This window comes from Ureibacillus terrenus (genome assembly GCF_006569205.1).
Lineage (GTDB): Bacteria > Bacillota > Bacilli > Bacillales_A > Planococcaceae > Ureibacillus > Ureibacillus terrenus.
On sequence record NZ_VIGD01000012.1, the window covers coordinates 1 to 57,671 of the forward strand.

59 protein-coding genes and 1 pseudogene are annotated in these 57,671 nt (G+C 40.3%); 37 read left to right on the top strand and 23 right to left on the bottom strand.

Translation table 11 applies throughout. The features are described 5' to 3' along the window. The first annotated feature begins 732 nt into the window (after positions 1 to 732). A complete protein-coding gene (locus FKZ59_RS09785) occupies positions 733 to 1,710 on the top strand; it encodes an NAD(P)H-dependent flavin oxidoreductase (RefSeq protein ID WP_141602582.1) in 978 nt (325 codons plus the stop codon). 322 nt (positions 1,711 to 2,032) lie between these two features. Here FKZ59_RS09785 and FKZ59_RS09790 read toward each other — a convergent pair whose 3' ends face one another. Further along, positions 2,033 to 2,524 (bottom strand): hypothetical protein, encoded by a 492-nt coding sequence (locus tag FKZ59_RS09790; protein WP_141602583.1) that lies wholly within the window; start codon positions 2,522 to 2,524, stop codon positions 2,033 to 2,035. A gap of 177 nt (positions 2,525 to 2,701) precedes the next feature. Between FKZ59_RS09790 and FKZ59_RS09795 the strand changes: the two genes are divergently transcribed. Both FKZ59_RS09795 and FKZ59_RS09800 read left to right on the top strand, forming a co-directional pair. Beyond that, positions 2,702 to 2,947 (top strand): PepSY domain-containing protein, encoded by a 246-nt coding sequence (locus tag FKZ59_RS09795; protein WP_408057485.1) that lies wholly within the window; start codon positions 2,702 to 2,704, stop codon positions 2,945 to 2,947. 231 nt (positions 2,948 to 3,178) lie between these two features. Further along, complete coding sequence (locus FKZ59_RS09800; RefSeq protein ID WP_141602584.1) at positions 3,179 to 4,048, top strand: AraC family transcriptional regulator; 870 nt, start codon at positions 3,179 to 3,181, stop codon at positions 4,046 to 4,048. Positions 4,049 to 4,091: 43 nt separating this feature from the next. Here FKZ59_RS09800 and FKZ59_RS09805 read toward each other — a convergent pair whose 3' ends face one another. Beyond that, positions 4,092 to 4,715, bottom strand: a complete 624-nt coding sequence (locus FKZ59_RS09805) for a LysE family translocator (RefSeq protein WP_141602585.1) — start codon at positions 4,713 to 4,715, stop codon at positions 4,092 to 4,094. 107 nt (positions 4,716 to 4,822) lie between these two features. On the opposite strand from FKZ59_RS09805, the gene FKZ59_RS09810 reads away from it, so the two are divergent. Next, a complete protein-coding gene (locus FKZ59_RS09810; protein ID WP_141602586.1) occupies positions 4,823 to 5,344 on the top strand; it encodes a general stress protein in 522 nt (173 codons plus the stop codon). 23 nt (positions 5,345 to 5,367) lie between these two features. Here the strand turns inward: FKZ59_RS09810 and mscL are convergent, their stop codons facing one another. After that, positions 5,368 to 5,763 (bottom strand): large conductance mechanosensitive channel protein MscL, encoded by a 396-nt coding sequence (mscL, locus tag FKZ59_RS09815; RefSeq protein WP_141602587.1) that lies wholly within the window; start codon positions 5,761 to 5,763, stop codon positions 5,368 to 5,370. 271 nt (positions 5,764 to 6,034) lie between these two features. Between mscL and FKZ59_RS09820 the strand changes: the two genes are divergently transcribed. From FKZ59_RS09820 to FKZ59_RS09835, 4 genes are all read left to right on the top strand, one after another. Next, positions 6,035 to 6,661 carry a hypothetical protein gene (locus tag FKZ59_RS09820; RefSeq protein WP_141602588.1) on the top strand — a complete coding sequence of 209 codons (627 nt, stop codon included), beginning with the start codon at positions 6,035 to 6,037 and terminating at the stop codon, positions 6,659 to 6,661. Between the two features lie 160 nt (positions 6,662 to 6,821). Further along, entirely contained in the window at positions 6,822 to 7,646 is an 825-nt protein-coding gene (locus tag FKZ59_RS09825; RefSeq protein ID WP_141602589.1) for a thermonuclease family protein, read from the top strand. 140 nt (positions 7,647 to 7,786) lie between these two features. Further along, positions 7,787 to 8,347: a DUF4256 domain-containing protein gene (locus FKZ59_RS09830; RefSeq protein WP_141602590.1), complete on the top strand. Its 561-nt coding sequence runs from the start codon at positions 7,787 to 7,789 to the stop codon at positions 8,345 to 8,347. A 108-nt stretch (positions 8,348 to 8,455) separates the two neighbouring features. Further along, complete coding sequence (locus FKZ59_RS09835; RefSeq protein WP_181733259.1) at positions 8,456 to 9,289, top strand: SPL family radical SAM protein; 834 nt, start codon at positions 8,456 to 8,458, stop codon at positions 9,287 to 9,289. Between the two features lie 76 nt (positions 9,290 to 9,365). Here the strand turns inward: FKZ59_RS09835 and FKZ59_RS09840 are convergent. Beyond that, positions 9,366 to 10,401: pseudogene (locus tag FKZ59_RS09840) on the bottom strand (DMT family transporter). A gap of 84 nt (positions 10,402 to 10,485) precedes the next feature. Between FKZ59_RS09840 and FKZ59_RS09845 the strand changes: the two are divergent. The 6 genes from FKZ59_RS09845 (at position 10,486) to corA (ending at position 18,119) form a co-directional block, all read left to right on the top strand. Then, entirely contained in the window at positions 10,486 to 11,370 is an 885-nt protein-coding gene (locus tag FKZ59_RS09845; RefSeq protein ID WP_141602591.1) for a LysR family transcriptional regulator, read from the top strand. A 98-nt stretch (positions 11,371 to 11,468) separates the two neighbouring features. Beyond that, entirely contained in the window at positions 11,469 to 12,431 is a 963-nt protein-coding gene (locus FKZ59_RS09850) for a bile acid:sodium symporter family protein (RefSeq protein WP_141602592.1), read from the top strand. Between the two features lie 149 nt (positions 12,432 to 12,580). Continuing rightward, positions 12,581 to 14,695: a spore germination protein gene (locus tag FKZ59_RS09855; protein ID WP_246045861.1), complete on the top strand. Its 2,115-nt coding sequence runs from the start codon at positions 12,581 to 12,583 to the stop codon at positions 14,693 to 14,695. Continuing rightward, positions 14,692 to 15,804, top strand: a complete 1,113-nt coding sequence (locus tag FKZ59_RS09860; RefSeq protein ID WP_141602593.1) for a GerAB/ArcD/ProY family transporter — start codon at positions 14,692 to 14,694, stop codon at positions 15,802 to 15,804. The genes FKZ59_RS09855 and FKZ59_RS09860 overlap by 4 nt, the downstream gene beginning before the upstream one ends. Continuing rightward, positions 15,797 to 16,957, top strand: coding sequence for a Ger(x)C family spore germination protein (locus FKZ59_RS09865; RefSeq protein WP_181733260.1), 1,161 nt, complete (start codon positions 15,797 to 15,799; stop codon positions 16,955 to 16,957). Before FKZ59_RS09860 ends, FKZ59_RS09865 begins: the two co-directional genes overlap by 8 nt. 211 nt (positions 16,958 to 17,168) lie before the next feature. Continuing rightward, a complete protein-coding gene (corA, locus tag FKZ59_RS09870) occupies positions 17,169 to 18,119 on the top strand; it encodes a magnesium/cobalt transporter CorA (RefSeq protein WP_141602595.1) in 951 nt (316 codons plus the stop codon). A 13-nt stretch (positions 18,120 to 18,132) separates the two neighbouring features. On the opposite strand, the gene FKZ59_RS09875 is transcribed toward corA, so the two are convergent. Further along, positions 18,133 to 18,408, bottom strand: a complete 276-nt coding sequence (locus FKZ59_RS09875) for a YqhV family protein (protein ID WP_141602596.1) — start codon at positions 18,406 to 18,408, stop codon at positions 18,133 to 18,135. 61 nt (positions 18,409 to 18,469) lie between these two features. Between FKZ59_RS09875 and FKZ59_RS09880 the strand changes: the two genes are divergently transcribed. Then, positions 18,470 to 18,796, top strand: coding sequence for a thioredoxin family protein (locus FKZ59_RS09880; protein WP_246045862.1), 327 nt, complete (start codon positions 18,470 to 18,472; stop codon positions 18,794 to 18,796). Positions 18,797 to 18,835: 39 nt separating this feature from the next. Here the strand turns inward: FKZ59_RS09880 and FKZ59_RS09885 are convergent, their stop codons facing one another. Further along, positions 18,836 to 19,063: a phosphate-starvation-inducible protein PsiE gene (locus FKZ59_RS09885; RefSeq protein WP_141602598.1), complete on the bottom strand. Its 228-nt coding sequence runs from the start codon at positions 19,061 to 19,063 to the stop codon at positions 18,836 to 18,838. Positions 19,064 to 19,266: 203 nt separating this feature from the next. Here FKZ59_RS09885 and FKZ59_RS09890 point away from each other — a divergent pair, with 203 nt between their 5' ends. Then, complete coding sequence (locus FKZ59_RS09890; RefSeq protein WP_246045865.1) at positions 19,267 to 19,758, top strand: pyridoxamine 5'-phosphate oxidase family protein; 492 nt, start codon at positions 19,267 to 19,269, stop codon at positions 19,756 to 19,758. Between the two features lie 76 nt (positions 19,759 to 19,834). On the opposite strand, the gene FKZ59_RS09895 is transcribed toward FKZ59_RS09890, so the two are convergent. Continuing rightward, positions 19,835 to 20,530: a lysophospholipid acyltransferase family protein gene (locus FKZ59_RS09895; RefSeq protein WP_141602600.1), complete on the bottom strand. Its 696-nt coding sequence runs from the start codon at positions 20,528 to 20,530 to the stop codon at positions 19,835 to 19,837. Then, entirely contained in the window at positions 20,520 to 21,248 is a 729-nt protein-coding gene (locus FKZ59_RS09900) for a glycosyltransferase family 2 protein (RefSeq protein ID WP_141602601.1), read from the bottom strand. The genes FKZ59_RS09895 and FKZ59_RS09900 overlap by 11 nt, the downstream gene beginning before the upstream one ends. A gap of 332 nt (positions 21,249 to 21,580) precedes the next feature. Between FKZ59_RS09900 and FKZ59_RS09905 the strand changes: the two genes are divergently transcribed. Beyond that, the gene (locus FKZ59_RS09905; protein ID WP_220125035.1) at positions 21,581 to 22,720 is read left to right on the top strand and encodes an MGDG synthase family glycosyltransferase; all 1,140 of its coding nucleotides are present in this window, start codon (positions 21,581 to 21,583) and stop codon (positions 22,718 to 22,720) included. A 25-nt stretch (positions 22,721 to 22,745) separates the two neighbouring features. Here FKZ59_RS09905 and FKZ59_RS09910 read toward each other — a convergent pair whose 3' ends face one another. Beyond that, positions 22,746 to 23,054: a YunC family protein gene (locus FKZ59_RS09910; protein WP_408057486.1), complete on the bottom strand. Its 309-nt coding sequence runs from the start codon at positions 23,052 to 23,054 to the stop codon at positions 22,746 to 22,748. 246 nt (positions 23,055 to 23,300) lie between these two features. Here FKZ59_RS09910 and FKZ59_RS09915 point away from each other — a divergent pair, with 246 nt between their 5' ends. From FKZ59_RS09915 to FKZ59_RS09925, 3 genes are all read left to right on the top strand, one after another. Beyond that, the gene (locus tag FKZ59_RS09915) at positions 23,301 to 23,372 is read left to right on the top strand and encodes a YpzG family protein (RefSeq protein ID WP_141602683.1); all 72 of its coding nucleotides are present in this window, start codon (positions 23,301 to 23,303) and stop codon (positions 23,370 to 23,372) included. A gap of 427 nt (positions 23,373 to 23,799) precedes the next feature. After that, a complete protein-coding gene (locus FKZ59_RS09920; protein WP_141602604.1) occupies positions 23,800 to 25,068 on the top strand; it encodes a cytochrome P450 in 1,269 nt (422 codons plus the stop codon). A 139-nt stretch (positions 25,069 to 25,207) separates the two neighbouring features. Then, a complete protein-coding gene (locus FKZ59_RS09925; RefSeq protein WP_141602605.1) occupies positions 25,208 to 25,675 on the top strand; it encodes a hypothetical protein in 468 nt (155 codons plus the stop codon). Positions 25,676 to 25,776: 101 nt separating this feature from the next. Here the strand turns inward: FKZ59_RS09925 and FKZ59_RS09930 are convergent, their stop codons facing one another. Then, entirely contained in the window at positions 25,777 to 27,303 is a 1,527-nt protein-coding gene (locus FKZ59_RS09930; protein WP_141602606.1) for an NAD(P)H-hydrate dehydratase, read from the bottom strand. 195 nt (positions 27,304 to 27,498) lie between these two features. Between FKZ59_RS09930 and FKZ59_RS09935 the strand changes: the two genes are divergently transcribed. Then, positions 27,499 to 28,119 (top strand): DedA family protein, encoded by a 621-nt coding sequence (locus FKZ59_RS09935; RefSeq protein ID WP_141602607.1) that lies wholly within the window; start codon positions 27,499 to 27,501, stop codon positions 28,117 to 28,119. A gap of 81 nt (positions 28,120 to 28,200) precedes the next feature. Here the strand turns inward: FKZ59_RS09935 and FKZ59_RS09940 are convergent, their stop codons facing one another. Further along, on the bottom strand, positions 28,201 to 29,364 hold the full coding sequence (locus FKZ59_RS09940) for an MFS transporter (RefSeq protein WP_141602684.1): 1,164 nt from the start codon (positions 29,362 to 29,364) through the stop codon (positions 28,201 to 28,203). A gap of 240 nt (positions 29,365 to 29,604) precedes the next feature. Here FKZ59_RS09940 and FKZ59_RS09945 point away from each other — a divergent pair, with 240 nt between their 5' ends. Beyond that, a complete protein-coding gene (locus FKZ59_RS09945; RefSeq protein WP_141602608.1) occupies positions 29,605 to 30,837 on the top strand; it encodes an MFS transporter in 1,233 nt (410 codons plus the stop codon). Between the two features lie 44 nt (positions 30,838 to 30,881). Here FKZ59_RS09945 and FKZ59_RS09950 read toward each other — a convergent pair whose 3' ends face one another. The 6 genes from FKZ59_RS09950 to FKZ59_RS09975 all read right to left on the bottom strand — a co-directional run bounded on the left by FKZ59_RS09950 (position 30,882) and on the right by FKZ59_RS09975 (position 36,261). Then, entirely contained in the window at positions 30,882 to 32,066 is a 1,185-nt protein-coding gene (locus tag FKZ59_RS09950) for an NAD(P)/FAD-dependent oxidoreductase (RefSeq protein WP_141602609.1), read from the bottom strand. 39 nt (positions 32,067 to 32,105) lie between these two features. After that, positions 32,106 to 32,534, bottom strand: a complete 429-nt coding sequence (locus tag FKZ59_RS09955; protein WP_141602610.1) for a DUF1641 domain-containing protein — start codon at positions 32,532 to 32,534, stop codon at positions 32,106 to 32,108. 439 nt (positions 32,535 to 32,973) lie between these two features. Then, positions 32,974 to 33,522 carry an isoprenylcysteine carboxyl methyltransferase family protein gene (locus tag FKZ59_RS09960; RefSeq protein WP_141602611.1) on the bottom strand — a complete coding sequence of 183 codons (549 nt, stop codon included), beginning with the start codon at positions 33,520 to 33,522 and terminating at the stop codon, positions 32,974 to 32,976. Position 33,523: 1 nt separating this feature from the next. Beyond that, on the bottom strand, positions 33,524 to 34,606 hold the full coding sequence (locus tag FKZ59_RS09965) for a type III polyketide synthase (RefSeq protein ID WP_141602612.1): 1,083 nt from the start codon (positions 34,604 to 34,606) through the stop codon (positions 33,524 to 33,526). A gap of 74 nt (positions 34,607 to 34,680) precedes the next feature. Next, positions 34,681 to 35,361 (bottom strand): hypothetical protein, encoded by a 681-nt coding sequence (locus tag FKZ59_RS09970; protein WP_141602613.1) that lies wholly within the window; start codon positions 35,359 to 35,361, stop codon positions 34,681 to 34,683. A 138-nt stretch (positions 35,362 to 35,499) separates the two neighbouring features. Further along, the gene (locus FKZ59_RS09975; protein WP_141602614.1) at positions 35,500 to 36,261 is read right to left on the bottom strand and encodes a MerR family transcriptional regulator; all 762 of its coding nucleotides are present in this window, start codon (positions 36,259 to 36,261) and stop codon (positions 35,500 to 35,502) included. 144 nt (positions 36,262 to 36,405) lie between these two features. Here FKZ59_RS09975 and FKZ59_RS09980 point away from each other — a divergent pair, with 144 nt between their 5' ends. The 4 genes from FKZ59_RS09980 to FKZ59_RS09995 all read left to right on the top strand — a co-directional run bounded on the left by FKZ59_RS09980 (position 36,406) and on the right by FKZ59_RS09995 (position 40,139). Further along, positions 36,406 to 37,041, top strand: a complete 636-nt coding sequence (locus tag FKZ59_RS09980) for a TrkA C-terminal domain-containing protein (RefSeq protein ID WP_141602615.1) — start codon at positions 36,406 to 36,408, stop codon at positions 37,039 to 37,041. 153 nt (positions 37,042 to 37,194) lie between these two features. Then, a complete protein-coding gene (locus FKZ59_RS09985; RefSeq protein WP_141602616.1) occupies positions 37,195 to 38,397 on the top strand; it encodes a quaternary amine ABC transporter ATP-binding protein in 1,203 nt (400 codons plus the stop codon). Beyond that, the gene (locus FKZ59_RS09990) at positions 38,390 to 39,241 is read left to right on the top strand and encodes an ABC transporter permease (protein WP_141602617.1); all 852 of its coding nucleotides are present in this window, start codon (positions 38,390 to 38,392) and stop codon (positions 39,239 to 39,241) included. The genes FKZ59_RS09985 and FKZ59_RS09990 overlap by 8 nt, the downstream gene beginning before the upstream one ends. 19 nt (positions 39,242 to 39,260) lie before the next feature. Continuing rightward, complete coding sequence (locus tag FKZ59_RS09995) at positions 39,261 to 40,139, top strand: glycine betaine ABC transporter substrate-binding protein (RefSeq protein WP_141602618.1); 879 nt, start codon at positions 39,261 to 39,263, stop codon at positions 40,137 to 40,139. 199 nt (positions 40,140 to 40,338) lie between these two features. Here FKZ59_RS09995 and FKZ59_RS10000 read toward each other — a convergent pair whose 3' ends face one another. Then, positions 40,339 to 40,782 carry a hypothetical protein gene (locus FKZ59_RS10000; RefSeq protein ID WP_141602619.1) on the bottom strand — a complete coding sequence of 148 codons (444 nt, stop codon included), beginning with the start codon at positions 40,780 to 40,782 and terminating at the stop codon, positions 40,339 to 40,341. A 119-nt stretch (positions 40,783 to 40,901) separates the two neighbouring features. Next, a complete protein-coding gene (gene nagZ, locus FKZ59_RS10005; RefSeq protein WP_141602620.1) occupies positions 40,902 to 42,380 on the bottom strand; it encodes a beta-N-acetylhexosaminidase in 1,479 nt (492 codons plus the stop codon). 439 nt (positions 42,381 to 42,819) lie between these two features. On the opposite strand from nagZ, the gene FKZ59_RS10010 reads away from it, so the two are divergent. The 3 genes from FKZ59_RS10010 (at position 42,820) to FKZ59_RS10020 (ending at position 44,790) form a co-directional block, all read left to right on the top strand. Beyond that, on the top strand, positions 42,820 to 43,422 hold the full coding sequence (locus FKZ59_RS10010) for a lysophospholipid acyltransferase family protein (protein WP_141602621.1): 603 nt from the start codon (positions 42,820 to 42,822) through the stop codon (positions 43,420 to 43,422). A 43-nt stretch (positions 43,423 to 43,465) separates the two neighbouring features. Then, positions 43,466 to 43,945, top strand: coding sequence for a low molecular weight protein-tyrosine-phosphatase (locus FKZ59_RS10015; RefSeq protein WP_141602622.1), 480 nt, complete (start codon positions 43,466 to 43,468; stop codon positions 43,943 to 43,945). A gap of 122 nt (positions 43,946 to 44,067) precedes the next feature. Next, positions 44,068 to 44,790 carry a YebC/PmpR family DNA-binding transcriptional regulator gene (locus tag FKZ59_RS10020; RefSeq protein ID WP_141602623.1) on the top strand — a complete coding sequence of 241 codons (723 nt, stop codon included), beginning with the start codon at positions 44,068 to 44,070 and terminating at the stop codon, positions 44,788 to 44,790. 108 nt (positions 44,791 to 44,898) lie between these two features. Here FKZ59_RS10020 and FKZ59_RS14770 read toward each other — a convergent pair whose 3' ends face one another. Further along, the gene (locus tag FKZ59_RS14770) at positions 44,899 to 45,048 is read right to left on the bottom strand and encodes a hypothetical protein (RefSeq protein WP_181733263.1); all 150 of its coding nucleotides are present in this window, start codon (positions 45,046 to 45,048) and stop codon (positions 44,899 to 44,901) included. A 455-nt stretch (positions 45,049 to 45,503) separates the two neighbouring features. Here FKZ59_RS14770 and FKZ59_RS10025 point away from each other — a divergent pair, with 455 nt between their 5' ends. After that, positions 45,504 to 46,583, top strand: a complete 1,080-nt coding sequence (locus tag FKZ59_RS10025) for an AI-2E family transporter (protein ID WP_141602624.1) — start codon at positions 45,504 to 45,506, stop codon at positions 46,581 to 46,583. An 81-nt stretch (positions 46,584 to 46,664) separates the two neighbouring features. After that, the gene (locus tag FKZ59_RS14775) at positions 46,665 to 46,823 is read left to right on the top strand and encodes a hypothetical protein (RefSeq protein ID WP_181733264.1); all 159 of its coding nucleotides are present in this window, start codon (positions 46,665 to 46,667) and stop codon (positions 46,821 to 46,823) included. A gap of 27 nt (positions 46,824 to 46,850) precedes the next feature. Here FKZ59_RS14775 and FKZ59_RS10030 read toward each other — a convergent pair whose 3' ends face one another. From FKZ59_RS10030 to FKZ59_RS10040, 3 genes are all read right to left on the bottom strand, one after another. After that, complete coding sequence (locus FKZ59_RS10030) at positions 46,851 to 47,867, bottom strand: inorganic phosphate transporter (protein WP_141602625.1); 1,017 nt, start codon at positions 47,865 to 47,867, stop codon at positions 46,851 to 46,853. 21 nt (positions 47,868 to 47,888) lie between these two features. After that, positions 47,889 to 48,509 carry a DUF47 domain-containing protein gene (locus FKZ59_RS10035; protein WP_141602626.1) on the bottom strand — a complete coding sequence of 207 codons (621 nt, stop codon included), beginning with the start codon at positions 48,507 to 48,509 and terminating at the stop codon, positions 47,889 to 47,891. 206 nt (positions 48,510 to 48,715) lie between these two features. After that, positions 48,716 to 49,891 carry a class I SAM-dependent methyltransferase gene (locus FKZ59_RS10040; RefSeq protein ID WP_141602627.1) on the bottom strand — a complete coding sequence of 392 codons (1,176 nt, stop codon included), beginning with the start codon at positions 49,889 to 49,891 and terminating at the stop codon, positions 48,716 to 48,718. Positions 49,892 to 50,148: 257 nt separating this feature from the next. Between FKZ59_RS10040 and putP the strand changes: the two genes are divergently transcribed. From putP to FKZ59_RS10070, 6 genes are all read left to right on the top strand, one after another. Next, a complete protein-coding gene (gene putP / locus FKZ59_RS10045; protein WP_141602628.1) occupies positions 50,149 to 51,639 on the top strand; it encodes a sodium/proline symporter PutP in 1,491 nt (496 codons plus the stop codon). A 99-nt stretch (positions 51,640 to 51,738) separates the two neighbouring features. After that, positions 51,739 to 53,022: a GTPase HflX gene (gene hflX, locus FKZ59_RS10050; RefSeq protein WP_141602629.1), complete on the top strand. Its 1,284-nt coding sequence runs from the start codon at positions 51,739 to 51,741 to the stop codon at positions 53,020 to 53,022. A 273-nt stretch (positions 53,023 to 53,295) separates the two neighbouring features. Continuing rightward, complete coding sequence (locus FKZ59_RS10055; protein WP_181733265.1) at positions 53,296 to 54,789, top strand: peptide MFS transporter; 1,494 nt, start codon at positions 53,296 to 53,298, stop codon at positions 54,787 to 54,789. A gap of 218 nt (positions 54,790 to 55,007) precedes the next feature. Further along, positions 55,008 to 55,961 carry an ABC transporter permease gene (locus tag FKZ59_RS10060; protein ID WP_141602631.1) on the top strand — a complete coding sequence of 318 codons (954 nt, stop codon included), beginning with the start codon at positions 55,008 to 55,010 and terminating at the stop codon, positions 55,959 to 55,961. Then, positions 55,951 to 56,907: an iron chelate uptake ABC transporter family permease subunit gene (locus FKZ59_RS10065; RefSeq protein ID WP_141602632.1), complete on the top strand. Its 957-nt coding sequence runs from the start codon at positions 55,951 to 55,953 to the stop codon at positions 56,905 to 56,907. The genes FKZ59_RS10060 and FKZ59_RS10065 overlap by 11 nt, the downstream gene beginning before the upstream one ends. Next, positions 56,904 to 57,671, top strand: a complete 768-nt coding sequence (locus FKZ59_RS10070) for an iron ABC transporter ATP-binding protein (RefSeq protein ID WP_141602633.1) — start codon at positions 56,904 to 56,906, stop codon at positions 57,669 to 57,671. Before FKZ59_RS10065 ends, FKZ59_RS10070 begins: the two co-directional genes overlap by 4 nt.

Consider the following 57,671-nt stretch of genomic DNA (forward strand, 5'->3'; position numbering starts at 1 on the left):
AAGATTCCTTCAAATCCTTTGTTTTATCGGCGGCTGTGTTCGTGTTAATTGTGGGCATTATGGGATGGATCCGTCATGAAGTAAGAGAAACTTATTTATCCCCTTATTTTGATGAATTCCCAAGAACAGAGCAATCGATGGAAAAATAATATGAATTGCAAGCGGCAGTTTAGATGAAGCAGAAGCTTACTAAACTGCCTTTTATGTGCGCCCGGCATGTACATGAACGATAGGGTGTAAGTCCCAAACCCCGAAGACAGAAGTCAGCAGAGATCATCGTATTAGTTGGTCTAGAACAACTATGAAGGACCGAACAATTAAGAGAGAATAGCCCTTGGCATTCAGTGAGTCATGATGAACACAGAAAACGCAGTACCTCACTTGAGGAAGGAAGCGGTGAATCCCGTGGGAGACCTCTTGGAGGGTGGAGTGACCACTGGCATAAAGAGAACAGCTATTCACGGAAGTTATAAAAACTTGCGTCAATCATCTTAATTGAACCGCCGTATACGGAACCGTATGGTGTGAGAGGACGGGAGTTCATCGCTCCCTCCTACTCGATTTGTAAGATATCGATGAAAGGAAGTATTCGAATTTATAAAATATTCGAATTTATAAAAAAATAATTGCATAATTTACCAAATAAGATTATAAATATTAATATATTCTTATTTTTGTAGTATAAATTCTCGTATAATCTTTTTAATTGTCATAAAACAAGGAGGGGGTTGGATGGGAAATGTTCCTAAAGTGTTGCAAAATTTGCGTCTTCCCGTGATTGGGGCACCGATGTTTATTATTAGTACACCAAAGCTAGTGATTGCCCAGTGTAAAGCAGGAATTGTGGGTTCTATGCCGGCATTGAATGCAAGACCATCTAGTCAATTGGATGAATGGCTTGCGGAAATTACGGAAGAACTCGCCAGCTACAATGCCAAAAATCCAGATAAGCCTGCTGCACCTTTTGCCATTAATCAAATCGTTCATAAAACGAATGACCGTTTAGAAAAGGATATGGAACTTTGCGTTAAGTATAAAGTTCCTATTATTATTACGTCCCTTGGTGCACGGGAAGAGGTATATGAGGCTGCCCATAGTTATGGCGGTTTTGTATTCCATGATGTCATTAATAATACCTTTGCCAAAAAAGCCATTCAAAAAGGGGCAGATGGACTGGTGGCAGTGGCGGCAGGAGCTGGTGGACATGCTGGAACTCAAAGCCCGTTTGCTCTTGTACAAGAAATTCGGGAATGGTTTGATGGTCCATTAGCTTTATCGGGAGCGATTGCACGCGGACACTCTATTTTAGCTGCACAAACAATCGGAGCCGACTTTGCATATATTGGTTCTCCATTCATTGCAACCCATGAAGCCCGGGCGGCGGAGGAATACAAGCAAATGATTGTGGATAGTTCTGCAGAAGATATTGTTTACAGCAATCTTTTTACAGGCGTACATGGGAACTATTTGAAAGGCTCCATCATTAACGCCGGCTTGGACCCGAATAATTTGAAAGAAAGCGACCCTTCAGCCATGAACTTTAAAGAAGCCGGCAAAAAAGCCTGGAAAGACATTTGGGGAAGCGGCCAGGGAATTGGGGTGATCAAAGAAATCACTTCTGTCCGCCAGTTGGTTGACAGACTTTATGAAGAATATCATCAAGCATTTGAAGAACTGATTCAAAAGAGAGAAGCATATGCGAATCGTTAAAATAATGACATCTAATATCCCTTCCTCATTGTGGACGGGGAATTCTGTTTGGCAATAGGAGGGATTTTATTTTAAGTAACCATTTATATATGTCAATGTTGCATTATCCTATATTAGTGTATTATCCGAAAGAATTTTTGGAGATTTTCAGGGATTTTGATAAAATGAGCGGTCCAGTGAGCAGAAAAAGTGGATTTGATTTCCAAATCCACTTTTTTAATTTTCTTTATTCTGTTCTGCAATATCATTGAGCAAAGTGATGATTTCTTTGTATTGTTCGATAGAATCCCGCTAATTGATACGAAGAAGTTTTTCCAACATATCAGCATAATACAACGATACGATATGGCGTGGTTTGCGCGGGAATGCTGCGGGTTGCCGGTCCATAAATCACGACCAAATCCCGGTTTCCAGGGTATTTCGAGAAGAGTTGCCCATTGCTCATCAAAACCGGGGTGTAAGGAGTTAAATGCAATTGCAGCTGTCCATCGCTGCTTATCAATTGATGATCGAAATAGCTGACTTTCACATTCCGATCTGGGTATTCTTTCACCATCACAAGGGCCTGATATTGGGGCGGATAAATGAGAATGGCAGGCAAATCGCCATCATAGTACCCCGTCACTTTGTCTCCAATCATGACCGTTTCCTGGTTGATGAAATAGGTTGAAGGGGTGACGACGAAATTGACGATTAAACCGGACTCATCTTCCACAGTAAATAATTTATTGCAACCTTCCATTTCGCTCCTCTGCCCCGTGAAAAAATCACTGATTGCCGTAACGGTCCCGCTGAATGAATAATAATTGGTCATAGGTTTCCTCCACAATATGCGAATTCAGTTCCATCCCCAGTAATATATGTAGAAAATTAATTATTTGCCATCGTAACATCTTGTTCCTTGTTGCTATGCCTATAAAGCCAAGGAACCTGGTACTGTTTGAAAGCATATAAATAAACCAGCCAACTTTTTACAAGGGGGAAATCGCTGTTGAATCAGTACTCTTCATATGGTCAGGGACCTGGATATAGCCAAAGAATTACGATGCAACAAGCCCAACAGATCGCTCTGCAAGCTGTACCAGGAAGAATCATGCATGTGGATATGGACTTAGAAAATGGTGTATTAGTTTATGAAGTTTTTATTATGACAGAACAGGGACAAATATTTGAAGTGGAGATTCTCGCAAGAAATGGGCGAATCATCAAAATCGATCAAGAAAATAATTATGATTAATGATTTTTATCATTAACGAAATAGGCCCGCAAAACGGCTTATTTCTTTTTTTATTTAACAAGTGTTATTGAATATTATGGATGAGATTTTTAGGTTATAATCTGAAAAAGTTTCGGTTAATTCTTGGTTCGAATCCAGTTCGTTTCACCGTTATCCCGATAAAAGTCATTCTAAAAATATCGGGTAAGAAAATGAGTCAGATATTAAACTATGAACTGAAGGAGGAGGAAAATGCTGAAAAGTCTTAATGAGGCGTTGGAATATATTGAAGCTCATTTGAATGACGAAATTGATGAAAAGGAAATAGAGAAAATTACGGGGACTTCGATTTACCATTTTAGGCGTATTTTTTCATTTCTTTCAGGAATGACTTTAGGTGAATATATTCGAAATAGGAAATTATCTAACGCAACCTTTGATTTGCAAAATGAGGGAATGAGTGTCACAGAAGCCGCATTTAAATATGGGTATGAATCGGTAGACGGATTTTCCCGTGCTTTTAAAGAATGGTCAGGTATTAGTCCGTCAGAAGTAAAAAAGTCAACGAGGCTGAAAGCATTTCCGAAGCTCTCCTTCCAATTAACCATAAAGGGAGGAATCGATATGGACTATCGAATCGAGAAAAAGGAATCCTTTAAAATTGTAGGAAAGAAAAAGAGAGTTCCCATTCAATTTAAAGGAATTAATCAAGAAATCGTGGAATTAGCAAAGAGCATTACCCCAGAACAAAGGGAAAAGTTACGAAGCTATGCTGATATGGAACCATTTCAAGTCGTAAACGCATCTTTTAATTTTGATGATGGATGTATGGAGGAAAAAGGGAGTCTTGATCATATGATCGGCTACTTAACTACAAAAGATGTGGATTTTGAAGAATTTGATGTCGTAAAAGTGCCTGCACTTACTTGGGCGATTTTTTCATCAAAAGGCCCATTCCCAAACGTCATGCAAGAAACTTGGGCAAAAATTGCTTCAGAATGGCTACCTTCATCGGATTATGAATTAGTGGAAGCACCCAATATTTCCTTTACAGGCGATTTAAGTGATATGAACAATGTATATAGCGAGATTTGGTTTGCAGTGAAGAAAAAGGAGAAATAGGAAGAGTGGGTGTAGCGGCATAACATTATGTTATGCCGCAATGTTATTTTTCCGTAAAAGCGATTTTCAGCCCAATCAATGTAAAAATGGATCCTTGCAGATAGTTCATTTTTTTGGAAATCATCGGATTTTTGCGCAGGAATTCTCCCACCTTGCCTGCAAAGACGCTGATTAAGCCAAAAATAAGGATTGTTTGAATGATAAATACAATCCCCAATAAGACCATTTGAAGGGAAACGTACCCGGCCTCATAATTGATAAATTGCGGGAATAAAGCCAAAAAGAACAAAGAAACTTTCGGATTTAACAGATTCATGATGATTCCTTTTTGATATAACGATTTGTAATCCAAGGAATCCGCACTTCCTAAGTTTATGCCGGAACTTTTATCCATAAAGGATTTATAAGCCAAATATAATAAATAAGCAGCTCCTGCATATTTTACGGCGTTAAACGCGATGGCGGAATGATAAACAACGGCCGCGATTCCGGCGGTTGCGGCGCCAATATGTACGATTAGCCCTGTGCATAGGCCGAGCGTCGTATAAATGCCTGCTTTTTTCCCCTTTGCCATGCTTTGCGCCAATGTGAACATATTATCCGGCCCCGGCATAATGGTAAGAATGGCGGCTACGCTCAAAAAAGATAAGACCGTAAGCAGCTCCAATGATCTAAACCCCCTTAGTACAAATTTTTTATATTTTAACATAGATAAAAAATTGATATTGTTTAATTAAGGAATATATAAAATATTTCAGGGAGTGGGAAAATGAATTGAGAAAACGTATCGAAAAGCGGTTTGCATACCTTTATACGGGGGAGCTGGCCGCCGTCATATGTTTTATTATTGTGAGTTGGTTGTGGAATGAAGCCTATCCCCAATACAGGATATATTCTCTTGCTTCCTTTTGGCTGTCATTTATTTTTCTGGAATTCCTTTTAGTGCAAGGGAGCATGTATTGGTTTTCCAAATGGAAGCAGTTAAAAAAAGAGAATACACCTGTCACACCAATAAAAGTGGTACTGCGGATGAAGAAACTGCAGAAGATGAATATTGTTCTTATCATTGTCACGCCATTCGTTTTTGTTTTGGACATTTTCAGATGGTACCCGTTGCTGCCGGCAGAGGGTCTGACGCTTTCGGCTTTTGTTTTCATTTTTGCCATACTTGAATATATTAATTATTTTCATATACAACTTTCTTATGACAATCAATCGGATATACAGTATTTATTCAGGCACAAAAAGTTAAAAAGGGCGAGTTTAAGTAAAGACTTCGAACGGTTAAAAAAGTGAAGGGGTTTCCTTCACTTTCCGCTTTATTTATTCGTATTTTGTGCTCTCAACAAGTCACGGATTTCCCTTAACAGCTCTTCCTTCGTATCCAGCTCAGGAGCAGCTTCTTCCACCACTTCTTCTTTTTTCTTCTTTGTCAGCTTATTCAACATGCGAATAAATAGAAAAATGGCAAAGGAGATAATCAAAAAGTCGATGACGCTTTGCAAAAATACGCCAAAGGAAACCGTTGCATCCCCTACTCGCCAAATAAATGATTTGGTAAAATCGATTCCCCCGGTAAGAACCCCGACAAGTGGCATGATGATGTTGTCCACCAATGAAGAAACAATTTTGCCAAAAGCGGCCCCGATCACAACGGCTACGGCAAGATCGATGACATTCCCCTTCATGGCAAATTCTTTAAATTCTTTCCACATTCGGAAACCTCCAAAATTTATGTATTTTTTGATGGGAAAAAACAATATTCCTTGATAAGGATGAATGAACCATTTCTATGTAGACTTACACAGCATAGCATGCAAAGTCTTATGGTTCAACAACGATGACATGCCCATTTAAGATAAGTTCTTTAAACGCTTTCCATCGCAAGAAGTTTCAGAATTTTTTTGATATATAAATCAGATACCCTATAAAGCGGTGAATGAAACCATTTCAATATTTACTCACCATAATCCGGAGATTATAATAATGGTAGAAATATTTTCCATTATAATGGAATACTGGCGAGATGATGCAATGGATCAAAAGGAAATCCAAAAGATGCGAATGAAGCAGCTGGCAGTAATGAATTTTCTGGTATTGGCGGCACTGGCGGTCTATTATATCTGCAGCAGTGTGTTTACCATCAGGACTTCGCTTTTTTATCTGGCGTTCGGGATCTATTTTGTCATTTTTGCAGTGATCCGATTGATCAAGACCGATTCGACAAAATCCATGATTCCCCTTCTTGAAAAAGTGGCGAAATATGAAAAAGAAAAGTTGGGAGACGAATGGTATAGACGTCGCAAATTTGAGGCTGTTTTATATGTGATTCTTGGGGTTTTGTTCCTTTTTCTATCGTTCGGGAGCGGGAAGTCGGCGGAAAATTTTTTTTCTAAGCCGGATACCCTCTTTTTTATAATGTATACCCTTTTCTTTTTGCTCATGGTAAACATCTTGACCGTTTTAAATAATCAAAAAATGGACCATTCAACAGAAGCGGAATTGAAAGGATTTGCAAGGAAATCGCTTCTTGTGGGGGCGGCGGCGGCACTCGCATTCGCCATCATTATCTTTCAATTGATCCTGTTTTACGTATTTTCACAAATAAATTAGGGGAACATTCCATTCCATTTTGACTTCTCCAAGTTCAAAATGGATTTTTTTTATAAATTTTTGACTCTATCATTTGCGATGCCATAGGAAAATTTGTATTCTATGAACTGATTTAGTATGGTTGAAATAAAACAAAAATGCTTCAAAGGAGAGAGCTTCAATGAAAAGGCTGAGATACATACTGTACTTCGTTTTTTCGGCCGCATTATTATTCGGATGCGCGAGTGAGACTGCCGATTCGGTTGGCGGGGAAGGAAACGCCCAACCTGTAGAACAAACAGAACAGGGCAAAGGACAGGAACAGACGTCATCCGAGTTGCCGGCAGATATGAAAACAATCGATGCGGAAGTCGTTTCGGTCGTCGATGGCGATACGATTAAAGTGAAAATCAACGGACAAACGGAAACGGTAAGATTTTTGCTGGTGGACACGCCGGAGACAAACCATCCGCGCCTCGGTGAACAGCCGTTTGGCCAGGATGCAAAAGAGTTTACGAAAAAGATGTTGGAAGGAAAGACGGTTCAGCTGGAAAAGGACGTGAGCGACAGGGATAAATATGGCCGGCTCCTCTACTATGTATATGTTGACGGGAAGAGCGTCCAGGAAGAGTTGCTGAAAAATGGTCTGGCAAGGGTCGCCTATGTGTATGTGCCAAATACAAAGTATGTGGACCGCTATTATGAAATCCAAAAAGAAGCCCAAAAGAAAGGGGTCGGCATTTGGAGCATCGAAAATTATGCCCAGGAAGACGGATTTCATGAAGAGGTAATCGAAAAAAATTCAGGAAAAAATGATTCATCGTCCAACGGTTCTGCAGGAGAATGCAATATTAAAGGAAATATTTCATCAAACGGTGAAAAAATTTATCATATGCCGGGGCAGCAATTTTATGATGTGACGAAAATCGATCCATCCAAAGGCGAACGCTATTTCTGCAGCCGGGAGGAAGCGGAGCGGGCAGGCTTCCGTCCAAGCGAGAGATGATATAGTAAAAACGTTTGTCTCTACTCCATCGGGTAGAGACTTTTTTATGATCATTACGGGGAAAATAGAAGATAAAAACCGATTAGCGGTTTTGAATATGGGGAAAATTTATAGAAGGAAACATAAAGGGGAAAAGAAAGATGGGAAATAAAAATTTAACGAAAGAACAAATGGAAGATTTGATCAGCAAACTAAAAGAACGTTTCGAAAAAAATATGCATCGCCATGAAGGGATGAAATGGGAGCACATTCTAGAAAAATTGGAAAGCCATCCGGAAAAACTATGGTCTTTATATGAAATGGAAAGAACGGAAGGGGAACCGGATGTCATCGGTTATGATGAAACGACGGGTGAATATTTGTTTTGCGATTGTTCCAAGGAAAGCCCGAAAGGACGGAGAAGTCTTTGTTATGACCAGGAAGCCCTGGAATCAAGGAAAAAACATAAACCCGAAAACAGCGCCATGAATATGGCAAAAGAAATGGGAATCGAGATGTTGTCGGAAGAACAATATCGGGAACTGCAAAAGTTGGGTCCTTTTGATACAAAGACCTCCAGCTGGATCTTTACGCCGGCGGATATACGCAAGCAAGGGGGCGCTTTATTTTGCGATTACCGTTATGGCCATGTGTTTGTCTATCATAATGGGGCTGAAGCCTATTACAGTTCGAGAGGGTTTCGCGGACTGTTGAGGGTGTAAACACTGCCAGCCAAACAAGATTTTAGAATATCGGCCGGCCAGAAGAAAAATGAAACCGACATCCATTTGCATTGATTAAGATAAGGAAAATTTAATGAGGGAGTTGTTATGGCCATCCAATTCAAAGAGATCCAATCCAAAACGATTTTGACCAAAACGACCGGCTATTTGGACATCGGATTTACCCACTCCTTAAACCCCTACGCGGGTTGTGCCTTTGCTTGCCGTTACTGCTATGTCAGGGAATTGCCGATTCAAAAATTCAAAGGAACACCCTGGGGGGGATGGGTCGAAATTAAAAGAAATGCAAGGGAAGTTTACCGTAGGGAAATCGTTAAACTGCGCAAAAAAGAGCTTCCTGTCAATATATACATGTCTTCTGCAACGGACCCGTATCAGCCCGTTGAAAGGAAAGCCTGCATCACCAGGGGGATATTGGAGGAGATGCGTGCCAATCCACCCGATATCCTTGTCATTCAAACAAGAGGGCCATTGATTGAAAGGGATATCGATGTCCTTGTTCAACTGAAGGAACAATGCACATTGATTGTCTCCATGACGATCGAAACCGACCGGGAAGATGTGAAGAGGATTTTTGCCCCTTATGCCCCAAGCATCAAAATGAGGATGGAAGCGCTCCGCAAATTGCACCTTGCCGGCATCACGACCCAGGCCGCCGTATCCCCCGCATTGCCTTTCACTCCGGAATTTCCGAAGCTTTTGCGAGGAATCGCCGATTATATTTGGATCGATACATTGGCAATCGGCGATGGAGCGCAAGGAAAACGTTCTTCGCGGTTGAAAATGCCTCAACTTTTTGCGGAAAATAATTTCTCGGAATGGTATCAAAAGGACCTGCATGTCAAACTGGAGAAATTTTTCAAGCGGCATTTCCAAAGTGAAAGGATTCGCATCTCAAGACAAGAAGCTTTTTTGAACTGATTGAACGGAATTCATGAAAGGAAAAGATGATCCGACAGATGACGGGATCATCTTTTTATTTTGCAAAATCGATTGATTAATCGGTTGTTTCAATGCAAACCGGCCCGTCTTGCAGCTGTTCTTCTGCCATATCCGGCATTCGTTTTTCCATGAATCGTATAAATAGATTGTTTGAAATAAGGGCGGTTATAATCAAAACTGTGCCGATTGCGTCAAAAACCGTGTGTTGCCGGCCTTGCAGAAAGGAAATGAATAAGGTGGTTATCGGGACGAAATTGATAAAGAGCAGCCCGTTCACCGGAGACAGCAAACTGACTCCCACATTCCAGCCGATTAAAGCGATGATCCCGGGAAAAACAATCATAAACAGCAAATGTGGTGCTGCGGCTATAAGCCCGCTTTTCGAAGGAACGTCCAAGTAACCGAAAACCGTCGCTACCAGGGTGATGATCAATGCCGTAAACGTGCCGAGCAGACAGCTTATTGTGGAATAGCGCAATGCCGACCATCCTTGGAATTCACTGCCTCCCATCGTGTAAATCACCCATCCGACGACAGCGATCAAAATCAATAAAGTCGGAATGACATTGCCTGCTGCCGAAAAAAACGCATCAATCTTTCCTTCCGTTATAACAAGCACCGCACCGGCAAATGAAAAAAGAACACATGCCAATGTAAAGGGAAAAGGACGTTTTTTAAAGAAAGTCCAGTAAATGACAATGGAAATCATCGGCATGAGCGATTCCATGATGGAAGCGACCAATACGCCATGATGGCCCAACAAATCTTCCCCCCCAAAAAATAAACAAATTATAAACGGTAAAGGCCATTGTGCCGAAAAACCACAGACGCCGACCTTTCCCTTCAAACCGGAAAGCTTCTTTTCCTTCCTTCCAAAACAAAATCCCGGCCAATATGATGGATACGGCTCCATACCGGAAAATCGTAAAGTAGAAAGGATCGATATATTGAAAAGCGGAATGGGCAACAGGAAACATGGCACCCCAAGAGACCGCGGCAATGAAGCAGAAAAAGGATCCAATCAAGACAGGATTTTTCAATTTTGTTCCCCCTTTTCGAATGGAAATTGTTATAATCAATATTAGCTTCATTTTGATATCACGTAAAACGAACAAAAAAGATGTTTAACATCATTTATGTTGATACCATAGGTGAAACATGAAAGGGGAATCACTTTGGAGCTTAAAGATTTGGAAATTTTTCAGCTAGTGGCGGAAAAGGGGACGGTGACGGAAGTTGCCAAAGAATTGAATTATGTTCAATCAAACGTTACTTCCCGCATCCAAAAGCTGGAGGCTGAACTTAACACACCATTGTTCCATCGGCATCGCCGAGGAATGACATTGACACCGGAAGGAAAAAAACTTTTATTCTATAGTGAAAAAATTTTGAAGTTGACCGCAGAAATGAAAAAAGCCATACAGGATCAGAATGAGCCGATGGGAAAACTGGAAATTGGGACGGTGGAAACCGTTTATCATTTGCCGGCCATTCTCTCTTCTTATATCAAGAAATATAAAAATGTAGAGTTGTCTCTTTTTACAGGGGTGACGGAGAGTTTGGAAAAGGAAGTGCTCAATCATAAGCTGGATGGCGCTTTTGTAACAAAGACCGATTTTCATCCGGATCTTGAGGTTCATGATGTCTTTGACGAAGAGCTCGTTTTAATTTCGGATCAGAGGGAACGGACGCCGGAAGAATTAATAGACGAACCGTTTTTGTGTTTCAGCACAGGCTGCGGGTACCGCGCCCGATTGGAACAGTGGTATAAAGATCAAAATGCGGCTCCCCAAAAGATTATGGAATTTGGCACGTTGGAAACGATTTTGCGCGGCGTTTCCATGGGGCTTGGCGTTTCGTTTGTCCCAAGATCAGCCGTGTCTCATTTGGAACAAAGGGGAGAAATCCGATGCCACCGATTGCCGGAGCAATATAGCAAAGTGAAAACGGTGTTTATCAGAAGAAAGGATGCCTATTTGACGGCAACAATGGAAAAATTCATTGACACGATCGAAGAAAGCAGAAAGTTTATTCTTAACAATGCCTCATCCGGAAAATAGCTTTCACTAATACCCGGTTTTTCCCTATAATTTTATCATGGCAATTTGATAAAATAGATTGGCAATCTTTTCTTAAAAAATGAAAGAAGGCTATTGGAATGCTGACTACTTTCAATTCGTATTTGCAAAAATTGATGCCCATTTTGACTCCTTTAAGCCTGATATTGGGGGTTTTATTTGAAGAAATCGGCGGCCAGATGAGGTTTCTTATTCCATGGATTTTTGCTATCATGACGTTCGCCGGAAGCCTCAGCATTAATTTTCAGGGATTAAGAAGTGTAAAAAAACATCCGGGGTTCATTTTATTGACAATCGCTTTTCTGCATATATTCATGCCGATCTGGGCTTACATATTGTCAATGGTTGTGTTTGATGATCATTTGCTGATGGTCGGCTTTATTTTGTCGGTTGCGGTGCCTACAGGCGTGACCAGCTTTATTTGGGTCAGTATATGCAAAGGGAATCTGCCGCTGGGGTTATCCATCATTTTAATTGATACGGTGCTTTCACCGGTCATTTTCCCGCTTCTTTCGAAAATTGCCGTAGGAAGAAGCATCCCGATTGACACAACATCCATCATGCTTGATTTGCTTTGGATGATCGTAATTCCATCAATAATCGGCATGTTGGTGAACGAGAAGGGGAATGCACATTTTGTTGCTAAGTTGAACCGGGTTTTCGCTCCTTTTCAGAAAATCAGCCTTTTTCTCATCGTGTTCATCAACAGCAGTGTGATTGCCCCTTATTTAAAACATATTACATGGGAAATATTTGAAATCATTCTGCTTGTTTTGGTCATTTCTTTATCCGGATATACTTTATGTTTAATTATTGGACATTTTTTATGGAAGAAAATCGATCTAATAACAACCTTTGTTTTTACAGGCGGCATGCGCAATATCGCGGTGGGGGTCGTGATAGCCGGCACCTATTTTCCGTCCAAAGTTGTGCTGCCTGTTGTATTCGGCATGCTTTTCCAACAGATTTTGGCGTCCCAATTCAGCAAGGCATTGGAAAAATACCAGGAACGGTTCCATTTGGAAACGGCAAATGAAAAATGAATAGTTTAAAAAAACTGCCAAAGCCATTTTGCTTTGGCAGTTTTTTTATTCGGGACATTTGTGAATAAATGAAAGGATAACAATACATGGTATAAAACCTAATAAATGAACCACAATAAAGGTAAATGTTATTCGTGGGAGTAATTGTTATGAGACGATTTTTCAGAAGACCTCCTGGAAGACATGCCAACACGGATTTTCAAAATAATGAAAGCAGAAACCAGGCACAATATTGTCCACATTGCCGGCATTTTCATTCCCGGCCAATCCAAGGTCAGAATATGCAAGGAAATAATCAAAATGCAAATCAATCAACTGTAAACAATCAACATGTACAGGAAACACAAAATCCTTCGGCTAATCAACAATATCAAGGAGACCAAAATGAAAACAATCAGCCCGCAACCAACAAAATGATAAATTCTTTCCATTCAAGCGGGCAAAATCATCAACATGCCCAGGGCCAACAAGGCGGACAAAATGACCATCATCATCAATGTACATGTCATCAGCAGATTGGCCAGGGGCAAAATCAAAATGAAAATCAAAATTACAATGCGGGACAAAATCAACAATCCGACCAAAATTCATCCTCTCAACAAAGCAATCAAAATACGGGCGGACAGAATAACCAAAATTCCCAGTATCAGATGCCATTGCCAATCTACAAGAAAGTTTCACACAACTTTGAATTTATTACACGAATATTGGGGAATCCGATTGACTTAGTGGTACGTGAATTGGAAATTGATGTATCTTGTGGACACATGAAAGAGCGGAAGGTTCAATTGCTATTGCCAAAATCGCAGATTGAACTTTCCATTGCCCAAGAAAAAGAGCATGAACCTTCTTCGCATGAACAAGTGCATCAGGAAAGAGCGGATGATGAAGTCAGCGTTCCTTGCATTCTGTTTTATCTCAGCGGAATGGCAAATTCAGATATCATCAATGAAAACATTTTAAGAATGCTTCAATCCAAATCAATCCGTACTAAAGAAAACTTGATTGAGCAAGTGCACAAGGAAATTATTTCCGTTACTGATACTAATAAATTGGCAACCCTTGAAGAAGCGGTTAATGCGCTGCTGTCAGGCGATGCCATTTTAATGGTGGACGGGGAAATGACGGCGTTGGAGATGGCAACGGCCGGCACCGAAAAACGCGCCCTGGATGAACCGCAATCGGAGTCCATGATCCGGGGGCCCCGCATATCCTTTATTGAAAGTTTGGATATCAATTTAACTTTGATCCGGGGGGAATTAAGAGACCCGAATCTCCGCTTCGTGGTGCATGAAATCGGAAGAAGATCCAAACAAAAAGTAGTCGTTTGCTATGTAGAAGGATTGACGAATCCCGATATCGTCAATGAGGTCAACCGAAGACTGAAAACAATTGACATCGATATTGCGGGGGATTCCGGAAGGATTGAACAATGGATCGAAGACAGTTTTTTGTCGCCGTTTCCGCAAGTCGTTGATACGGAAAGGCCGGACAGGGTTATTTACAATCTCATGAAAGGAAAAATCGCCATACTGGTGGATGGATGCCCTTTTGCTTTGATGGCACCGATTTCAGTAGGAGATGCTTTCCTGGCGATGGAAGATCATAGCCAACGCTGGTTGATTGGTTCTTCAATGAGAATATTAAGATTTGTCGCGATGTTCATCGCGTTGTTTTTGCCGGGTTTATATGTGGCATTAACTTCTTATCATCCGGGCATGATTCCGACCCAATTAACCTTGTCCCTTGCGGCCACAAGAGAAGGGGGGCCGTTTCCGGCAATCGTCGAAGTGTTATTGATGGCTGTAACATTTGAAATTTTGCAGGAAGCCGGGATTCGGCTTCCGAAAATTATCGGACAAACAATCGGCATCGTTGGCGGTATAGTGATCGGGGATGTTGCCGTCAGTGCCGGGATTGTAGGCCCGGCGCTGGTTATTGTAACGTCTTTGACCGCCATGAGCTCTTATACGATTCCCAATTACAGTTTTTCCGTAAGCCTTAGAATTTTAAGATTTCTTTTCGTAATTGCCGCGTCAATATTGGGGCTGTACGGAATCATCCTTGTTTTCATTATGATTTGCATCCATATTGTCAACTTAAAAAGCATTGGGGTGCCTTATTCAGGAGCCTTTGCGCCAAACTTTTTGGACCATATGAAAGATTTGATTATCCGTGCTCCTGTGACGGCATTAAGAAAACGGCCGGCATATTTGGAGCCGCTGAATCAGCATAAGGTCAATCTTGGGGGGCGCAAACAATGAACAGAACGCCATCGCCCGACTTACAAGGAATCATCAGCGACCGGGACATTTTTATTGCCGTTGTATCCAATATCTTTGGTGTAATGACGTTGACCGTTCCAAGGCTCATTGCGGAGTCGACTTTATCTTCCGATGGTTGGATGTCCGTTTTTCTTGGAGGGCTCATTGCAAGCCTTTGCGGATGGATTGTGGCAAAGATTGCCACATCCTTCCCCAATCAAACTTTTCTGTCCTATGCCTCTTATCTTCTATCGAAACCGGTTGCAGTGGTAATGACATTAATTTTTTCGATCCAATATATTGTGGTGACTGCATATAATGTCCGGGAGATTGCGGTGCTGTCCCATCAATATTTGTTTGATTACACCCCTCAGGAAGTGGTGTCCCTGGCCTTTTTGTTAGTGGTCATATATGCGGTTTGCGGTTCACAGGCGGCGATTTTCCGTTTAAATGTATTATTTTTCCCCATTTTAATCAGCGGATTGCTGATAGTCATTTTGCTGCCTATCGGAATCATTCAGTGGGAAGGTCTGCTCCCATTTTTTCAAACGGACTTCAAAGGATATGTACAATCGACATACTATAGCATTGTCAATATGTTAGGATTTGGAATTGTCCTTTTTTATATCGGGCTTGTCCAAAAACCGCAAAAAACAGCAAAATTGACCGCGATCGGCGTAATGGTGACGATGATGTTTAATGTGGCAATTTACATTGTCTGCATCGGGGTTTTCGGAAATGCCACAATCCAAAATATGTTCTTTCCGACCTTTGACTTGTCAAGAAGTGCCGAAATCCCCGGAGGATTTTTCGAACGGTTTGATGCGTTTCTTTTTTTGTTTTGGACCATCATCTTTTTTACGACGGCCATGATGGCATTTGATATTGCCGTCATGACGATCCGGATGGTATTCCGGAAATTTAAAAAAATTAATCTTGTATTAATCCTCTCTCCGATCATCTTTTTGATCAGCATGTTGCCGGAAACTTACTTGGATATCGTCTATTTCAATAAATTGCTTGGACATTTTATGTTTTCATATTTTGTCATTGTCACCTTGATGTTGGGGATTGCATTCAAGATAAAAGGTGGGAAATCAAGTGGCTAAGCTGAAACCAATCCTGATTTGCGCCATTTGTGCGGTATTGTTGTCGGCCTGTTGGGATCAAACGGAAATTGAAGATCGGGCTTTTATCTTTGGCATGGCAATTGATGTAGCGAAAGATTCGGAGTCGAAAATCAAACTCACCCAACAACTGGTGGTTCCCGAAAATATTGCGTCCGCAACGGAAGGGGGAGTAGGGGGGAAAGCTTACCGGAATCTCACCGGTACAGGCCGGACCCTTTATGAAGTAAACCGGGAAATGTCGAAAGAGGCAAGCCGGCCCCTTGATTCCACCCATTTGGGAGTGGTTCTTTTTTCTGAAGATTTAGTGGAACAAAAAGGGAAAATGAAGAAATATTTTGATGTATTTTTCCGCGATAAGAAAATGCGCCGGGGAATTAAGTTGGCCATTACTAGAGGAGATGCGGAAGAGTTGCTGTTTGTTGAACCGGAACATGGGAAAATTCCTGCAGAGTATATTAAAAATTTGCTGGAAAACAAAAAAAGAATCGACGTGACCGATTTGGTGCGGATCGGGGATATTGATGAAAAAATGTTTGATGGTACTAGTTTCCCTTTGCCATACTTGTCAAGGAAAACCGACACGGTGGTTGATTATGAAGGAATCGCGATTTATAACGGACCGGAGGAGCGGATGGTTGGCGCATTGAAGGGGGAAGAGGCTAAGGGATTAAGCTTTATTCGGGGGCTAAAAAACAATGGAACCATCGATACCGAAATGGATGGGGAGCCGTTTTCAATTGAAATTATCAGTATAAAAAGAAAAATTGATTTAGAAAATAAAGATCCCCATCATTTGAAATTCACTATAACAGTCCATATTCTGGGGGCGGTTGCCGACCAGTCCGGTTCGGAAAATCTGAAGGAATATAAAGTATTAAATAAGTTCCGGGACAAAACGGAAGAAAAAGCGGAAGACATGATGGAAAATGCGGTCAAAAAACTGCAAAATGATTTCCAAACCGATGTAATGGGACTGCAGGAATATATAAGCCGTCATCATCCAAAAATATGGAAAAAAGTAAAAGATAATTGGGATAGCGGAGAAAACTATTTTTCAAAAAGTGAAATCAAGTGCATTGTCAATGTCACACTTCAAGAACCGGGAAGCATCAACCAGACAACAACGGAGTGAGGTGTTTGGCATGGAATTGGCTTCTGGCTATTTTTTGTCAGCATATACCATTGTTTGTACAATATTGGCCTTTGTAGTCCCTTTTGCAGTTTATAAAATAAACGAAAAAATTCATATGAAGTTGGACCCTCCATGGAAACAAGAGGATCGGCTCAAAGCGGATAAGAAGCAACAACAATAATGAATGCATTTTGGAGAAAAGGTGCATCCAATGATTTACTATATTGGCATTACACATGACCACCGTTTGGAAAAAGGGGATTTCTTGAGTAATATCGATTTGGCAAAGTATAGATGGTTTTGGGTGGATTTCAGCGAACCGACGGAAGCCGAAGTGGAACATCTGGCAAGCACCTTCCATTTCCACCCGCTGGCGATCGAAGACTGCGTGCAAGATCTTCAACGGCCCAAACTGGATTACTTTAACCATTATACTTTTTTTGTTACCCATACCCTCCGTGAAGAAAAGGGGGAACTTATTAAAGAAGAACTGGATTTTTTTGTGGGGGAAACGTTTATTGTGACATTTCATAAGCAGCCTTCCATCGAGGTAACGAAGGTTTGGAATGAGTTGATTGGGCTCTCTTTCCCCGAACAATGGGATCCCTATTATGTGTTTTATGAAATTTTGGACAAGATTGTCGATAACTATTTTCCGATTATTTACAAAATAGAAGATGAACTTGAAAAACTCATCATTGAACAAACGGGAATCCAACCGATGAATGAATTGATGGAAATAAGAAATATGCTCTTGCAGCTTTTACATTCCGTTAATCCGATGAGGGATTTGTTATATCGCATGTTAAATTCCCATCATTTGAATTTAAACCAGATTGAAGAAAGAAAAGAATACTTCTCAAATATTCACGACCATCTTTTGAAATTGTCGGAAAAGGTTATGACCAATCGGGAAGTAACGGCAGATATCCGGGACAGTTACATTTCCTTAAATGCCCACCAGACGAATAATGTAATGAAGCTGCTGACCATCATCACATCGATTTTTGCGCCGTTGACATTCATTGCCGGAATATACGGCATGAACTTCGAAAATATCCCGGAGTTATCATGGAAGTATGGGTATTTCATAACCCTTTTGATGATGTTTTTCATTGGGGTTTCAATGCTGATTTGGTTTAAGAGAAAGGGATGGTTTTGAATGCCGGCTTGTTTCATTTGATTTTCATGCCGATGATAATAAGCAGGATTCCTGTAAAAAGGCAGATTATTTTCAAGAAAGAAATTTTTTCGGACAATCCGCTGACGCCGATGCCGGTTGTCACAATTAAAATCGTCGGACCTACTAACGCCAACATCGAATTAATCATCAACGCTTTTTCCAAGTCATTGAATTTCCACATAAGGGTCGCGGCGGATAATTCGATGCTGCCGGATAAAAATCTTAATAACACCATGTAGAGCAGCGCGCTTTCCAATCCTTCATCCATCCTTCCGCTATTTATTGGATTATGATATGCTTGTCCATGAAAGATTATGAATGGTGATGCCATGTTTAAGCTATCTTCGCTGGATGAAGTGAATGCTTTTATTGAGCAAAATCCCCTTTCATTTCTTTATATTTCAAGAAAGGATTGCGGGGTTTGCCATGCACTGCTTCCGCAGTTGGAAAAGTTGTTGGAAAATGATTTCCGCATTGCTTTGGGATTGATCGATGCAGAAGAGGTGAAGGAAATAGCGGGCCGGTTTTCGGTCTTTTCGGTTCCGGCATTATTGTTCTTTGTGGAAGGAAAGGAATTTCTTCGGCAGACAAGATTTGTGCATACGGATTTGCTGAAAGAGAAAATCAATAAAATTGTTGGGCTGTATGGAAAATAAGAAAAGGAGGCGCTCTAAACGGACGTCTCCTTTTCTTTCTTATAATTCGTTAACTAGTGCGTGTAATGTTTCTTTTAATTCTTCATCGTGATGTGAAAGTTCAATTAGGTTTGCAAGGCGTTCTTTTAAAATGTGGCGTTCAATAATTTGTTTTTCATCAAGAACGCTGACAAATAGTTTGATAATTAAACTGTCAAGAATTTTTAATGCTTCTTCCTTGCGTTCAGGTACAATTTTTGCATCTGTTCTTAAAGCTTTGCTAGCCATAAATCATTCCCCCTAAATGTTTTCCTATAGTCCATAGTACCATAATCTTATCCATTTTTGGATATTGAATTTTTGACTATGGGAGTGAATAGCAGCTTGATTGATGGATGAAGTATTATAAAAAATATTGCCCTTTTGAAAGGGTTTTAAAAGATGTATTTAGAATATATATTTAAAGAAAGGAGATGGGCAAATTGAGAGGAATGATCCATAATAAAAAAAGAGAAATAGCTGCCGATCTTGCATATGACTTTTTAAGAAAGGCAAAAGTGGCCCATGTGGCAACGGTTGGCGAAGATGGCTACCCTTATGTAATTCCTTTTGTTTTCGTCTATGAAGATGGAACAAAATTATATTTGCATATAGGGAATTTGAGGGAAAGCCATTTTTGGGAAAATATAAAATATAATCCGCGGGTTTGTATTGAAGTATGTGAAATGGGAGAAGTGGTTCCCGGCAAAAAATATGCCTGCCAATCGGCTTTGGGATATATCAGCGTCGTTCTGTTTGGAAAGATTCGCCGTATTGAAGATGAGCAAAAGAAAGAATGGTTTTATGATTGTCTGTGGAAAAAATATGGTGATCCGGATTGGCGGTTTGAAAAGGGCGGGTATCCTGCATTGCCGAAAACGGAAGTGTTTGAAGTGGAGGTTGAAAACATTACAGGTAAGTTCAGTGATGCCAAGGGCCATTAGGAAGAAAAAGGAAAAAGAAGAGCGACTTAAAATGTTAAGTCGCTTTGATTTTGTGCATTTTTTTAGAGGTATGTATTTATTCGAGATCTCCGCACTTTTTAGCCAATTCGTGTAATTGGTTTCTCATGTGCTCCCCAATCCGTTTTTGCCCGATAGAAAAATCTTCATCATCATGAAAAGTTACCGGCTCACCGGAAATAATCAGCCGCTTGTTTTTGCTTACGTATAATGGGACAAAGCGGACGTGTTGCGCCGTTTCCCGAAAATAATATTTTTCAATAAAAAGATATCCTTCATGCATATCTTTCGTTTCATTGGAAGTATCCGTATAATCGACGGTCGGATAAATAACGACGCTTTCCCCTCTTTTCAACGCTTCCACCGTCAGCCGAAAAGTGTTGAATATTTTTTTTGATCCCCGATATACCGGAATGCCTTTTCCGGATTTTAATAAATGGGCGATAAAGAAGGACAGCGGATAAGCACAAATTTTTGCAATCGTCCGATTCATGCCCATTCTTTTTGTAAACGTGTAATCCACATATTGGCGGAAGCAGGCCTTTCTGTCCAGAAATACGTGTAAGATCCAAGTTCTAAGGTCTTTAGGAAACCATAAATAAATAATAAATGGATTGAACAGATTTTGATGATGGGATACATACACAACAGGGTCTTTAATTTGTTCATGAATTAGAACATTATATGCCGGGTAGATTTTTCGGACAATCCATTGGGAGATTCTGAAGAACTTACCATAAACTCTAGATGCCATGTTTTTCACCTTCATTGAGTCTTTTATAGGCAATGCTTCGGGAAACAATCATCGAAAAAATTTTGAGCGAGTCTCTTATAGGTTGGTAATAGGAGCTTTCATTTTTGTTGATGTAAATGGTCTGGATAGGTATTTGTTTGATCGGGATGTTTCTCTTGGCGGCAACAATCAGCATATTCATTTCATACTCGTATCGCTCGCCTTCCAAAGTCAGTAGCGAAGGAAGAAGATTGATGGGAATTCCCCTTAGGCCTGATTGTGTATCTTGAAGGTCGATTTTAAACAAAGATTTAAATAAGAAACTCGTGATTTTATTGCCGATGTAGCTTCTTGCCGGGACGTTGTTTTGGCCAAAATCCCGTACGCCCAGGAGAATCGAATCCTGATGATCCATCAGCTTTTTTGCAATTTTAACGACATCCTGGACGGAATGCTGGCCATCTGCGTCCGCAGTTATCACTCCATGCACATTGCAGTGATTCATCACGTATTCAAACGCTGTTTTTAATGCGCGTCCTTTTCCTTTATTTTGTTCATGCGTCAACACGGTACAATTTTGGATCCGTGCGATTTGATGGAAGACCGGAATACAACTGGAGATGCTTCCGTCATTCACAACAACAACTTGTGAAACATTGCGATCCAATAAATCGTATATATAATCGATTAATTCACGGGCCGGGTTCAGGGCAGGAATGATAACGCAGACTTTGTTCATATCGTCCCTTCCTTTCTAAACCTTTTAGTGAGCTGGCATATTTTTATTTTATCAAAAATATAGAAATGTTTTGAATTTATGGAAAATAGGAATTGCATTAAAATCTTATATTCATGTATATTCAAAAAATGAGATTTCATTACAGAATTATAGAATTTGAGAAAACGAAAAAATAATAGGTGAGTAAAGCGCTTTTCGATAAGAGCCTTTTAATTTTGCTATTTTCATATTGATAAACATATGTATAATATTAGACAATCATTTCCTGGTATGTTTCATTCCTAAGATGATATGGAAAGATCAAAATGCAGTTTATTTGCGAGGGTGGTATTGTGGAGAAGAAGATGAGGATTCTTCTATTGACAGGCAGCTATGGAAACGGCCATTTAAAAGTTTCGAACACATTAAAAAAGGCGTTTTTTCAACATGGATTGACCGATGTAATGGAATCGGACCTTTATTATGATTCACATCCGCTGTTAACGAAAGCTTCCAAATATTTATATATAAAAAGCTTCAATTATGGCAAAAAAATTTACGGTTTGCTATATTATGGCGGCAGCAGAAATAAAAGATTTTTTGATATTGATATTATGAACAACTATGGGATGAAGAAACTTTCCGGAATGGTTGAAAAATGGAAGCCGGATATTATTGTCAATACTTTCCCGATGCCTGTTGTACCGGAATTAAAAAGAAAAACCGGCATTCAAATACCGATTGTGAATGTCATTACCGATTTTAAGGCTCATAAAAATTGGATTCACCGGTATATTGACCGGTATTATGTGGCTACCGAAGATCTGAGGGAAGATTTGATCAATGCCGGTATCCCCGAAAACAGGGTAAAATCTACAGGTATTCCCATTGAACCGCAGTTTGAACAGCCGGCGGATCGGAATCAGCTGCTTGCTACTTATGGTTTAACCGGACAAAAACCGGTCATTTTAATCGCAACGGGGGCTTATGGCGTATTAAAAGATATTGAAGGAGTCATCAAAAAAATATTGGAAAATGGCGACTATCAAATCATTGTGATTTGCGGGAAGAATGAGGATCTGAAAAATAATTTGTCGGCAAAGTTTTCAGAAAACCATAATGTCCGAATATTTGGATATACAAATAAAATGGACGAAATGATGAAAATGGCGACCGTGATGATTACAAAACCTGGCGGAATCACATTAAGTGAAGGCTTGGCCGTCCAGGTGCCGATGCTGCTATACAGGGCAGTGCCCGGTCAGGAATTGGAGAACGCAAAGTATTTCAAAAAAAAGGATGCGGCAATTGTTGCAAATCGCCCTGACCAATTGGTGGACCATGTATTGAGGCTAATCCGGGACGAACAGGAACGCTACAAATTAATCAATAATATGAAAAAAATCTATTCCCCGAATGCAGCCGATGTGATTTGCGAAGATGTGATGGCTTTAGTCGGCCGGAAACAGGGGTTCAGCCGTTTTATCAGTTAAAAGGAGGTTCAGAAAGAGCCTCCTTTTAAATCATTTTTAACAACGCTTCTTCCCCGGTCATTCCTTTGACGATTCCCATTTTTTCGGCTTCTGTCGTTACGGATTCGAGAGGGGCTTTCAATAATTCCTCAATGGTTTTCACTCCGACAGCACGGCCTGCGATGATTTTTCGGTCAGCCAGCCGGGTGTTTAATAATTGGACATCCAAAGCGCCACACATAATGTAGCCGATTTCACTGGAAATGGTTAATAAAGTGGTTTTTGGCAATCGCACAGTGACAGCCGTAAACATGTGCCCTTGCAACTCAATGGGTTCAATGGAAACCAACCTCATCGCTCCTTTCTTTATTAAAATATGGAGCGATTCAGAAAATGTTCGAATTGAAAAGAATTTTTGGACGCCATTTAAAGTGTGCGCCAATGAAATGAAAATATAAGGAAAGCATAGATGGTTGCCGAATTATCATACTAACAATAATTTCACTAATCGACCATGATGAAAGAGGTGAAGACCGATGAGCAGAAAAGGTGCATTTCCAATCAGAAACCGCAGCTTGAAGCCGAAGCATAAAAGTCCCTCATCAATGGCCAGACAGAAGTATCGCTCCATAACCAACTTTTGAGAGCGGATGCGAAAGCAAGGCAATACTAATGAATCATGGCGATTTAGTGAAAGGAGCCCGGAACATCGTTTCCGGGTTTAAAAAATGTTAAAAAAAGTGCTCGATGTGTATAAAACTTTTTAAAAAAGTCATAATAAATAATGATTTCACAAGAAAATACGACATGAACACAGGAGGGATTTCCGATGGACAATTACAACAATAATCATTCTGACACTCCGCCGAAACTCTTGATGGTGAAAAAATAATCCAATTCAATCATCAATTGAATATGGATCATCCACCTAAAAGAGTTTGCAGTTTCATGTCGTAATTTGTGAAATCCAGACCCGGAACATTGTTTCCGGGTTCTGCTTTTTTTAAGGACTTTTCAAATAACATATTGCACTTTGTATGAAATATGGATGTTTTCACAAAATAAACACAGCGAACGAATTTTGTTTGAGAGGTGCGATGATGGAAAATATCAATGAGATTCCAAAAGACGAAGGAATTGATCATAGTTTCGCTTTATTGAAAGAAGGATATGAGTACATTTTAAACCGCCGAAAAAATTTCCAATCTAATATTTTTGAAACAAGGATATTGGGGAGAAAAGCAATATGTATTGGAGGAAAAGAAGCGGCTCAATTGTTTTATGATGACACGAAATTTGAACGCCAGGATGCCGCCCCCAACCGGGTTATTGAAACCTTATTCGGCAAAAATGCCGTTCAAACCCTCGATGGGAAAGCCCATTTGCATCGGAAACGAATGTTTTTGGATATTATGTCTAAAGAAAAGATCAATGAATTTTTGGATATTGTCAAAATTGAATGGGAAAAAGCATTGGATGAATGGAGCCGAAAATCTGAAATTGTATTTTATGAAGAAGTGAAAGCGTTGCTTTGTAAAGCGTCCTTTAAGTGGATCGGCTATCCTGTCCATGAGGATAACGCGGAGAGGTTGATGAATGAACTTGGGGCCATGTTCGAAACCCCTGTTGCATTTGGTCCCCAACATTGGATGGGGAGAATGAAAAGAAATCAAATGGAAAAAAAGATGACGGAATTGGTGGAAAGAATCCGTTCCGGCGAAGTGCAAGTACAACCGGATTCCATCCTGCATCAATTCGTTTTTTATAAAGAGATGGACGGAAACTTATTAGATGCCGAAACAGCGGCGGTTGAAATCATTAATGTGCTGCGTCCTGTCGTAGCCATTTCGATTTATATCAATTTTATTGTCATGGCATTGGCGCAATTTCCGCATGAAAGAGCCAAGCTGAAACAGCATCCGGATTACGCCATTCTTTTTGTTCAAGAAGTAAGACGGTTTTATCCGTTTTTTCCATTTGTTTTGGCAAAAGTAAAAAAAGATTTTACCTGGAACAACTTTGTTTTTCAGAAAGGGACATTGGTACTATTAGATATATACGGAACAAATCATGACCCGGATCTTTGGGAACATCCCGATGAATTCCGGCCGGAACGATTCGCCAATTGGCAGGATGACCATTTCAGTTTAATACCCCAGGGAGGGGGAATTTCGGAAACAACCCATCGATGCCCTGGAGAGAAATTGACGATTGAAATGATGAAATTCGCCTTGGATTATTTATTAAATAAAATGGATTATGAAGTGCCGGAACAAGATATGTATATTGCGATGAATACGATTCCAAGCATTCCAAAAAGCAAAGTGGTATTGACAAATGTCAAAAGGGTGCGGGAAAGCTTACATTAACAGCAGGCCTCAAAAGTTCAAACACTTTTGGGGCATTTTTTTTGTGGAAATTCCTGAAATGTTGAAGGACTTTTCTTTTTTTGTATAGAAGAATTACTTAAAAATAAGTAAAACCTATGGAATATGGGAGCTGACATTCTTGGATAAAAATAAAGAAAAAATTTTAATTTATTTTGAGAATTCTGTAGGGTTTGTAAATAAATTATCAAAGCTATCGGATCAAGAATGGCAATCCTTGACGGAAAATGGGAAATGGACGGTAGCCGGTATCATTGTCCATTTCATTTCGTTGGATGCGTTTGTTCTTCATCATCGTGTTCCTTACTTTAAAAAGGGAGGCGTTTTTCCAAAGGAACCGGACAAGGACAAGATAAAACACCAGTCGCTCATCGAAAGCAAAATAAGAAAAAAAGAAGACGTCATTGAACAATTTATTTTGGGAAGGAGAAGCCTGATCGTAGCCATAAATAATTTGGAAGATGAATTGTGGAAAAAAAATTATAAGATCAATTCCGCTTCATATACCATTTCAAAGTATTTTTCGGAATATATTGATTATGATATAAAACTTTTTCATAAAATTAAAAAAGCCATCAATTTAAAATAGAATGGCCCCCGATGGACAGGGGATTTTTTTGTTTGAACCTGCATATAAAAAAGCCCCATTCGGTTTTACCTCATGGGACTGTTCTTCTCTTTTTCTTCCCTTTAGCGGCCAAATAAAACCGGGATATATTGGATAATGTCCATTGGCGTGACGCCATAATTGGAGGATTTTTTCCCCAATTCTTCGGCGGCTATGGCATGATAGTAACTTGCAGCGATCATGGCTTTTAATGGATCGGATTGCTGGGAAACGAGGGAAGCAATCAAGCCTGTCAATACATCCCCGCTGCCTCCTTTTCCCAAAGCATCATTTCCGTGGGGATTGATCCAAAGTTTCCCTTCAGGAGTTGCAAGGATTGTCCGGTGGCCTTTTAACACTAAATAAATTTGATACTCCGTTGCGAAATGTTTGGCAATTTCCAGCCGGGCAGATTCGATTTCTGCAACGCTTTTTCCTGTTAAAGTTGCCATTTCACCGGGATGAGGGGTTGCAATAATATTTCCTTCATAATGCCGTAATTGATTCAAATGATTTTTCAGAAAATAAAGTCCATCCGCATCCACTATGATTGTCTGGGTTGTCAATTTTTTCAAAAGCGTCTCCAGCATGGCGTTTCCGTCGCATTCTCTGCCCAGCCCCGGACCAAAGACGATGGTTTTATATTTAGAGTAATCAATGGTTTCCAAAGCTTTCGGATCAATAAATTCGCCAGTGTCTGAAAGTGGGAAAAACAGACTTTCATGGCAGGTGCCGGCAACATGGGAATAAATCGTTTCCGGAATGGCCAGGGTGACAAGGCCGATGCCGGAATGAAAAGCAGCTTTTGCAGTATATACCGGTGCACCGACGTAATATTTGGAACCGCCGATGACGAGACAATGCCCGAAAGTGCCTTTGTGTCCATGTTTTTTTCTTTTTGGCAGCGATTCTTTTGCGGTTTCGGAATCAATGAGTTTCGGCAATTTCAGTTGAAGGGTTTCAACAATTGATTCTGGAACGGAAATGTCCGCCACTTTCCATTCGCCGACGACTTTTGGTCCATCTCCGACAAAGAATCCGATTTTGGGCATGGCGAAGGTGATGGTTTTCTTTGCTGTAACGGCGATATTCGCCACTTCTCCCGTGTTGGAATTGAGGCCAGACGGAACATCGACACTGATGACATCTTTCCCTGATTCATTTACCGCTTTGATGATTTCATAAAACGGGGAACGCACTTTTCCTGAAACGCCTGTCCCAAGCATTGCATCAACGATGACATCCGCATCCCGGACAAAGGCAAAAATTTGATCTTCTCCGTCTTGATGATGATAGAGGGGCAAATGACGGTTTTTATAAACTTGATAATGAATTTGGGCATCCCCTTTTAATTTCTCTTCTTTTCCAATAAAACAAAGCAAAACTTCGTATCCGAAATCAATTAATCTTCTGGCAACAACAAATCCGTCACCGCCGTTATTTCCTTGACCCGAGATAACTAATATACGTTTATGGCGGGGATAGTCGTTCAAAATTTCCTGTACGACGGCGTTTCCGGCGTTTTCCATTAATACGGCACCCGGCAGCCCCAGCTGTTGCATCGTATATTGATCAAGGGTTTGCATGGTTTTTTGATCAGCCGCATACATAATAGTTCCTCCTTTTCATAAGATATCCATGAGGACTAGTATTCTTACCTACATTTTACAATAATCGGACGTCACCCGCCTGTGAAACTTATGAAAAAGAAGAGGAGTCAATGAATAGGGTTTGACTACGGAAAGGAACAGCTTCATAATGAAAGAGTTAGTGAGTAAAAAGAAATACATAAGGGGAAGTTAAACATGGAAACGTGGATTCAACAAATTATGGAGGATTTCGGATATGTAGGGGTATTCCTGTTAATAATGTTAGAAAACGTTTTTCCTCCGATTCCATCGGAAGTCATCTTAACTTTCGGCGGGTTTATGACCACTTTTACCGATTTGACGGTTACTGGGGTCATTATCGCTTCCACCCTTGGTTCCGTTGCAGGCGCAATCATTTTATATGGTATTGGTCTGTTGTTGGATGTGGAGCGTCTTGTGAAAATTGTAGATAAATATGGAAATATTTTAAGACTGACAAGAAACGATATTTATAAAGCCGATGCCTGGTTTGACAATTATGGGTTCTGGACGGTTTTTTTCTGCCGGTTTATTCCGCTCATTCGCAGCCTAATTTCCATTCCGGCCGGAATGAGCAATATGAAATTTTGGCTGTTCATTTTACTGACAACTTTAGGTACGTTAATTTGGAATACGGTCTTGGTTCATCTCGGGGCTGCCGTAGGAGACAATTGGACGAAGATTGTTGAAGCGATGGATGTCTATTCAAATATCGCCTACGCGCTGATTGCGGTGGTTACTCTTGGTTTTGTCGTGTGGTTCATACGGAAAAAACGGTTATTTAAAATGAAAAAATAAAGGAAGGGAACCATCGTGATCCCTTCCAATCGGATGGGTGATCGTCTTGCTGTCTTGAAAATAATGCTCAAGGCAGTTTTTTTATATTTCCTGATTTACCTGGTCTTTCGGCAGAAAGATGGCAACGAAAAGGATGAGCGGCAACAGGGAGATAATTTTCATCGTTAAATTGATTCCGATCGTGTCAAGAAGCCAGCCGATTGCCACTGAACCGATGGCCCCCATCCCAAAGGCAAATCCTGTTGTCAGTCCCGCCATTGTTCCGATTTTCGAAGGAACCAGTTCTTGTGCATAAACAACGGTAACCGAGAAGCTGATCATAATCAAAGTGCCTATTGCGATAAGAAACACGGGTACGAGCCAAAGAGGCAAGTAAGGCAGCAATAAGCATAAAGGAATCGGTACAACCACCGATAGTAAAATGACATTTTTCCGCCCGATGCGATCGGACAAGGAACCTCCAAAAAATGTACCTATGACGCCAAAAGCCATGAATATGAAAATGAAAATTTGCCCAATGCGCGTCGTTAAGTGATAGTGGTCGATGAGATAGAATACATAATAATTTTGAATATTAGTTGTGTAAAAAGAACGGGCAAAAATGATGGTAAAGAGCAAAAATAGAGCAATCCCCACTTGTTTCTTTGTTAACGGGGGCAAGGAAGATATTAAGATTTTCTTTGGTTTCTTGTTCATTTTTTCAGCTCGCAATTGGCGGGCGTACCATCTTGATATGTTGAACAATAAGATGATGCCGATGGCTACAAGAAAGAGAAGTACAGCGGCCCCCTTTTGTCCCATGGCGTCCAAAATAAAGGCTCCAATTAAAGGGGCAATGGCTTGTCCCGAATTTCCGCCCACCTGATAAATGGATTGGGACAATCCCCGTTTATTGCCTGCCGACAAAAAGGATACGCGGGAACCTTCCGGATGAAAAATGGCCGAACCGAACCCTAAAAAGATGGCGGCAAGTAAAATCATGAAATATTGGCCGGCAAAAGCAAACATGCTTAAACCGATGAAAACGCTGATCATCCCGGCAGGCAATGCGTAAGGCATCGGTTTTTTGTCGCTGATAAAGCCGACGACCGGCTGAAGGGTGGAAGAAACCATATTCAATATAAAAGTGATCAAACCCAATTGGGTGAATGTGAAACCGAGATCTCTTGAAAGATACGGGAACATGGCCGGTGCGATATTTTGGGCCGTATCATTGATTAAATGTCCTGCCCCGATGGCTAACATAATGGGATATATTGGTGATTGCGGGTTTTTTTCATTCAATGGAACGTCACACCTTCTTATAGAATCTGTATCATCCGTTAATTACCATTTTAAATAAAACTTTGCCGAAAGGGTGAACATTTAACTCGATTTCTCACAAAATTTCCTTTTTAATTTATGTTATAAACGTTTGTTGGCAATTCATTCTTGGGCATGCAACGAATTGATCCAATTAAAAAATAAGAAGAGGAGAAATATTTTATGGCAATTGGCCATTATGCGCATTGGAAACGGAATATCAGCGTCTTTCTTGCAAGCCAGACGATTTCCCTCTTTGGGTCATCGATTGTACAATACGCCATCATGTGGTACATCACCTTGACGACTCAGTCGGGGGTCATGATGACAATAGGAATTCTTTGCGGATTTGTCCCTACTTTTTTATTATCCTCTTTTGCAGGGGTATGGGCCGACCGATATAACCGGAAAATGTTAATTATGCTATCTGATTCAGCCATTGCATTTGCCACACTTATTTTGGCCATTTTCTTCCTGAACGGTTACAAATCTTTTTGGCTGCTTTTTCTGATGTTTATAATCCGTTCCATTGGCACAGGGATTCAAACGCCTGCGGTGGGAGCCATCTTGCCGCAAATTGTACCGGAAGAGCAGTTGACAAAGGTGAACGGAATAAATGGAAGCATACAGGCATTTGTCATGTTGGTCTCGCCTATGATTAGCGCGGCATTGTTGGGCATTACAACATTGGAAATGATGTTTTTCATCGATGTCGTGACGGCTGCGGTTGCGGTGGCCGCATTATTGTTCTTTTTGCGGATTCCGGCCCATAAAAAAGCTTCGGAGCAACAGAAAGCGGGATATTTTGATGACTTCAAAGAAGGACTATCCTATATTAAACATCACCATTTTTTAAAAACATTGTTTGCATTTTTCGCAATCTTTTTCATTTTGGCAGCACCTGTCTCCTTTTTAACCCCATTACAAGTAACCCGCACATTCGGTGGGGATGTCTGGAAGCTTTCGGCCATTGAAATGACCTTTTCCATTGGCATGATGATTGGCGGGGCTGTGATTGCCTTGTGGGGAGGGTTCACAAATAGAACCTACACAATGGCGTTATCAGGCATGCTTTTTGCGGTCTGCACGTTGCTTTTGGGGATTGTGCCGAATTTCTGGATTTATTGCGGGATCATGGTATTAGCAGGGGTAACAATGCCTTTGTTTAACACTCCGACAACGGTATTGCTGCAAGAAAAAGTGGAAGGAGATTTTTTGGGCAGAATTTTCGGAGTGTTCAATATGATTTCAACATCCATGATGCCATTGGGAATGCTCATTTTTGGCCCGATCAGCGATTTCATAAAAATTGAATTATTACTAATCGGTACAGGCATTGTAATGCTCATGCTAAGTTTTATGTTGGCGGCCAACAAGGTTTTGATAGAAGCGGGAAAACCGATCAGGAAAACATAAAAAGCAAAAAGTGCGGCATTTTTTGCCGCACTTTTGAGCATTTATTAATAGGCCAAACCATATAAAGCTTTGATATGCGATAAGTAGCGGACATGGCTTGCTTCTTTCATCAATGAAGCTGGCAGGCCTTTAAGAAGGATATTGTTTTTGCCGACAGTTGCCACACCGTCTTTGCGTCCAAGGCTTGCAAGCGTACCGGAGTTCACGGGGCTGAATTCTTTTAATTTTTGGCCTTTTATTAATGCGTAAAGGTTGTAACCTGTAGCTTCTCCCATTTGCCAAGCATTTTGGGCAGTTGGAGCGTACAATGGACGTCCTCCGCCTTCAGGGAAGCAAACAGATGCATCACCAATCACAAAAACATCAGGATGGGATACGGAACGTAAATATCTGTCGACGATGCCTTTTCCGCGGTCACATTCAAGGCCGGATTCCTGAACGATTGGAAGAGCTGCGACTCCTCCTGTCCAAACGAATGTGTTCGCTGTAATTGTGGAACCATCTTTCAATGAAATGACATTGCCTTCCACACCGGTTACTGGAAGTCCTGTCAAGAATTTAACGCCGCGGGCTTCCAAACTTTTCATTGCACGTTCGATCAGTTCGTCCGGCAATACCGGCAAAATTTTTGGTGCAGCTTCAACAAGAATAATGTTCAATTCGGCAGGATCTACCGCGTATTTTGCGCAAATATTTGGAGCGTTGTCCACGATTTCACCGACAAGTTCCACACCGGTTAAACCGCCGCCGCCGATGACAATTGTTGCATCTGCAGGGTCTTTTGTTTTCGCATAGGAAGCAATTTTGCTTTCGATATGATTGTAGATTTTTTTCGCGTCATCGATGGATTTTAATACCATGGAGTTTTCTTCTAATCCAGGGATTCCGAAAAAGCCTGTTTGGCTGCCAAGGGCAACAACCAAATAATCGTAAGATAGTACGGAACCGTTTGCCAAGTATACCTCTTTATTATTAACATTAAATGATTTTACTTCTTGGATGACTACATCGATGTCTTTTCCTTTAAACAACTTTTTCAAAGGGAATGAAATGGCTTTTTCTGAAATTGTTCCGCCGGCGAGACGGTGCAATTCCGTAATCAATTGGTGGTCTGGAGTTTTATTCACTACAGTGATTTTCGCTTCTTCTTTACTAGCATATTTTCGTAATGTCAAAGCGGTTAATAAACCGCCATAACCTGCACCTAAGATGACGATTTCTTTTGACATAATATTCCTCCGTCCTTCTTTTTTAAGTAAACAATACCATTATTGATTTTTGCGTTCTGCCGAAACTTCCAGGAAGGCGTTGGCAAATCGCAACAGCTTTTGAACTTCCGGATTTTTTAGCAATTTCAATACGCCGAACAAACCGATTGTTTCAGTGGATACTTCAGCGCGATCTTTCGCTTCAATGGCAGTTTGCGCAAAATTCTTTACTGTGCCAATCACAGGTTCGGAAATTTCTTTTATGGCGTTCACGGTATCGTTCTTTAATACCTCATCAGTTGCAACTTGTTGCGCAAAATCGTAGGCTTTTGTAAGAAGTCCCGCCAACTCGGCAAGTTTAGGGAGCTGTTCTACTAAATATGTCAAGGACTCTTGCACTTCAGGTTTTAATAACTGATCTAGCAAATCCTGTTTTTCCTTGTTCACAGCGGATTCAACTTGAACTTGATTCACTAATTCTTCTGACATGACCCATTCTCCTTTACTATTCATTGTGCACATCATTGGGAAAACTCAACATAAACAACTATGTGAAACATTTAACAAAGTTCACTACAGTTTAAATATAATATAAATATTTGCTAAATCAAGTACTGTTTTTTACAGCAAACAATCCATCAGATTGATTTTGATTTATGGACAATAAAAATAAAGAAATTCTTCAATTACCTTCTTAAGGAAAAGAAAAAACGGACCGTTTTTTGAAAATTTATAAAATTATGACAAACTTTTTGCAAAATTGTTGAGTTTTTTTGAATGCATTTACTGTTAAATTGAATTATACGCTTTATCTACTATAATTTCTAATATTATTTTGCTATTTGTTATTAGAAATTGATAACGAAATTATATTTTTTATTATTATGTATACAATAATAAAATTTATGTTCAAAAAAATGGAAAAAATTCAGCTTGGGTGCTGAATTTTTTTATCAAGAACATATTCACCATTTGCCGCTTCCGATAATGCTTTTTCTTCCAACGGGATTCGAATCGATAACATGATGAAATTTAAAATGGAAAAAATAAAAGCCGTTACATAAGCTTGGAACATTATTGGCATTATAATAATTTCGCAGCAAACGACAAAATAGTTCGGGTGTTTGAAAAAAGCGTAAGGCCCTGTTTTTACGGGTTTTGTACCTGGAAGGACGATGATTTTTGTATTCCAATACATTCCTAAAGATAAGATACACCAGATTCTCAACAATTGAACAAGCATAAAGAAAACGAATAAATAGACAAAAAATGGTGATAGTGTGCGTTCAAAAATAATTACTTCAACCATTAGGCTGGCGAAAAAACCGACGTGCAGCAAAATCATAAATGGATAATGGGATGCCCCCACTTCATAAGCGCCGAGCTGTTTCATTCTTCGTTCATTGCGTTTTGCAATGATCAGTTCAAAGATTCTTTGGAAAATGACGAGGATGATCAAAAACAGAAAAATTTCCATTTTATTCCCTCCATTGCAACAGCACCGCCTCTCCGCTGAATCCCGGTCCAAGGGCCACTAATAAACCGTATGAATCCGGTTTCTCCACGGTTTTCATATATTCATCCAAAACGTACAGCACGGTCGGTGAAGACATGTTGCCGTTTTGTTGAAGAACTTTTTGGGAAATCTCAAGTTGTTTGTCGGTTAAATTAAGTGCTTCTTTATATGCCAGCAACACTTTCTTGCCGCCGGGATGTACAATAAAATGATCCAAATCATTCAATGAAATGCCTGCTTCATCAAAAAAATCTTGAATAAACGGTCCCAGCCAATTGGTGATAATCACCGGGATGCTTTTGGAAAAGATGACATGAAACCCGTCATTTTTAATATCCCATCCCATCACATCCTCCGACTGAGGCATCCATTTTGAAGCGGTTTGGATGATATAAGGCACTTGTTTTCGGGTTTCAACGGCTGCTTCATCTCCGCAGATGAGGGCACAAGCAGCCCCGTCGGCAAAGAGAGAGGCGCCAACCAAATTGCTTTTGGAGCAATCATTTCGTTGAAAGGTGAGGCTGCATAATTCAACACAGATCACGAGCGCTTTGTCTTTCGGATGGGAAAGACAGTAATCAAAAGCTCTGCTGATTCCTGCGGCTCCTCCCGCGCAGCCAAGGCCCCAAATGGGAAGCCTCCTGATTCGGTCCGGAAACTTCAACCGGTTCATGATGCGCGCATCGATACTGGGTGTGGATATGCCGGTGCTTGATACAAAGATAATGGCATCAATTTCTTCTGTGGAAATAGGTTTTTTCAAATACAACTCATTTTGCAGGCAGCTGCGAATGGCGTCTACGCTGTAGTCCACAGCCGTTTGAATATATAATTGATTGCGTTCTTCAAAGGTATGCTCTTCCAGATGCCATTGTAACGGTACACAAAAGTTGCGCTTCTCAATTTCCCCGTTTTTGAACACTCTTAGAAGCCGTTCCAATTTCGGGATTTTATTTTGGAATAATGTCTTCGTAAATTGTTCGATTTCATGCTGCTGCAATGTGTAAGGCGGTTTATGGGTGCTTATTGAAACAATTTTCGGCATTTCATTATCTTCCTTTTTTCTATCTATCTTTTCCAAATGGATACTCGCGTATGCAAAGGGAGTTTATGGATTTTTCATGCCTCTTTTTCCCTGCGATGAATATTGATTGGTAATGTTTTCTGCAATAACTCCAGGTAGAGCAGGAAATAATCGATACAATCTTTTACAAGTCCAGTATATTTGGCAAATTCCGGGCCTTTTTGATAATGCAGATAATCATTTTTTAATACTTCCAACAATCTTTTTGAAAATAAATGAATATTGGTTGAATGAAATTTTTCCAAACATTGGATGAGGCTGCTGAATAATACGATATCTTCGGAATCCGGATGTTCGATGATGGCAATATCTTTTACAAGGACTTCAAGTGACTTAATATAGCCAAAAAAGGCAATATCGTCATGTCCTTGTATTTCCGCCTGTACGGATTGGGAATATAAATTTTGGAATTTTTTTGATGTGTTTTGTATAAGGGTTTCGTTTTGCAATGAATAGTGCGGGATGGTGAATAAGTAACGGTTCCGGTCATCAACGGATTTCTCGCAATTGTTGACGACAAAGTAATCTTTTCTGCAGGAAGGGCAAGTTAAAGATAATATAAAAATATGAAAATTCTTATTCTCAAAGCGGTAACGGTTCTCCACCGTCGGATGGATATCTAAATTGCAGTGGGGACATTTATTCAAAATTATGTATTCCTGATTGGCATAATGGTATCTCATTTTTGTCAATTTTTTCTCGCTTTTTTGCAACATCGGCAATCTCCTTTTTCCGCAGTTAATGGCCAGAGTATTTTGTTCATTTGTCAGTTTTTCCAATTTTTTAGGGATTATACAAATTTTATAAAATAAAAGCCGCTCCCATTCAGGAGCGGCTTTTCATGAGTGATCCGTTTATTTGTTTTCAAGATACCGAAGGATGGCATCCCTCAAAAATTCAGTTGCTCCAGGACCTTTCCGGTCATAATAGGCTTTGAAGCGTTCGTCGGAGACATACATTTCTGCAAGTCCCCGGTGGGCTTCTTCGGAATATTCGGGCCAGGAAAGTGTCAACCATTCTTTATGTTTTGCGGCAAGTTCCCGGGCGGGCGGGGAAGAAGGATCTCCCGTTTGAACAGCTTTTTCGAGCAGTTCAAGTATTTCCACTTCAAGTTGTCTGAATCGCTCGAAATCCCCTTTTGATAGATTCCTTAATTTATTATTCGATTTATCGATAATATCGTCCCCATACTTCTCGCGGATTTCTTTGCCGTATTGCTGTTCATTTTCTTCAATCAATTGTTCTTTAAACGCTTTAAATTTTTCTTCATTATTCATCACAATGACTCCTTTCTCATGGGCGATTGTTTTTTTTACGGATTCAATTAAATTGTCGAGGCGGGATCTTTTTTTCATAAGTTGGGTCAAATGGTGCTCCAATGCTTTGATTGAATCAAAGTTTGGGTCATTCATGATGGAAAGGATTGTTTCAATATTGACATCCAATTCCCGGAAAAATAAAATCTGTTGTAATCGATCAACTTCTTCCTGGCCATAAATCCGGTATCCTGAGCTGTTGATCCGTTTTGGTTTAAGCAAATTGATTTCATCATAATATCTCAACGTCCTTGTGCTGATTCCTGCCAGTTTTGCAAGCTGGCTGATGGTGTATTCCATGGCAATCCCTCCTGACAAATTCATCATAAAGGTTTACGTAACGGAAAGGTCAACAGATAAACAAAATTTATGAAGAAAAGTGGCTAGTAAATTCAACGTGGATTATATTTTAATTTGAAGTGAAGGAATGAAAGGTTGTCGGAAATGGAAAATAAAGATTTAAAAATTGTGAAGCAGCCAAAATATCAAAAAATTGCCGCTGATATTGCCTCTAAAATTGTTGAAGGCAAATATGCAATTGGTGAAAAAATTTACGCCAGATCTTCCCTGGCCAGCCAGTACGGCGTTTCAGCCGAAACGGCGAGAAGAGCGATCGCTGTTCTCCAGGATCTGGAGATTGTGGAAGCGACAAAGGGAAGTGGTGTTGTAATCAAGTCTTCCGAAAAAGCGGCGAATTTTATTAAACAATTTTTAGATGTCGAGTCCATTCATCAAATTCAGCTGGAAATGTTCAAAAGCATCAATCGGCAAAAAGAAGAGCTGGAAAAGTTGAAAGAGATTACCGAAAGATTAGTCAGCCGTACTGAACGATTCCGTTCAATCAATCCTTTTGTTCCTTTCCATATTGAAATAAAAAGAGTTTCTCCGCACCTATCCAAGACAATTGGCGAAATTAACTTTTGGCACCATACAATGGCAACCATTGTCGGAATTCGCAGGGGAGAAGAATTGATCATTTCCCCTGGCCCCTATGCGACCATCGAAATGGGAGATGTAATCTACTTTATTGGAAATGATGAATGTTTAGAAAGGGTTCAAAAATTTCTATTTCCTAATTAAAAAAAGGCTTACAAAAGCAAATTTAAGCTTTTGTAAGCCTTTTCTATTATTTTTTTGCAGATTTTGAGAGTCGTAATTTGACTAAAGTAACAACTTGTTGTTAGTATTAAGTTGTTACTTTTTTGCTCGTTGGTTTTCAGGGAGGTGATGAACATGGAAAAAATTAAAGTGGAACATGTGACGAAGATATTCGGGAAACATGTGAATGCCGCATTGAAACTTGTAAACCAGAAAAAGAGTAAGACGGAAATATTGAACGAAACCGGTGCAACGATTGGAGTATACGATGCAAATTTCACGGTGAATGAAGGTGAAATTTTTGTCATCATGGGCCTTTCCGGTAGCGGCAAGTCGACATTAATCCGTCTGTTAAACCGGTTGATTGATCCCACAAGCGGTAACATCTACATCGATGGTCAAAATATATCGAAGCTGAATAAAAGAGAATTAAGGAAAATTCGAAGAGAGAAAATGAGCATGGTATTTCAGAATTTCGGTTTATTTCCTCATCGAACGATCTTGCAAAATACGGAATATGGGCTCGAAGTGAAAGGAGTCCCAAAAGAGGGAAGACGATTGAAAGCAGAAAAGGCTTTAGAAAATGCCGGTTTGCTGCCTTATAAAGACCAGTATCCAAGCCAATTATCAGGCGGTATGCAACAGCGGGTCGGTCTTGCAAGAGCCCTTGCAAATGATCCGGACATATTATTGATGGATGAAGCTTTTTCTGCCCTCGATCCCCTCATCCGGAAAGAAATGCAGGATGAATTGTTGGAACTGCAAAGAAAAATGAAAAAGACGATTGTCTTTATTACCCATGATTTGAACGAAGCCCTTCGGATAGGGGATCGCATTGCTTTGATGAAGGATGGACAAATCATTCAAATCGGAACTGGGGAAGAAATATTAACAAATCCGGCAAATGATTATGTTCGAAGCTTCACGGAAGATGTGGATCGTTCAAAAGTGTTGACGGTGGAAAACGTCATGATCCGGCCTGTATCTATCAATATTGAGACGGACGGTCCGAAAGTTGCTTTGCAGCGGATGAGGGAAGAAAAAGTGAGCGTCCTATTGGCTGTCGATAAGCAAAGAAACTTCAAAGGTTATATAACAGCCGGTGATGCCCACGAAGCTTCAAAACGGGGAGAAAGGCATCTTCATGGAATATTGAGAAAAGATATGCTGACCGTTCCGCCAGATACGTTAATCCAAGATGTTTTAAGCCCGATTTCCGATTCGCCGACACCGATTGCTGTGGTGAAAGACGGAAAACTTTTGGGCGTATTAATAAGAGGAGTCGTGATTGAAGCATTGTCTTCATCGAACGGAAGTGGAGGTGTTGAGGATGAATAAAATGTTAGATGCGATTCCTTCACTCCCGATTGCTGACTGGGTGGAAATGTTGATGGATTGGCTGACGGAAGATTTTGCATCATTGTTCAGCTTTATTCAAAAAGCAGGGAAAAATTCAATGGAATCTTTTACAGATTTATTGTTATATATTCCGCCTATTGTATTCATCTTGATTGTCGCAATCATCGCATTTTTGGCGACAAAAAAGCGGTTTGGTTTAGCCGCATTTTCGATTGTGGGATTGTTGTTTATTTATAATCAGGGACTTTGGAAAGAATTGATGAATACGGTCACTTTGGTAGTATTTTCAAGTGTGATTGCCATCCTGATGGGTATTCCCATCGGCATTTTAATGTCAAAAAGCAGAGTGGCTGACAATATCATTAAGCCGATTCTGGATTTCATGCAAACCATGCCGGGGTTTGTATATTTAATCCCGGCTGTCGCCTTTTTCGGAATTGGTGTGGTTCCTGGGGTATTTGCATCGGTCGTATTTGCATTGCCCCCCACTGTAAGATTTACAAATTTGGGGATTCGCCAAGTACCTAAAGAGCTGGTAGAAGCGGCGGATTCCTATGGAAGCACGGGATGGCAGAAGCTGTTTAAATTAGAACTTCCATTGGCCAAATCGACCATTATGGCAGGAATCAATCAAACGGTACTCCTATCATTATCGATGGTCGTGATTGCGTCAATGATTGGGGCGCCCGGATTGGGCCGCGATGTGTTATCCGCATTGCAAAGGGCTCAAGTCGGAAACGGGTTTGTTGCAGGAATCAGTCTGGTGATTTTTGCCATTATTATTGACCGTTTAACGCAAAGCTTGAATAAAAAGAAATATTGACTATGAAAGGATGATTTTCATGAAAATAAGGAAGCTCATGATATTGGTTTTCGCAATGGGTCTCGGTGTCCTGCTGGCTGCGTGCGGCGGAAATGACGAAGAAGGGTCTTCCAGGAAGGAAGACAAAGCAATCAACTTGGCTTATGTAGAGTGGGATTCGGAAATTGCATCCACCCATGTGATTGGGAAAGTGTTGGAGGATTTAGGTTATGACGTAACACTGACACCGTTGGACAACGCCGTTATGTGGGAAGCGGTTGCCAAAGGGGAAGCTGATGCGTCGGTTGCAGCTTGGCTTCCTGTAACCCATGGTGCTCAATATGAAGAATATAAAGATGATATCGTCGACTTGGGGGAAAATTTGACAGGTGCCAAAATCGGATTAGTGGTGCCATCATATATGGAAGATGTTAATTCGATTGAAGATTTATCAAAACATGCGAATATGCAAATCACTGGTATCGAATCGGGTGCCGGTGTGATGCAGGCAACGGAAAGAGCCCTTCAAGAGTATGCTAATTTAAAGGGCTGGGAACTGGTTCCATCGTCATCAGGTGCGATGGCGGTCGCTTTGGGAGAGGCGATCAAAAAGAATGAAGAGATTATTGTGACTGGATGGACACCTCATTGGAAATTTGCAAAATATGAACTGAAATACTTGGATGATCCAAAAGGGGTATTTGGCGGTGAAGAATCCATTCATACTTTTGTGAGAAAAGGATTGGAGAAAGAAATGCCGGAAGCCTATCAAGTGTTGGATAACTTCTACTGGACAACCAAAGATATGGAATCGGTTATGCTTGATATATCCGATGGCATGTCTCCGGAAGAAGCGGCGAGCAAATGGGTGGAAGAAAATGCGGAAAAAGTTGCCGAATGGACTGCAGGAATTGAATAAAGGTTAGGACTTCAAAAAGAGCGGATGATGAGTCCCGTTCGCCCTTTTTTATGTTTGAAAAGACTAAAAATTTGGGAAAACAGAGTGGTCTACATGAATGTTTGGCTATTAATGCAAGGGATTTTGTATATTATTTATCCGCTTGACTGAAAAATTAGGCAGGCTGTCCGGAAAGATTGCTTTCCGGACAGCCTGTCTTTCATTTTCCGTTTTCATCATACCCAACAACGGTCCAAATGCCCGTTTCATCTTGGCGAATGAGCCTTTTTAAATAAACGGTATGAATATTTGTATCCGGATCATCCACTTCCACAATCGCCACTTCATGATCGCTGTGCAGCAATTTCAAGTTCTCTGATTCAATCGGGTATTCCCCTTCAATGCCGCCCGGCGAAATCTTCAGACTAACGAACACCTGCGCTGTGGCAACCGGATCGAGCCTCCAAGGGGAATGTCCTTTATCAACGCTTTTTTGAGTATTTCTTTCCTCTTCCAAATTATATTGTACTTCCACTTGTGGTGAAATTTCCTTCGCCGATACCGGAAACATGATGTTTTCATATATTCCAACACTTTCTAGTTCAAAGGTCAGCTCCGTTGATTCTAAGTAGGCCGGAATTGCATTGTAATCTATCATCTCCACAGTGAAAACCTCCGTCCTTATCTTGGATGATTTCGAAATTCCTACGAATGAAACCTGAAAAAACATTTCGACATTGATTCTTGAATTCAGCTTTATTATTTACAAATTAGAAAAAAATATTAATTATACTTGTCAAGAATTGTATGAATTTCTTTGTTCAATTTTTCAATGTTTGCAAATTCAACCGATGAGTGATCCAGTTGATATTTTTCTTTTAGCCGAAGGATCCGGACGACGCTTTTGTCAATATGTTGCTCGGAAATTTCGCCACGTTCGACGGCCGAAATTAATTGATCAATGACAGAAGATATTTTTTCTTCATGATGGGCAATCAAGATGATATCGCTGCCGGCTTTGACAGAAAATAGAGCGGCTTTTTCGATGGAGTAATGGTCCGTAATCGCTTTCATCATCATATCATCTGTAATGACAATACCGTTAAATTTAAGTTTTTCCCGCAACACATCGGTAATAATGGTTTTGGACATGGATGCAGGGAAGTGGGCATCAAGTTTTGGCAACAAAATATGGGCGACCATTACAGCATCTGCGCCTTCCAGAATAGCGTTCTTGAATGGGAGCAGCTCCATTTGCTCCAATTCTGCCATGGTTTTATTGACAACAGGGAGGGCCAAGTGCGAATCAGTGGAGGTGTCGCCATGGCCTGGAAAATGTTTGATTACAGGTATAATATTTTCAGATTGGATTCCTTTCATCATTTGAATTCCCAAATTTGATACAATTTCCGGATTGTTGCTGATTGCGCGGCGACCAATTACAGGATTTTCAGGATTGCTGTTTACATCCAAAACCGGAGCGAAATCTATATTAAAACCGAATGCATTCAATTGCTTTCCCAACAGTTTTCCGTAATCGAAGGCAAATGCCGGATTGTTTTTTAATCCGAGTTTATCATTTGTCGGCAAGCCGGCAACTTCATCCGGCAGCCGGTTAATGCTTCCGCCTTCCTGGTCAATTCCAAGGAAGAGCGGATAAGGATTATTGCTGTTAAGTTTTTTTATTTCATTGATCAAAGATGTCATTTGCGGGACGGATTTCAAATTTTCTTTCAAAAAAATGACGCCGCCAATCTTTTTTTGTATAATTAATTGCCTCAAATATTTATTGGGCTTCTGACCGGAAAAACCGGCAAAAACCATTTGTCCGATTTTTTCCTCCAGAGACATGCGGGCAACCAAATTTGCATATTTTGATGGATTATCCGCCATAATGACTGAAATATGGTGCACCTTAGGATTCGGTACATCGGCTGTCGGTTTCTCCAAAATCCATTTTATGAAGTAATCATCATTTACGCGGTAATACAAAATAATTTGAGAAACCGTTTCATCCTCGAAGTATGTGGTTTGTTCCGGTTCTCCAAGTTCTTTCTGGATGTCTTGCAAATGAATCAGGGATAACCGTTCATCATAAGACCGGACATCAAAAACGAGTTGTCCATCCAATCCCAGGGACAGTTGAAATGCTGGATAGTAGACGTAGTCCCCCACAACGGTTTCTTCAATTTTATCAGGAAGCCCAAATATGTTTTTGACCTCTTCGAATCTTGTATGGCCGGCAATGATTGGACTATGCAACACTTTGCCTTCATTTGCATTTTGAATGATTTGCCCATGAGTTCGGATGCGGATATTTCTGTATTTGGAGGAGACGGTTCCTTGGAGTAATTTTCATCAGTCGGGGCTTCCGAATGGCGGTTTGTAGCAATGATCATAAAAATCGCGGCGACAACAACCAAGATGATGAAACCAACAAATATCCCTTTTTTCATTATTATCTTTTCTCCTTTTTCTCCTCTTTATTTTATTTGTCGAATAAGAAATCGAAAAGCAACAAATCGACACGGAACTTTGGGAAAGAAAGCCAATCGACAATATTTCCAAGGAAATATCAATAAATTTTCGACAGATGTGAAAATCAAATGCTGAACAGTCAAATACCGACTGCAATTGAAAGAGAGGAAAGTTTTCATTAAAATATTAAATTAATAAAATTATTGTAAGGTAGGAGTCAGCCGTGTTATATGATATCGGAGCAAAAATTGTAGGCCCTTTTCTGGCGTTAAATGGATCAAAGGCAAAAGTTTTTGGTGAAGAAAATTTGCCTAAAGATGAAGGATACGTCTTGGCATGTACCCACAATGGATATGTAGATATTTTGAACTTGGGCCTTTCCATTTATCCCAGACAAATACACTTTATGGCCAAAAAAGAATTGTTTGATATAAAAGGTCTAAGTTGGCTCATCACAAAACTGAATGCTTTTCCGGTAGACCGTGAAAATCCAGGGCCAAGCGTAATTAAAATTCCTCTCCAGCTTTTAAAGAATGGCGAAATTGTCGGGATATTCCCAACAGGCACCAGAACGACACAGAACTCGAATTTAAAGCAGGGTGCCATTACGATTGCCCAATTGGCGAAAGCAAAAGTGGTGCCTGCAGCTTATATTGGCCCGAAAAATTTGAAAGAAGTATTTCAACGGAAAAAAGCATATCTAATCTATGGTAAGCCTTTTACCGTACCGTCCGGAAAAGAAGCCCGCGAGGAATATACCGTTTTCTTGGAAAAAGAACTTCAAAGACTTACGGAAGAATTGAAACAAAAAATGGAGAAAAAATAGCACTTTCCGTTTTGGAAGGTGCTTTTTCTAAGGAGGTTATGTGATGAAACGCGTGATTTTTGTATGTTTGGGCAATATTTGCCGTTCTCCGATGGCGGAAGCCATTTTTAAAAATATGCTGAAAAAGAGGGGGCTGGAAGGCAAAATTGTAGTGGATTCCGCCGGCACAAGTTCTTGGCATGTCGGCGAACGGCCGCATCATGGCGCATTAAATAAGTTGCGTGAATATAATATTCCCACTGACGGCATCATTGCACGCCAATTGAAAAAAGAGGATTTTGAGAAATTTGACTATATAGTCGGCATGGATCAAAGCAATATCAGGGATATACGGAGAATTTTAGGGCAGCCGGATCATCCGAAAATATTTCGCTTTCTCGATTTGACAGACCACAAAAAGGATGTGCCGGATCCTTATTATACTGGCGATTTCCAGGAAACTTATGAATTGGTCGTTGAAGGATGCGAAGCGTTATTAAACAAAATATTAGAAGACATGGAAAAGGAAAACTTGATATTATAATAATTTTGTGAAGAAAAATCAAGTAGGGATTATTTTCATATTGAAAATCATGTTGTATAATGATACAGGCATATATTTGATTGAAATTCTAAACCGAATTTAGGAAAGAGAGTGAAAATCCAATGGGTCGCAAATGGAACAATATTAAAGATAAGAAGGCTGAAAAAGATAAAAACACCAGCCGGATTTATGCAAAATTCGGAAAGGAAATCTACGTAGCTGCAAAAAAAGGTGATCCAGACCCAGAAACGAACCAGGCATTGAAAGCTGTAATTGAAAGAGCGAAAACTTACAATGTTCCAAAACATATTATTGACCGTGCCATTGAGAAAGCAAAAGGCGCAGGCGGAGAAGATTACGATGAAGTCCGTTACGAAGGATTTGGTGTAGGCGGAACGATGGTCATTGTTGATGCTTTGACGAACAATGTAAACCGTACTGTTTCCGAAGTGCGCGCAGCATTCGGTAAAAACGGGGGGAACATGGGCGTAGCAGGTTCTGTTTCTTATATGTTTGATGCAACTGCGGTATTCGGAATCGAAGGCAAATCGGTGGATGAAGTATTGGAAATATTGTTGGAAGCGGATATAGATGCACGGGATGTATTTGAAGAAGATGGCATTACGATCGTTTATGCAGAGCCGGACCAGTTCCATGCTGCCCAGGAAGCTTTTAAAGCTGCGGGGATTACTGATTTTACGGTAGCGGAATTGACAATGATTCCGCAAACGGAAGTAAAACTGACTGGTGAAGATAAGGCGAAATTTGAAAAAATGATTGATGCACTAGAAGATTTGGAAGACGTGCAACGGGTGTACCACAATGCGGATTTGGGCGATGAGTAAAAAATATAACCAATTATGGTAGCATCATAATTGGCTGCGATATTTTTTGCCTCCCTCGTAAATGGCAAATGGGTTGATGGGGGAGGCAATTGTTATATCTTGGTATTCTTATTGTTTTGGACGTTTAAAAACAAATGTATAAGTGTTTACATATATAATGTCTATTTGGTTTTGATCATTGGTTGTGTTCGTGTATTCCGGAATGATGCTGATTAATTCCCAGCCTTCACCTCCAAATTCATTAAATAGGGTTTCCACATTGATTTCTCCTTCCAAGCTCATTGAACGTGTTTCTACTTTGTATTACCATTTTGTCATCTTCAACACCTCCTATTGCAGATATTCGACAAACGGAAATGATATCCTTCGCGAAAATATGACAATAATAGTAAAGTCATTGATATCAACCGAATTGTTTGGAGAAAAGGAAAATGTGAAAGTGCTTAAAATTCTTTTTTAATTGCAGCTTCATCGCTTCAATCTTCATTTCAAGAAACGGTTTCTATTTGTGTTGATTTTTGGAACTTTCATCATGTTTTGCCGTATATAAATTATTAATATAATTAAGTAAAGCAATTATGGTGATCGTATAAAAAAGGATATTGCCTAAAATGCTTTCAGAAAATCTCCTCTATTATCCGACAATAGGCCGGAGCAGGCTGTATAGGAACGGTTGAGAATTGGTTACAATTGAATAAGGGAGTGAATGGAAGATGACAAAAAAACTGTGGTTTCAAGTGGGGATAGGAATCTTAATTGCTCTATTAATAATTAAATATGTAATAGAAATTCATTGGATTTTTAATCCGATTGTGATCATCATAAAAACCATTTTTGTCCCAGTATTGTTAAGCGGGGTTCTTTTTTACATATCAGAGCCGCTGCAGCGGTGGCTGGAAAAAAAGGGGCTGCCAAGATGGGCGAGCATTTCGGCAATCGTGCTTGCGCTTGCGGGATTAGTGACTGGACTATTGTTCATTATCGGCAATCCGATTGCAGATCAAGTCAACCGTTTAGTGGAAAATGCTCCGACCATTGGCGACAAAATTATGGATGTCAAAGATTTTATTTTGGAAAACAAAGATAATCTGCCTCCCCAAGTTGAGAACTTTATAGATTCTGTGACGAATTCCATCCAGGACATTGTGGTTGTCGGCAGCAAAAGCATTGTCAACTTCGTGAGCGGTACGGTTTCTACAATCTTTACTTTAATCCTGGTGCCGTTTTTTTACATTTTTATGTTGAAGGATCATGAGAAGTTTGCGCCAAATATTTACAAGCTCTTTACCGGAGAACGGCGTACATGGGTGAAAAAGACGTTGGAAGATATCAATGAAGTATTAAAAAACTATGTCCAAGGGCAAGTGCTGGTCAGCCTGATCCTTGCCGCCATGATTTTTATTGGCTATTTGATCATTGGTCTTGAATATTCTCTTTTACTCGCAATCTTTGCTTTTTTCATGAATATGATTCCCTTTATCGGCCCATGGATTTCTTTGGCTCCTGCCATTCTTGTGGCCTTCATACAAGATCCGGTATTGGTAATTTGGGTATGTGTCATTACGCTGGTTGCCCAGCAATTGGAGAGCAATTTAATAACGCCAAACATCATGGGCAAAACTTTGGATATCCATCCATTGACGGTCATCACCATTGTTTTGGCTGCAGGCAACATCGGCGGTTTTGTTGCCATTATTATCGGTATTCCGACTTATGCGGTATTGAAAGTGATCGTAAAAAATATTTATGAAGAAAGGAAGAAAATCAAGGAAACGGCTACAAAAACGGTTTGATTAAAATATGCTTTAAAGATGACCGATATTGTATACTAAGAGGGGACACAGCGATTTATGGAATAAAGAAGGGGAATTAGTATGAGTGGAAAGAAAGCGGCAGTCCTGCTTATAGGAATTATCATTGTAGTGAGCATCCTGGTTGTCATTGCCCTGAGCATCTTTTATGCCGTTTATGAACCTCAGATCAATCAAGGGATTGAAGCGTTTCAAACAATTCCGTCGGGACAAACAATATAAACACGAGCAAAAATGCTCGTGTTTTTTTTAAAAAATTAAATCCAGCAAAAGGTAAATTAAAGCGGCGATGACCGCTGAAATGGGCATTGTAATAATCCAGGTCAAAACGATTTTTCGGGCCACTCCCCATTTTACGCCTTTAACGCGGTGCGCGGCTCCAACTCCCATAATGGATGAGGAAATGACATGAGTTGTTGAAACAGGCAAGTGGATCAGCGTCGCGCCGAAGATGACAGTCGCTGAAGCCAAATCGGCGGCAGCACCGTTGACGGGACGGATTTTCATAATTTTAGTTCCCACTGTTTTAATGATTTTATATCCTCCGAGGGATGTACCTAATCCCATTGCAAGGGCGCAGGCAATCCGCACCCATTCCTGCACATCATTATCGTGTTGGATTCCTGCCGCAATCAAGGCCATTGTAATGATCCCCATCGCCTTTTGGGCATCATTCGTGCCATGGGTATAGGCTTGCAATGCAGCAGTGAAAATCTGCATTGTACGGAATCCTTTATTTGTACGGTATAAGTTTAAATTTTTAAAAATCATCTTAAAGATCGACATAAATAGAAAGCCGACTCCAAAGGCGATGAAAGGAGAGAAGATCAGCGCTTCCAAAATCCCGATAAAACCGCTGTAATTGAGGATATTAAATCCCGCCGCTGCGATGGCGGCTCCCGCTATGGAACCGATTAATGTATGAGAAGAGCTGGATGGTATCCCAAAATACCAGGTGAGAAGGTTCCAAATAATGGCGGAAAGAAGCGCTGCCAATATCACCACAGATCCTGTAGTATCATCAGGACTTTGATTCAGGGAGAACGGATCAACGATATCGCTGGCAATCGCTTTTGCGACTCCTACAAAAGAAATTGCTCCCAGGAAGTTCATAAAGGCCGCCAGCAGTACAGCGACGCGGGGAGGCAGCGCCCGGGTTGAAACGGATGTAGCAATCGCATTTGCTGTATCATGAAATCCGTTGATGAAATCGAAAGCCAGCGCAAAAATGACGATTAATATTGTAATGATTAAGATGGTATCCATATCCTATTCTACGCTCCGTTTTTAAGCATTTCTCATAATGATTGTTTCGAGTGTATTTGCTACGTCCTGGCAATGGTCCGCGATATCTTCCAATAAATCGTAAATATCTTTATATTTAATCAAACGGATTGGATCTTTTTCGTTCAAAAATAGCTGTTTAATGGTAGAACGTGAAATTTCATCACATTCGCGCTCATAGTCTTTAATTAAGATGATGTGGTTTCTCATGGAAGGCAAATCTTTTTTATTGAGCAAGTCGATGGCTGACACAATTTCATCTGCACTTCTTGTTATGTATTTTAGAAATGCGCGCATCGAATCATCCAATTCTGTAATGGAAAACATTTCAAAGTGTGCAAAACATTGTTCGATTCCATCCAAGACATCGTCCATTTTAATGGCTAAAGCCAAAATATCTTCCCTTTCAATAGGTGTCATGAAGGATTTGTTTAACATGACGATAAGTTCATGGATTAAATTGTCTCCATCGGTTTCATACTTCTTTACTTTAATACTTAATTCTTTTACGTCTGCTAATGAATTGATTTTAAAGTCGTTGGCAAAATGAATGGCTTCCCGCATGTTTTCCGCAATCTTGTGCAATGAGACGAAAAATGGATCCGATTTTCTTGAATTGAACATGATAGTAAAGCCCCCTGCTATACGTTAGTTTAATCAAACCTTTTTTATGATAACAAAAAATTTTTAAAAACTATAGAACGGAGGTGATGAAAATAACAAAATTTACATTCCTGTAATATTAATTTGTTAACAATTTTTCAGAAACATTAAAAAAGAAAAAGCATATTAATTTGGCTGATGCCATATTAATATGCTTTTAAATTTTATTATGGTTTTCCTAATGGTAAGTATTCTTTTAATTCATTTTGCAAAAAGGGCTGAGCCGACAAAAATTCAACGAAGGCTTTGTATTGTTCAATCTCTTTTACGCCCGGTTTTCTGCCCGTGTAATAGGCCCGGATCAAAATGTTCTTTGGTGTATGTTCCATATCGATGAACTCCATTAATTGAACATCATAACCGGCCAATTTTAAAATTTCTGCGCGAATGGAATCGGTCGCGAGAGCGGCAAAACGTTCTTTAATAATTCCGTGCTGGGTCATGATTTCCAGCGCAGGGGCATGCAGTTGGCGATTTAATTCATGCTGACAGCATGGCACGCTTAAAATCACTTTTGCCCCCCATTTGACCGCACGTGCCAGCGCCATGTCAGTGGCTACATCACAGGCATGCAATGTGACGACCATATCCACGGATTTTTCATCATTATAATCGCTGATATCCCCGACAAGAAATTCCAAATTGTCATATTCTAGATCTTTTGCAATTTTGTTGCACTCTTCAATCACTTCTTTTTTCAAATCCAGCCCTGTCACTTTTATATCCAGGCCTTTTTCGATTTTTAAATAATGGTACAAAGCAAAGGTCAGGTAGGACTTTCCTGAACCGAAATCGATAATCCGGATTTGCTCATTTTTCGGCAAATACTCAAGAGAATCGTCGATGAATTCAAGGAAACGGTTAATTTGCCGGAATTTATCGTATTTTTGTTTTTTAATTTTTCCTTCAGGGGTTTGTACTCCAAGCCGTACCAAAAATGGATAAGTCCCGGATTCATCCAATATATAGTTCTTTTTTCGGTTGTGGGATAAGGATACTTCCTTTAAAGTATTTGTTTTTTCTTCTTTCCAAAAAACTTTATTTTTTTTCGTTAATTGAACTTGGATTGTGCGATCTGTAAATTGTCCATGAAATTGCCTGAAATGCAGAAATAACTCTTCAAGATTTGGGTAAAAATTCTCAAGCGGGATGTTGTGATGCTTTAATACCCGTTCATATTGATATTCCAATTGAATATGGTATTGCCCTTTTATTTCGACCGGCTTCAATTTTACCCTTTTTAATTCAGCGGATTTTTTTCTTGGTTGGCTGATGGTTGCGGAAACCAGCTTTTTTTGACTGATTAGTTCATATAATTGCTGTTTCATTTCCTGAAATTCCATAGAATCGACCTTCTTTTTTATATTTAGGATAATCGTTAATAGTGTAACACATAATACCTATATATAAGACTGTTGAAAACCCTGCTGAAGTTTGATGTGTTTACCGAATATTATTAGAAAAAGGAATTTTCAAAACAAATTATATTCAAGGAATATATTCCTGTGGTAAAGTTAAGATAGTAGGAATTCTGGATTTTGTCCGGTTTCTGCTGTTTTACGTTATAGTCCTGTTGTAATAGGTGAAAAGGAGGAAAAATATGCAAGATTTCCATTATCAACTGTTAGCAATTATATTGTACATGGTTGCAATGTTGTTAATCGGCTGGTATTCGTTTTTGAGAACCAGCAACTTAAAGGAATTTATGTTGGGAGGGCGTGGATTAGGTCCCATAACGACCGCATTAAGTGCCGGGGCCGCTGATATGTCCGGGTGGCTCTTAATGGGATTGCCGGGCGCCATTTATGCCGCCGGTTTAGTGGAAGCATGGATCGCCATCGGATTAACGGTCGGCCAATACTTGAACTATATTTTAGTCGCACCGCGTTTGCGCGTTTATACGCATGTTTCCAAAGATTCCATTACGATTCCGAGCTTTTTGGATAACCGTCTGAGAGACAATACAAAATTGTTGCGGATCGCTTCAGGAGTTGTCATTCTTGTCTTCTTTACGTTTTACGTGTCCTCCGGCATGGTATCGGGGGGGAAGTTTTTCCAAAGTTCCTTCGGGCTTGATTACCATTTAGGTATGCTGATTGTTGCAGGGGTAGTGGTTTTATACACGTTATTCGGAGGATTTTTAGCGGTAAGTTATACAGACGTTGTGCAAGGGACGATTATGTTCCTGGCATTGATCTTGGTGCCGCTTGTTGGGGTTTTTGTTACAGGCGGATTGGGTGAAACGGCGAATTCCATCACCGCTGTAAATATGGAGCATTTGGAATTGCTTCCATCCACAGCAGCTGCCGCGGGGATTATTTCCTCAGTCGCATGGGGACTTGGTTATTTTGGACAACCCCATATTATCGTCCGGTTTATGGCCATTAATACGGTTAAAGAAATGAAAAATGCCCGCCGAATCGGAATCGGATGGATGATTTTAAGCCTTGTTGGAGCGATTTGTACGGCGCTTGTCGGAGTCGCATACTTCCAACAGAACGGTTTGACGCTTAATGACCCTGAAACGATCTTCATTGAAATGGGGAAAATCCTATTCCATCCATTTGTTGCCGGAATTTTGCTTGCAGCCATCTTGGCGGCTATTATGAGTACGATTTCATCCCAGCTGATTGTTACTTCTTCTGCGTTGATCGAAGATATATACAGAGTGCTGTTTAAAAAGGATGCTTCCGATAAGCACTATGTGACGGCAGGACGTTTGGCCGTTCTGGTAGTATCAATCGTAGCCATCCTATTGGCTTGGAATCCAAATAACACCATCTTGGATCTAGTCGCTTTTGCGTGGGCCGGATTCGGTTCTTCCTTTGGTCCGATCATCATCCTTGCGTTATATTGGAGAAAACTTACAAATATGGGGGCATTCAGCGGGATGGTTGTCGGAGCGATTGTTGCATTTATTTGGGGTCAATCCGATGCGCTTTCAGGAATGATTTATGAAATGGTTCCGGGATTCTTCTCCAACTTAATTGTTGCGGTAATTGTCAGCTTATTGACATATAAGCCAAACAAGGAAATCGAGGAAGAATTTGACCGGACATTGGAAATATTAAAAAGTGAAAAAGAATCATAAAATGTATTTGGAAGGGTCCACAATCGAAGGTGGGCCCTTCTTTTTTGGAAATGGTATACTTTACTATAACCAGGAAGACCCATGTTTGGAGGGAAGAATATGGCTCGTTTAAAAGAAGTGGAAACGGTGAAAGAAAAGGCGATATTGGTAGGTGTCAATATAAACGATCCCAACTTCGAATATTCCATGGAAGAATTGGCGAATCTCGCGGAAGCTTTGGATGTGGAAGTGCTGGGTCAAGTGACGCAAAATCTGGAGCGCATCAATCCATCACATTATGTCGGGAAAGGGAAAGTGTCCGAAATCAAAAATTTTATGGAAGAAACAGGCGGAAATCTCGTCATTTTTAATGATGAACTCTCGCCGTCCCAAATCCGCAACTTGGAAAGGGAGCTGGATTGCAAAGTCATTGACCGGACAACTTTGATATTAGATATTTTTGATCGCCGGGCGAAAACGAAAGAGGCAAAACTGCAAGTGGAGCTTGCACAGCTGCAATACATGTTGCCGAGACTTGTGGGGCTCTATTCTTCTCTTTCGAGACAAGCCGGTGCAACGGGCGGGAGCCTTCGAAACAGGGGGCTTGGTGAAACAAAATTAGAGCTGGATCGGCGCAAAATCGAAGATCAAATTTCAAGATTGCGGAAGGAACTTGAACAAATCGAAGAGCAACGGGAAACCCAAAGAAAGAAAAGAAGAAAAAATGAAATTCCGGTAGTATCCCTTGTCGGATATACCAACGCAGGAAAATCGACAATCATGAACAAATTGATTGCAAGATACGGACATGCGGAAAAAGAAGTATTGGAAAAGGATATGCTGTTTGCCACGCTGGATACCTCTGTGCGAAAAATCGAATTGCCGGATAAGAAACAGTTTTTGCTTACGGATACGGTCGGATTTGTCAGCAAACTGCCCCATCAATTGGTCAAAGCTTTCCGCTCGACATTGGAGGAAGCGAGAGAAGCGGATTTATTACTGCATGTGGTGGATGTTTCGCATCGTGAATATCCGTTTATGATGGACGTAACTACCCGGACGTTAAAAGAAATTGGGGTTGAAAATGTTCCAACCATTTATGTTTATAATAAATGCGATTTGGCCAATGTTCCTTATCCACGGGTTTATGGAGACGACCTCTGGATTTCGGCAAAGGAAGGGAAAGGCCTGGATGAATTGATTGAATGCATTCGTAAACATATTTTCTCTGATTATCATCTTTGTGAGATGTTTGTTCCATTCCGCAGGGGGGATATAGTGTCTTATTTAAATGAAAATGCCACGGTAATTTCATCGGAGTATGAAGAAGAAGGCACAAGATTGAAAGTGGAATTGAAGGAAGCGGATTTTAAAAGGTTCGAGGAATTTGTGGTAAAAAAATAAGGAAAAGATCGGGGAAAATCGTTCCCCGCTTTTTTATGCAATCAATGAAAAACCAAGTTTTAATTATTTTAATATAACATATTAAAGGGTTGGTGATAATTAATTACAGAAGAAACGGTCTGAAATTTAGGAAAATAATAAATAAATTAAAAATTTTAACATTTATTTTTTATATTGATAAAATTTAGAATTTTATTTATAACTATTAACTGTAATTGTGCGGAAGTGACAAATTTTTCAGAAAAAAGAAAATACATCTTTAAGAAAGTAGGTATGCTGATGTTATCAAAAGAAGAGATATTGAAATCTGTTCCCCGGAAAGGTTTTTTTGGACATCCTAAAGGTCTGTTTACGCTGTTCTTTACGGAGTTCTGGGAACGTTTTTCGTATTATGGCATGCGTGCGATTTTAATCTTTTATATGTACTATGAGCTGCATGAAGGCGGTTTAGGTCTCGAGCGGGGCACTGCAAACTCCATTATGGCCATCTATGGTTCTTTGGTGTATATGTCCGGCATTGTCGGAGGATGGGTTTCCGACCGCATCTGGGGTCCCCGCAAGACAATGTTTTACGGCGGGATACTGATAATGATAGGGCATATTATTTTAGCCCTGCCCCTTGCATTAACAGGTCTTCTTTTATCAATGGCGTTTATTATTATCGGCACAGGTTTGTTAAAAACGAATGTATCTTCCATTGTCGGAGAGATTTATGATGAAAATGATAACCGCAGGGATTCCGGTTTCAGTATTTTCTACATGGGAATCAATATGGGTGCGTTTTTGGCGCCGTTCATTGTTGGTACAATCGGAGAAACTTACAGCTTCCATTTAGGCTTCGGCTTGGCGGCTGTCGGAATGTTTATCGGTTTAACCATTTATACAATCACGCAAAAGAAAAACCTTGGATTGGCAGGAACCCAAGTGCCAAATCCATTGAACAAAGCAGAAAAGAAAAAGGCGATGCTGAATTTTGCGATCATTATTGTACTGGTGGCGATTGTATTAGGCGGATTATATGCGGCCGGCAATTTGACAATGGGCGTATTCAGCACGATCATCACAACGCTCGGAGTATTAATTCCTACTGCATTTTTCATTTTAATGTATAGAAGTCCGAAAACGACAAAAGATGAAAAATCCAGAGTATTGGCATATATTCCATTATTCATCGCAGCGGTGATGTTCTGGGCCATCCAGGAACAGGGAGCAACCATATTGGCGACTTATGCAGATACAAGAACCGATTTGAATGTCGGGGAATTTGAATTAAAAGCTTCCTGGTTCCAGTCCTTGAACCCGTTGTTTATTATCATGTTTGCACCTGTATTTGCGTGGTTATGGATGAGGCTTGGACAACGGCAGCCTTCAACGCCGCTCAAGTTTTCCTTGGCACTGTTTTTCGCGGGCGCATCCTTTTTGGTGATGATGATTCCTTCAAAACTTTCCGGCGGTACAGAATTAGTGAGCCCATTATGGCTGGTATTGTCATTCTTTTTGGTCGTAATCGGGGAACTGATGCTTTCGCCTGTCGGACTATCGGCGACGACTAAACTTGCCCCGCAAGCTTTCGCTTCCCAGACAATGGCTCTTTGGTTTCTTACAAGCGCAGCGGCGCAGGCCATTAACGCACAGTTGGTAAGATTATATGAAGCGGTTACGGAGTTTGCGTATTTTGGTATGCTTGGCGGACTATCGATGGTTCTTGGTTTAATCATATTATTGTTAACTCCTATAATTACTAAAGCAATGAAGGGAGTTAAATAAGAAAAAACGTCTCAATTGTAAGGGTTCAGGCAAATGATGCAACATAATTCGCAGAGCCGGTGGAGAAATGTTTCCATCGGCTTTTTTGTTTGAAAAAGCCTTATTTTTAGATGATTTTCATTTTCAATTGATTTTTCAAAATTTAGTACTTATAATGTTTATGTACTCGATTATGATAATCATTATCAATAAAAACAGAAAAAGATGGGGACAAAAAAATGAGGTTATGGGTATTGATCTTAGCAGCAATCATCCTGTCCTTCATCTCGCTGTTCATAGGAGCAATCGACATCAAACCCGCTGATTTGTTGGATTGGGATTCGCAGCAGGCGCAAATTTTTTTGATCAGCAGGGTGCCCCGGTTGCTTGCAATCATTTTAGCGGGTGCAGGAATGAGTATTGCTGGTTTAATTATGCAGAGTTTAAGCAGAAATAAATTCGTATCACCTACTACGGCAGGCACATTGGATGCAGCGAAGCTGGGAATTTTGATTTCCATCTTATTGTTCTCGCAAGCGGCATATATGCAAAAAATTATTTTCAGCTTTGTTTTTGCGTTTGCAGGGACGATCCTGTTCATGCAAATCCTGGACCGGATCAAATTTAAGGATCCTGTGTTTGTGCCGTTGATCGGTATCATGTACGGTAATATCCTATCCTCCATTACGACTTTTTTCGCGTATGAAGGGGATTTGATCCAAAACATAAATACTTGGTTAATGGGAAGTTTTATGCTTATTATCTCAGGACGTTATGAACTTTTATATGTCAGTGTTCCTGCGATCATTTTGGCTTATTTATATGCTAATAAATTTACAGTTGCCGGCATGGGCGAGGATTTTGCCAAAAACTTGGGCTTAAGTTATAAAGCCGTGCTGAATCTAGGATTAATCCTTGTGGCAATCATCTCGACCACGGTCGTTTTGACGGTCGGGGTCATCCCGTACCTGGGATTGATTGTTCCGAATATTGTCTCCATTTATATGGGGGACAATTTGCGCAAAACAATTCCCCATACCATTGTATTGGGAGTTGTATTCCTATTAATCTGCGACATTATTGGAAGAGTTGTAGTGTATCCATATGAAATTCCTGTCAATGTGACAGTCGCGGTAATAGGCAGTTTGCTCTTCTTAATCATGTTGTTTAGGGGGAGAGCATATGCGAAGTAATATAGTGAAATTGATTGTGCTGGCGATTATTGGGATTATTTGTATTTTGCTTTATGGATTTTATGATATCAAAGGCGGATTCGATTATGCTTTCCCTCGGCGCATGATGCGGGTCGGAGCGATGGTTGTGACCGGTTTCGCCATCGCTTATTCAACAGTGGTGTTCCAAACGATCACCCACAACCGAATATTGACACCATCGATTATGGGGATCGACTCCATGTATGAAGTTGTTCAAACGTTGATTTTCTTCTTTGCCGGCTCCTCGTCGATATGGGTGGTTAATCAATATTTAAACTTTACAACGGCGCTTGCCGCAATGATTCTGTTTGCCTTGCTGCTGTATCGGACGATATTCCGTGCGGATAAGTATCCGATTTACCTGCTTTTATTGATGGGGATGATTATCGGTACTTTCCTGGGAAGTTCCGTGTCCTTCTTGCAGGTGTTGATAGATCCCGTCGAATATTTGAGTTTGCAAAACTTATTGTTTGCCAGCTTTACAAGGATAAAGGTAGAGCTATTGTTCATTGCAAGCATCATTTTGTTGATTTCCTTTATTTTGGGATACAAATTGCTGCATCAATTGGACGTGGCTTCGCTTGGCAGGGAAAATGCGATTAATTTGGGAGTAAACTACGATCGTTTAGTCATGCAGGTTTTAGTATTATCATCAGTGCTTATTGCCACATCAACGGCGTTGGTCGGTCCAATTACTTTTTTTGGATTGATTGTCGCCAATCTTTCTTATCATTTTTTTGCAACTTACAGGCACTCCGTATTAATTTTGGGTGCCGGATTATTTAGTGTAATCGCTCTCGTAGGCGGGCAGTTTTTGGTTGAACATGTGTTTGAATTCAATACTACTTTAAGCGTCATTATCAACTTTGTAGGCGGAATCTACTTTATTTATTTATTACTAAAGGAGAGTAGGGCTGCGGGATGATTGAAATTAAAGGGTTGACGAAAAAATATGGAAATAAACCTGTTGTCAGTGATGTTTCGTTGACAATTCGGCCACATGCGATTACTTCCTTCATCGGGCCAAACGGTGCAGGGAAGTCAACCTTGTTGTCGATGGTTAGCCGATTAATAGATGCAGATACAGGGGAAGTATTATTGGATAACAAGAATGTGAAAAGTTGGAAATCAAGTGAGTTGGCAAAGCGGGTTTCCATTTTAAAACAGTCCAATTTCTTAAATGTTCGATTAACAGTAAGGGAACTCGTGTCCTTTGGTCGCTATCCTTATTCGAAAGGCAGATTGACGCCTGAAGACGAACAATATGTGGAAAAAGCGATTGAATATATGAATTTGAAAGAGATTGAGGACAAATATTTGGATCAATTATCAGGCGGCCAAAGACAGAGGGCGTTCATCGCAATGGTGATTGCCCAAGATACGGATTATATTCTTTTGGATGAGCCATTGAACAACCTGGACATGAAGCATTCCGTGCAGATTATGAAAATATTGCGCCAGCTTGTGGATGAATTGGGTAAAACGGTTGTCATCGTATTGCATGACATCAACTTTGCTTCTGTTTATTCGGATTATATAGTGGCTTTAAAAAACGGAAAAGTTGTGAAAAATGGACCTACCGACGAGATTATCAATTCTGAAGCGTTGAGGGAAATCTACGATATGAATATTCCGGTTCAGGAACAAAATGGATGCCGGATTTGCGTATATTTTAATTCCCATACTTGA

Bases quoted from the DNA above. Each gene is read 5' to 3' on its own strand.
- FKZ59_RS10030 (WP_141602625.1), bottom strand. From the start codon at position 47,867: ATGGATACCATCTTAATCATTACAATATTAATCGTCATTTTTGCGCTG.
- FKZ59_RS09830 (WP_141602590.1), top strand. From the start codon at position 7,787: ATGGGAAATAAAAATTTAACGAAAGAACAAATGGAAGATTTGATCAGC.
- FKZ59_RS09945 (WP_141602608.1), top strand. From the start codon at position 29,605: ATGGCAATTGGCCATTATGCGCATTGGAAACGGAATATCAGCGTCTTT.
- FKZ59_RS09790 (WP_141602583.1), bottom strand. From the start codon at position 2,524: ATGACCAATTATTATTCATTCAGCGGGACCGTTACGGCAATCAGTGAT.
- FKZ59_RS10065 (WP_141602632.1), top strand. From the start codon at position 55,951: ATGCGAAGTAATATAGTGAAATTGATTGTGCTGGCGATTATTGGGATT.
- FKZ59_RS14775 (WP_181733264.1), top strand. From the start codon at position 46,665: ATGAGTGGAAAGAAAGCGGCAGTCCTGCTTATAGGAATTATCATTGTA.
- FKZ59_RS09930 (WP_141602606.1), bottom strand. From the start codon at position 27,303: ATGTATGCGGCTGATCAAAAAACCATGCAAACCCTTGATCAATATACG.
- FKZ59_RS09965 (WP_141602612.1), bottom strand. From the start codon at position 34,606: ATGCCGAAAATTGTTTCAATAAGCACCCATAAACCGCCTTACACATTG.
- FKZ59_RS09920 (WP_141602604.1), top strand. From the start codon at position 23,800: ATGGAAAATATCAATGAGATTCCAAAAGACGAAGGAATTGATCATAGT.
- FKZ59_RS10060 (WP_141602631.1), top strand. From the start codon at position 55,008: ATGAGGTTATGGGTATTGATCTTAGCAGCAATCATCCTGTCCTTCATC.
- FKZ59_RS10025 (WP_141602624.1), top strand. From the start codon at position 45,504: ATGACAAAAAAACTGTGGTTTCAAGTGGGGATAGGAATCTTAATTGCT.
- FKZ59_RS09900 (WP_141602601.1), bottom strand. From the start codon at position 21,248: ATGAACAAAGTCTGCGTTATCATTCCTGCCCTGAACCCGGCCCGTGAA.
- FKZ59_RS09950 (WP_141602609.1), bottom strand. From the start codon at position 32,066: ATGTCAAAAGAAATCGTCATCTTAGGTGCAGGTTATGGCGGTTTATTA.
- FKZ59_RS10070 (WP_141602633.1), top strand. From the start codon at position 56,904: ATGATTGAAATTAAAGGGTTGACGAAAAAATATGGAAATAAACCTGTT.
- hflX (WP_141602629.1), top strand. From the start codon at position 51,739: ATGGCTCGTTTAAAAGAAGTGGAAACGGTGAAAGAAAAGGCGATATTG.
- corA (WP_141602595.1), top strand. From the start codon at position 17,169: ATGATTTACTATATTGGCATTACACATGACCACCGTTTGGAAAAAGGG.
- FKZ59_RS09995 (WP_141602618.1), top strand. From the start codon at position 39,261: ATGAAAATAAGGAAGCTCATGATATTGGTTTTCGCAATGGGTCTCGGT.
- FKZ59_RS09985 (WP_141602616.1), top strand. From the start codon at position 37,195: ATGGAAAAAATTAAAGTGGAACATGTGACGAAGATATTCGGGAAACAT.
- FKZ59_RS09960 (WP_141602611.1), bottom strand. From the start codon at position 33,522: ATGGAAATTTTTCTGTTTTTGATCATCCTCGTCATTTTCCAAAGAATC.
- putP (WP_141602628.1), top strand. From the start codon at position 50,149: ATGCAAGATTTCCATTATCAACTGTTAGCAATTATATTGTACATGGTT.
- FKZ59_RS09890 (WP_246045865.1), top strand. From the start codon at position 19,267: ATGATCCATAATAAAAAAAGAGAAATAGCTGCCGATCTTGCATATGAC.
- FKZ59_RS09885 (WP_141602598.1), bottom strand. From the start codon at position 19,063: ATGGCTAGCAAAGCTTTAAGAACAGATGCAAAAATTGTACCTGAACGC.
- FKZ59_RS10055 (WP_181733265.1), top strand. From the start codon at position 53,296: ATGCTGATGTTATCAAAAGAAGAGATATTGAAATCTGTTCCCCGGAAA.
- FKZ59_RS09800 (WP_141602584.1), top strand. From the start codon at position 3,179: ATGCTGAAAAGTCTTAATGAGGCGTTGGAATATATTGAAGCTCATTTG.
- FKZ59_RS09855 (WP_246045861.1), top strand. From the start codon at position 12,581: ATGAGACGATTTTTCAGAAGACCTCCTGGAAGACATGCCAACACGGAT.
- FKZ59_RS09875 (WP_141602596.1), bottom strand. From the start codon at position 18,408: ATGGATGAAGGATTGGAAAGCGCGCTGCTCTACATGGTGTTATTAAGA.
- FKZ59_RS09850 (WP_141602592.1), top strand. From the start codon at position 11,469: ATGCTGACTACTTTCAATTCGTATTTGCAAAAATTGATGCCCATTTTG.
- FKZ59_RS09820 (WP_141602588.1), top strand. From the start codon at position 6,035: ATGGTAGAAATATTTTCCATTATAATGGAATACTGGCGAGATGATGCA.
- FKZ59_RS09935 (WP_141602607.1), top strand. From the start codon at position 27,499: ATGGAAACGTGGATTCAACAAATTATGGAGGATTTCGGATATGTAGGG.
- FKZ59_RS09895 (WP_141602600.1), bottom strand. From the start codon at position 20,530: ATGGCATCTAGAGTTTATGGTAAGTTCTTCAGAATCTCCCAATGGATT.
- FKZ59_RS09990 (WP_141602617.1), top strand. From the start codon at position 38,390: ATGAATAAAATGTTAGATGCGATTCCTTCACTCCCGATTGCTGACTGG.
- FKZ59_RS09910 (WP_408057486.1), bottom strand. From the start codon at position 23,054: ATGAGGTTGGTTTCCATTGAACCCATTGAGTTGCAAGGGCACATGTTT.
- mscL (WP_141602587.1), bottom strand. From the start codon at position 5,763: ATGTGGAAAGAATTTAAAGAATTTGCCATGAAGGGGAATGTCATCGAT.
- FKZ59_RS10035 (WP_141602626.1), bottom strand. From the start codon at position 48,509: ATGTTCAATTCAAGAAAATCGGATCCATTTTTCGTCTCATTGCACAAG.
- FKZ59_RS09940 (WP_141602684.1), bottom strand. From the start codon at position 29,364: ATGTTAGCCATCGGGGCAGGACATTTAATCAATGATACGGCCCAAAAT.
- FKZ59_RS09825 (WP_141602589.1), top strand. From the start codon at position 6,822: ATGAAAAGGCTGAGATACATACTGTACTTCGTTTTTTCGGCCGCATTA.
- FKZ59_RS10040 (WP_141602627.1), bottom strand. From the start codon at position 49,891: ATGGAATTTCAGGAAATGAAACAGCAATTATATGAACTAATCAGTCAA.
- FKZ59_RS09880 (WP_246045862.1), top strand. From the start codon at position 18,470: ATGTTTAAGCTATCTTCGCTGGATGAAGTGAATGCTTTTATTGAGCAA.
- FKZ59_RS09955 (WP_141602610.1), bottom strand. From the start codon at position 32,534: ATGTCAGAAGAATTAGTGAATCAAGTTCAAGTTGAATCCGCTGTGAAC.
- FKZ59_RS09785 (WP_141602582.1), top strand. From the start codon at position 733: ATGGGAAATGTTCCTAAAGTGTTGCAAAATTTGCGTCTTCCCGTGATT.
- FKZ59_RS09970 (WP_141602613.1), bottom strand. From the start codon at position 35,361: ATGTTGCAAAAAAGCGAGAAAAAATTGACAAAAATGAGATACCATTAT.
- FKZ59_RS09835 (WP_181733259.1), top strand. From the start codon at position 8,456: ATGGCCATCCAATTCAAAGAGATCCAATCCAAAACGATTTTGACCAAA.
- FKZ59_RS09975 (WP_141602614.1), bottom strand. From the start codon at position 36,261: ATGGAATACACCATCAGCCAGCTTGCAAAACTGGCAGGAATCAGCACA.
- FKZ59_RS10015 (WP_141602622.1), top strand. From the start codon at position 43,466: ATGAAACGCGTGATTTTTGTATGTTTGGGCAATATTTGCCGTTCTCCG.
- FKZ59_RS10020 (WP_141602623.1), top strand. From the start codon at position 44,068: ATGGGTCGCAAATGGAACAATATTAAAGATAAGAAGGCTGAAAAAGAT.
- FKZ59_RS09980 (WP_141602615.1), top strand. From the start codon at position 36,406: ATGGAAAATAAAGATTTAAAAATTGTGAAGCAGCCAAAATATCAAAAA.
- FKZ59_RS09860 (WP_141602593.1), top strand. From the start codon at position 14,692: ATGAACAGAACGCCATCGCCCGACTTACAAGGAATCATCAGCGACCGG.